We start from the raw sequence: 49,353 nt of genomic DNA, 5'->3' as shown, positions 1-49,353 counted from the left end.
GCGGTCAGAAAAGCGAACAATTCGTCGAAGCGCGGGCCTTGCATCGTCACTCCAGATGAGTTAACTCGACGATGCGTAAGACTTCGACAACGCGACTTGGTTCACCCAACGATCGCGAACACAGCCTAAAAAAAGGCCGGCGAGCGCCGGCCAAAGGGAAGAGACGATCGAAACCGAATCAGGCGCGCTTGCGGCGGCGGGTGACGGCCAGCAGGCCGAGGCCGAGGCCCAGCGTCGCGACGGTCGCCGGCTCCGGCACGTCGCCCGGCACGGCATCCAGACCATCGCTGGAAGCGAAGGTGGTATAGCCGCCGTCGCCGATCCTGAACTGGGCCTGCTGGAAGCCGTCGCAGCAGCCTTCCAGGCCGAAGATGGTCAGGGTGTGGTTGCCTGCGCCGAGGTTCAGCGTTGCGGCGAAGGTCTGGGTGGTGTTCGCGTAGTCGCCCGCCCACCACATATTGTTCGGATTGAAGGCGACCGCCACGCCATCCAGGAACATCGCGCCGCCGCGGTCGAAGTCGACGCCGCTGCGCAAGCTCCACGCACCAGCCTTGTCCGCCGACACGCCGAAGTCGATGGTCGACTTCCAGGCGAAATTCGCGCGCGCCCCGAATTGGTCGGCATTGGTGACCCAGCCGTAGTTGTCGATCGTCTTGCTGCCGTAGCCCGGGGTATTGGCCGTCGCCTGCAGCGCCAGCGCGGCGTCGACGACGTCGCGGTAGGCGTCGGCCGAAGCTTGCGGACCGGCGCTGCTGTAGCCGGTCTGCAGGGTGATGACGCTGGCGTCGGCGTGGATGGCGGCGCCGGCGAGCGCTAGCAGCGCGAAAGACCTGGCAAGGTTCATGATTTGCTCAATTTGAGTTTAACTGAACGTAAATATACCAGTTTCTGACGATTTATATTTCCTGGATTAAATTTGTTAATCATTTCTGTCAATTTAACGCAACAGCAACATTTCCTTACAGCTGACTAACCCCGCTTTACGGTATGGCAAAAGACAATGTCAATCTTCTTCTCTGAATCGTTGACCATGAAATTCCTGCCCTTCGCCTTCGCCGCCGCCCTGCTGTGCGCCCTCCCCGCCGCCAGGGCGATCCCGATTTCCGACTGGCGCGCGGAAGACCTCTTGATGCAGGCGCCGGAGATCCGCAAGGAACTGGCCCTGAACGAAAACCAGCGCCTGTTGTGGGAACAGAGCGAGCGCAAGACCCGCACCATCCTGCGCGCCCGCAAGGAGCGGCGCGAGGCGCTGGATGCGGCAGCGAAGGCGCTGGCGGCCGATGCGGCCGGCGACCTGCGCACCCTGAGCGCACCGCTCGACGCCGATGCGGCGGCCACCCAGTCCGAAGACCTGGCCCTGCGCGAAACCTGGCTGACGATGAACGACGCCCTCGACGACACCCAGCGCGCGAAACTGATGGCGCAGGTGCGCAGCACGCTGGAGCGCCAGCCGGGCGGGCCCGGCGGCGAGGGACGATCAGAGCGTGGCAGCCGGCCGGAAGGCGGCGGTGGACGCGGCCGCGGGCCGGGCGGTGGAGGTGGAATGCCGGGCGGTGGCGGTGCGTCGGGTGGAGGCGGAATCAGTCTCGGCGGGAGCCGCGGCGGATTCTGATCGCTACACGGGCTGACACGTCGGTACGAACTGGGGCCCCGGCCTGCGCCGGGGCGACGGTCTTCAGGCTGACAACATTGTCAGCCGGATGATCACTTCAGCCTGCAGGTCAGCGCCCAGCAGGAATCCCAGCGCCCGATCTTGATCTCGCGCACCGCAGTGCCGAGGCGCTTGCGCAGTGCGCTGTCGGTCGGATAGTTCTTCGGCAGCTCGTGGCGCTGGCCGTCGGCGTCGACGAACTGGGCCCAGGTATTGCCCTGGGCATCGGTGCGGGCGACCGTCGGACTCGCGCCCTCGACGTATTCGTCGTCGATCAGCACCAGCAGCGCATCCTTGCCGATGCGCGCGCGCAGGCCGGCCAGGAAGGCGTCCTGCTGCTCCTTCTTGAAATGCGACCACAGGAAACCGGCGAACACGGCCGTGATCTTGCCGCCCTCGGCGATGTCGAGCGGGATGTCGAGCGCGTCCACCACGCGGTAGCGCACGTTCTCCAGCTCCTCGCCATGCTCGCGCGCCACGTTCAGCATCGCTTCGCTGGCGTCGGTGGCGATCACCTGCGTGGCGGTCTCGGCGATCACGTCGGTGAAGTAGCCGGTGCCGCAGCCGAGTTCCAGCACCGTGTGGCCGCGCATCAGCTCGGAGACTTGTTCGGCGACGTCGTCGAGGTCGTCCTGGCGGTCTTCGTCGCTCTCGTCGTGGAATTGGGCGTCGTAGTGGTCCGCGATGGCGGTGTAGAAGTCGACGACAGGGTTGTTACTCATGGTCTTTCCTTGGTTCTTACAGTTCGTAGTTGTCGCCGCCGCGCATGGCCGACTCGACCATCTTGCGGTTCAGGGTCGGCGCCAGCAGTTCGATGAAGGTGTAGATATAGCTGCGCAGATAGGCGCCCTGCTTCACCGCCACCCGCGAGGTGTTCATGCCGAACAGCTGGCCCACGGGAATGGCGCGCAGGTTGCGGTCGCGTTCCGGGTCGAAGGCCATGCCGGCGATGATGCCCACCCCCATGCCCAGTTCGACATAGGTCTTGATGACGTCGGCGTCGATGGCTTCCAGCAGCACGTCCGGCTTCAGGTTGCGCAGGCCGAAGGCGTGATCGATCTTGCTGCGGCCGGCAAAGGCGGCATCATAGGTGATCACCGGGTAGGACGCGATCTCTTCCAGCGACACCGCCTTCGAGCGCGTCAGCCCATGGTCCGGCGGCACCACCAGCACGTGTTCCCACTGGTAGCACGGCAGCGTGATCAGCCCGTCCACCGACGCGATCGACTCGGTGGCGATGGCGAGATCGGCCTGGTCGTTCTTGACCATGTCGGCGATCTGCTTCGGATTGCCTTGCAGCAGGGACAGGCGCACTTTCGGGAACTTCTGCATGAAGGCCTGCACCACCTTCGGCAACATGTAGCGCGCCTGGGTGTGGGTGGTGGCGATGGTGAAGCTGCCGCTGTCGTGGGCCGCGTATTCCTTGCCGATCCGTTTCAGGCTGTCGATTTCCTGCATGATCAGCTCGACCGACTGCAGCACCAGGCGGCCCGGCTCGGTCAGCCCGCGGATGCGCTTGCCGTGGCGGGTGAAGATGTCCACGCCGAGCTCTTCCTCGAGTTCGATGATGGCTTTCGAGACCCCGGGCTGGGAAGTGAACAGCGCTTTGGCCGCGTCGGTCAGGTTGTAGTTCTGACGCACGGCTTCGCGCACGAAGCGCAGCTGGTGAAGATTCATGAAGGTTGGTCGGTTCTTGGTATGTTTTTGATAAAGGCGGCTGCAAACGACATTTTAAGATGCTTATTCGAGTTACGCATATAAGCAAATGAATTCTCCGTAGTTTGGAATATATAGCGGGACCCGTAAACTTGACCAAACATTTAACGGGTGGACAATGTTTGCCCCCATTGGACGAGACCATGTACCGCTACGACCACTACGACCATCTCATCGTGCGCGAACGCATTGCGCAGTACCGCAGCCAGGTGGAGCGCCGCCTGAACGGTGAGCTGCTGGAAGAAGAATTCCTGCCGCTGCGCCTGCAGAACGGCCTCTACATGCAGCGCCACGCCTACATGCTGCGCGTCGCCGTGCCTTATGGTTTGCTGGCGTCGAAGCAGATGCGCATGTTCGCCCATATCGCCCGTAAATATGACCGCGGCTATGGCCACTTCACCACGCGCCAGAACATCCAGTACAACTGGATCGAGCTGGAAGACACGCCGCAGATCCTGGAAGACCTGGCCTCGGTCGAGATGCACGCCATCCAAACCTCGGGCAATTGCATCCGCAACATCACCACCGACGAGTTCGCCGGCGTGGCGGCCGACGAGATCATCGATCCGCGCCCCTTCGCCGAGATCCTGCGCCAGTGGAGCACCTTCCACCCCGAATTCATCGCCCTGCCCCGTAAATTCAAGGTGGCGATCAACGGCGCCGTCGAAGACCGCGCCGCGATCGCGATCCACGACATCGGCCTGACCCTGGTCAAGAACGAAGCGGGCGAAGTCGGCTTCAAGTTCATGGCCGGCGGCGGCATGGGCCGCACCCCGATCCTCGGTTCCGTGATCCGCGACTTCCTGCCCTGGCAGCACCTGCTGACCTATACCGAAGCCGTGATGCGCGTGTACAACCAGCACGGCCGCCGCGACAACAAGTACAAGGCCCGCATCAAGATCCTGCTGAAAGCCGTCGGCGTCGAGGAATTCACGCGCCAGGTCGAAGAAGAGTGGCAAGACCTGAAGGATGGTCCGGAAACCCTGACCCAGGAAGAATTCGACCGCGTGGCCCAGTGGTTCCAGCCGCACGGCTATGCCCAGCTGGAAGATTCCGATCCGACCGCGGCGCATCCCGACAACCGCGCCTTCGCCAACTGGCTCAACCGCAACGTCAAGCCGCACAAGGTGCCGGGCTATGCGGCCGTCGTGCTGTCGCTGAAGAAAACCGGCGTGCCGCCGGGCGACGCGACCGCCGAGCAGATGGACTTCGTGGCGGACCTGGCCGACACCTACAGCTTCGGCGAACTGCGCGTGACCCACGAGCAGAACCTGGTGCTGGCCGACGTCGAGCAATCGACACTGTTCGAGCTGTGGCAGCTGGCCAAGGCCAGGGGCCTGGCGACGCCCAACATCGGCCTGCTGACCGACATCATTTCCTGCCCGGGCGGCGACTTCTGCTCGCTGGCGAATGCGAAGTCGATCCCGATCGCGGCCGCGATCGCCGAGCGCTTCGACAACCTCGACTTCCAGCACGATATCGGCGAGATCGAACTGAACATCTCGGGCTGCATCAACGCCTGCGGCCACCACCACGTGGGCGCGATCGGCATCCTCGGGGTCGACAAGGACGGCAGCGAATGGTACCAGGTGTCGATCGGCGGCTCGCAGGGCATCAATGCCGCGATCGGCAAGATCATCGGCCCGTCGTTCTCGGCGCAGCAGATGCCGGAAGTGGTCGGCCGCCTGCTCGAGGTCTATGTGCGCGAGCGCTTCGAAGGCGAGCGTTTCGTCGACACCGCGCAGCGCCTGGGCGTGGCGCCGTTCAAGGAATATGTGTATGCCACGCCGATTCCGGCGGGCGAACTGGTTGGAGAAGACCACTATGCTTAATTCGCACAAGCAGATTATCAAACACCGCGAAGTGGTCGACGATGACTGGAGCGTGCTGCGCCTCGACGAAGGCCAGACGCCGGAAGCCGTTGAAGTCCCGGAAGGCAAGATCATTGTCCCCCTGACCGTGTGGCAAGCACAGCGCGAGAACCTGTCGCGGCGCGCCGCCGTCGGCGTCTGGCTGGCGCCGGACGAGCAGGCTGCCGCCATCAAGGACGACTTGCCGCGTTTCGGCGTGGTCGCTGTCGACTTCCCGAAGTTCTCGGACGGCCGCGGCTATTCCACCGCCTTCAACCTGCGCAAGCGCCTGGCCTATACCGGCGAGCTGCGCGCCATCGGCGACGTCCTGCGCGACCAGCTGTGGCCGCTGTCGCGCGTCGGTTTCGACGCCTTCGCCACCCGCCAGGACCGCAGCATCCACGACGCCCTCAAGGGCTTGACCGTGTTCTCGGAGACCTACCAGGCGTCGGTCGACCAGCCGCTGCCGCTGTTCCGCCGCGCCCCGCGCGGCACGCCGCCGGAACTCAACGACGTCGGCGCAGGCATCTGAGGATTCACGACATGAGCGATCTGCACCACCGCGTCGAGGAGACGGGAGCCATCCTGGCGCGCATCGCCCGCGATCATTCGCCCGCCGTGTTCGCCTCCAGCCTGGCGGCCGAGGACATGGTCCTGACCGACCTGATCCTGAAAGCGCAGCTGCCGATCGGCATCTTTTCGCTGGAGACCGGCCGCCTGCACGCCGAGACCCTCGACATGCTGGACCGGGTGCGCGACACCTACGGCTACGAGATCGCCCTGTTCCGTCCGCAGCCGGAAGCGGTGGAAACCTATGTCGCGCAGAATGGACTGAACGCCTTCTACGACAGCGTCGACATGCGCAAGGAATGCTGCCGCATCCGCAAGGTCGAGCCTCTGGGCCGCGCCCTGAGCGGCAAGGCGGCCTGGATCACCGGCCAGCGCCGTTCCCAGTCGAGCACCCGCGCCGAGCTGGCCGTGCAGGAAGACGATGCGGCCCACGGCATGCAGAAGTTCAATCCCCTGGCCGACTGGTCGGAAGAGAACGTCTGGGAATACCTGCGCAGCAACAATGTGCCCTACAATGCCCTCCATGATCGCGGCTACCCCTCGATCGGCTGCGAACCCTGCACCCGCGCGGTCCAGCCGGGCGAGGACGTGCGCGCCGGACGCTGGTGGTGGGAAAATCCGGAATCGAAGGAATGCGGCCTGCACGTGGTCGATGGCAAACTTATTCGCATTAAATCCGTAGCGGCCTGAGCCGCTGCAACTGGCAAAACACTATGACGACCTACCTCGACAATCCGGCCGTGCTCACGGACGTGAATGCGCGCCACCTCGACGCCCTCGAATCCGAGGCCATCCACATCCTGCGCGAGGTGGCGGCCGAATGCAGCAACCCTGCCCTGCTGTTCTCGGGCGGCAAGGATTCGGTCGTGCTGCTGCGCCTGGCCGAGAAGGCCTTCCGTCCGGGTAAATTCCCTTTCCCCCTGGTGCACATCGACACCGGCCACAACTTCGACGAAGTGATCGCCTTCCGCGATGCGCGCGTGGCGGAGCTGGGCGAGCGCCTGATCGTCGGCTCGGTCGAGGAGTCGATCCGGCGCGGCACCGTGCGCCTGCGTCATCCGCAGACGGATTCGCGCAACGCGGCCCAGGCCGTGACCCTGCTGGAAACCATCGCCGAACACGGTTTCGACGCCTGCATCGGCGGCGCCCGCCGCGACGAGGAAAAGGCGCGCGCCAAGGAGCGCATCTTCTCCTTCCGCGACGAATTCGGCCAGTGGGACCCGAAGGCCCAGCGTCCGGAACTGTGGGACCTGTATAACACCCGCGTCCACCCGGGCGAGAACATGCGCGTGTTTCCGATCTCGAACTGGACCGAACTCGACGTCTGGCAGTACATTGCCCGCGAAAAGCTGGCCCTGCCCTCGATCTATTTTGCGCACGAGCGCGAGGTGATTCCGCGTAACGGCCTGCTGGTGCCGCTGACGCCCCTGACCCCGGCGCGCGAAGGCGAAACGGTCGAAACCCGCACCGTGCGCTTCCGTACCGTGGGCGACATCTCCTGCACCTGCCCGGTGGCCTCGACGGCCAGCACCGTGGACAACATCATCGCCGAAACCGCCGTCACCGAAGTGACCGAGCGCGGCGCGACCCGGATGGACGACCAGACCTCGGAAGCGTCGATGGAAAAACGCAAGAAGCAAGGATATTTCTGATGAACGCGATGACTGACAATCTCAATCAACGAGGCCTGCTGCGCTTCATCACCGCCGGCTCCGTCGACGACGGCAAGAGCACCCTGATCGGCCGCCTGCTGTTCGACAGCAAGGGCATCTTCGCCGACCAGCTGGCCGCCGTCTCGCGCTCCAAGCACAAGCGCACCGTGGGCGACACCATCGACCTGTCGCTGCTGACCGACGGCCTCGAAGCCGAGCGCGAACAGGGCATCACCATCGACGTCGCCTACCGCTACTTCGCCACCCCGAAGCGCAAGTTCATCATCGCCGACACCCCGGGCCACGAGCAGTACACCCGCAATATGGTGACCGGCGCCTCGACCGCCGACGCCGTGATCATCCTGGTGGATGTCTCGAAGGTGAAGCTCGGTGACGATGGGTCGGTGACCCTGCTGACCCAGACCAAGCGCCACTCGACCATCGCCAAGCTGCTGCAGATCGAGCACGTGATCGTCGCCGTCAACAAGATGGACCTGGTGAACTACGACCGCACCGTCTACGAGCGCATCGTCGGCGCTTACCAGGAGTTTGCCCAGTCGCTGGGCCTGAAGGACGTCACCGCGATCCCGCTGTCGGCACTCAGTGGCGACAACGTGGTCGAGCGCTCAGAAAAAATGGCCTGGTACGAAGGCCCGACCCTGATCGAGCTGCTGGAAGCTTTGTCCGTCTACGACGAATCGCACGCCGCGCCGTTCCGCTTCCCGGTGCAGCTGGTAGCGCGCCACAATGGCCACGAGGCGAACGACTTCCGCGGCTACATGGGCCGCATCGAATCGGGCCGTGTGGCGGTTGGCGATAAGCTCATCGTGCAGCCTTCGGGCCAGACCGCGACCGTCAAGGACATCGTGACCTTCGACGGCTCGCTGCAGTCCGCGTCCGCCGGCCAGTCGATCACGCTGCTGCTGAACGAATACCTGGACATCTCGCGCGGCGACCTGCTGGCCAGCAGCGAGCAACCGGCGACCCAGCTCAAGCAGGTCGTGGCCGACGTGTGCTGGATGTCGGACGAGCCGCTCGACGCGCGCCGCAAGTACTGGATCAAGCACGGCACCCGCCAGACCGCCGCGAAGATCAAGAGCGTCGACAGCATCCTGGACGTCAACACCCAGCAGCGTCATGCCGCCGAAGGCCTCAAGCTGAACGACATCGCGACCGTGCAGCTCACCGTGCAGCAGCCGCTGGCGGCCGACGCCTATGCCGACAACCGCGCCACCGGGGCCTTCATCCTGATCGACGAAGTCACCCACCAGACCGTCGCCGCGGGTATGATCCGCCTGGATCACTGAGCGAAGGAGTCGTATGGCGGGGCTGGGCAAAGTCTATCTGGTAGGAGCCGGGCCCGGCGCCGCCGACCTCATCACCGTGCGCGGCGCGCGCCTGTTGGCGCAGGCCGAGGTCGTGCTCTATGACGCCCTGGTCACGCCCGAAATGCTGGCGCTGTGCGGCCAGGCCGAACTGATCTCGGTCGGCAAGCGCTCCGGCCAGCGCTCGGTCGCACAAGACCTCATCAATCAACAACTGGTCGACTGCGCACACAAGTACGCGCTCGTCGTGCGCCTCAAAGGCGGCGACCCGATGCTGTTCGGCCGCGCCGACGAGGAGTTGCGCGCGCTGGAAGCGGCCGGGATCGAGGTCGAGATCGTCCCCGGCATCACCACCGCGGTCGCCGCCGCGGCCGCGACCCGGCAGCCGCTCACCAAGCGCGGCGTCGCCCGCAGCGTCTCTTTCTTCACCTCCAGCACCGCCCCCGAACACTCGATCGAGGAAGTCGCCCTGCCCCACACCGACACCCTGATCCAGTACATGGGCGGGCGCGAAGCCATCGCCACCGCCGCGCGCCTGCTTGCCCAGGGACGCCGGCGGGACATGCCGGTGGTCGTCATCGAGAACTGCAGCCGCCCGGACCAGCGCGTGCTGCGCCTCGACCTGGGCCGCCTCGCGCACGGGCTGGAAGCGGCGCACGGGCCGGTGCTGGTGATGATCGGCGAAGCGCTGCGCATGCGCGAACACCAGCCGCCCGATACCACACTGTAGGCTGGTTCCGCGGACCTCGCCGCGTCACCCTGCGGGATCAGCCATACGGCGTGAAGTCGATGCCGTGCTGGATCTGGCCGATCACCTGGGCCTGGTTTTCCGGGCTTTCGCTGAAATAGGCCAGCAGGTCGCCGCGCGAGAAGCCCTTGTCCATCGCCGTCATCCAGAAGTTGAAGCCGTCGGTCTCGGGCGCACGGTGCAGGGTGTTCTGGTACAGCAGCGTGACGAACTCCGCATTGCTGGTATGGGTGCCGTAGAGGCGCTGGAATTCGGCGTTGGTGGTGAAGCTCGGCGCGATCTGCTCCAGGCTCAGGCCGTTGTCCAGCATCTTGATCCAGAAGCCCAGGCCCTGCAGGTCCGGGGTGCGGTCGTAGGCCGCCGTGTACAGGCGATAGGCCTTGCCCGCGTTGCCGTCGATGTCGAGCGCCACGCTGACGTCGGAAAACGCCAGGCGCTCCACGTTCACCAGGCTGTCGGTGCCGCCCGCGCCGGTGCGGTCGACCACGGTGGCGGCCGCGCCGCTGCGCGTGATCGCATACATGCTCTTGCTCATGTCGTAGGACACCGTGTCGATGCCGCCCAGGCCGTCGATCTTCTGGTTGCCGGCCGCCGAGGTGAACAGGTTGACGCCATCGCTGCCGCGCAGTTCGGGCAGGTTGGACGAACCGCCGCCGCTGCTCGTGCCGGGGGTGGACGGGGTCGGCGTCGGGGTCGGCGTAGGCGTCGGGGTCGGCGTCGGTGCGGGCGTGCTCACGCTCGGCGTCTCGGCCGGCGCGGCGCTGCCGGCCAGCACGCGCGCTTCGACGTAGGCGCTGCCGTCGGCCTGGGTGTCGAGCCAGGCGCTGGCGAAGCCGCCGCCCGCCAGCGCGGTCACGGCCACGTGCGACTGGTCGCCTTGCCGGTATTCGTTGATCGCGAACTCGCGCACGTCGCGCGCGGCGCCGCCGGCGTCGAAGCGGCGGCCGAACACGCCGTTGCCGTCGAAGTCGCCGGACTGCGATTCCCAGGTGACCACGAAGCCGCCGTCGGACAGCGCGCTGACGTGGGCGTCGTAGCGGCCGCTGCCGGCGTCGACGTTGGCCTGGGTCATGGCGCCGACACGGTTGCCGGCTGCGTCGAACAACTGGAAGAAGATGTCGCTGCTGGCATAGCCCCAGGGCGAGTTGGCGTAGCTGTCCCAGGCCACCACGAAGCCGCCGCCGGCGAGCGCGGTGACGTTGGCCAGCGGGGCCGCGGTGGCCAGGGTGGCGGCCAGGCCGTCGCCGCTGACGACGATCGGCGCGCCGCCGTTCAGGGCGGCGTAGACGTTGCCGTCGCCAAGTTCCCCCCAGCTCACCACGTAGCCGCCGTTGACGGCCGCCAGGCTCGGGCTGAAGGCGCTGCCGAGGCTGCCGTAGACCTGCTCGCCGCCGACCAGGTTGCCGGCCGCGTCCGCCGTGCGCACGTGGATCTGGCCGCCGACGCGCCAGGCAAACGCGAAGCCGCCGTTCTGCAGCGCCACCACGTCCGGCATGCCGGTGTCGCCGCCGGCGCCGACCACCACTTCCGCGCCGAGGTTGCCCGACGCGTCGGTGATCCTATAACTCACACGCGGGGTGCCCCAGGCATCGCTGGCATACGCCACCACGGCGCGGCCGTTGGCGAGCGCCGCCACCGCCGGGCTGGATTCCGGCACGCCGTCGCCGGCGGCGGTGACCGGGAACACGCCGGTCGCCGCGTTGCCGTTGGCATTGCGCACCTGGGCCTGGATGGCGCCGTCGCGCGACTCCCACACGGCCAGGAACTGGCCGGTCGAGAGCGTGGCCAGTTCCGGGCTGGCGCCGCGCGCCGCCGTGCCGAGGCCGAGGTCGGCGCCGAAGCCGGCCAGGTCGCGGGTCGTGCCGGCTTCCACGTTATAGATCAGGGTGTCGGCGTAGCCGCTGCCGGCGCGCGGATTGCCGGCGGCGTCGAGCTGGTTCTTGTCGTAGTAGTGGACGGTCACCGTGGCGGCGCTGCCGACCGCGGGCAGCAGCGCCGCATTGTTCAGGATCAGGCGCGCCGATTCGTCGACGGCCGGGTTGTAGGCGATCGAGAACAGGCCGGGGACGGACTGGGCGTCGATGATCCAGCGGCCGCCGCTCAAGGGGCCGGTGTCGACGGCGGTGAGCGTGGCGGCGACGGCGCCGTTTTGCAGGGTGGTCAAGAGGGTGTCGCGGTCGTCGACGATGCCGACCGGTGCGTAGTCGAGAATGCTCATGGGGGTATCCTGGAATTGCGGGCCGCGCAGAACGCGCTAGCTGAACAATATCCATGATGCCGTACGGCAATCTGACTTTAAAGAGGGAAACTAAATTCCGTGTGGAAATATCGTGCGGATGCAACGGAAGGTTGTCGCGTTTGCCAAGGCTGTTAGCGCCTTGGCAGCGTCATTCTGGACAGCCTGACAAGGATGTGTCAGGACAGGCTGCGTACGCAGTAGTCGGCCATCGCGGCCTGCACCGCCGGGTCTTCGCCGATCGGGCCGGCGACGTGCAGCCGCACACCGGGATGCGCCGCGCGGATCTGTTCGGCGAGCAGCGGCAGGTCGCGCAGCAGGTGGCCGCCCTGCCCCAGGAATACCGGCACCACCGTGATGTCGGCGGCGCCATCCGCGACTTGCGCGGCCACTGCTTCCGGCAGGCGCGGCTCCATCAGTTCGAGGAAGGCGAGCGTGACCGGCGTGCCGGGCAATTGCGCACGCAACCCGTCGCGCAGGCGCTCGAAGGGCGCGGCCCAGCTGGCGGCGCGGGCGCCGTGGGCGAACAGGATCAGGGAACGCTTCATCAATGCCGCTCCACCCACCACAGCGCCCCCAGGGCCAGCAGCGAGAACAGCATGCTGGGCGCGGCCGCGGTGAAGAAGGCCGGCAGCGCCGTCAGCACGCCCAGGTGCGAGAACAGGGCGTTCAGCAGCAGGAAGCTGACGCCGATCATGATGCCAACAAAAATCTTCAGGCTGACGCCGCCGCTGCGGGTGTGCAGGTAGGCGAAGGGCAGCGCCAGCGCCATCAGGACCAGGATCGACAGCGGGTCGATGATCTTCTTCCAGAACGCCACCTTGAAGCGGTCGGTCTCCTGCCGGTTCTCGGCCAGGTGGCGGGTGTAGACGGCGAGTTCGTTGGCCGACATGCGCTCCGGGTCCGAGCGCGACACCGACAGGATCTTGGGCGTGATCTCGGACGCCAGTTCGAGCGAGTCGAGCTTGCGGGTGCTGACGGCGGCGGTCTCCTGGCCGAAGGCGGCTTCGATGCTCTGCCCTTGCGGACGCGGCGTGCCCGGGGCCGGCAGCGCGCGGCTGTTGCTGAACTGGGTTTCGCTGACGCCGGTCAGGCGCCAGGTGTTGTTGCCCTGGTAGCTGCCGCCGCTGGCGGTGATCAGGGCGCGCATGCGCATGTTGGCGTCGAATTCGTAGAGGCGCACGTCGACCAGCTGGCCGTCCGGGCGGATCTGGCGCACGTTGAAGAAGCGGGTGCCGATCACCGGCCCCTTGACGCCCTCGGTGTGGATGCTGTCCTTGGTCCACATTCCCGAGCGGAATTCGGCGGACAGGGTGGACCCCTTGGCGGCCAGGCGCACGCGCTCGGCCAGCGGCGCGGTGCGCGGCGTGATCAGTTCGCCGAACACGAAGGCGACCAGCACGAACAGGATGCCGACCTTGAACACCATCGATGCGGCCTGGCGCGTCGACATCGAGGACGCGCGCATGATGGTGAATTCCGAGCTCGATGCGAACTGGGCCATCGTATAGATGGTGCCGATCAGGGCCGCCACCGGCATCACCTGGTAGACATTGCCCGGCATCTGGAGCAGCACGTACATGACGGCATTCTGGAAGTCGTAGCCGCCCTTGCCCACCGAGGGCAGCTCGCCGCTCAGGTCCATGAAGGAAATCAGGCCGAGGAAGGCGACGGCGACGAAGGCCACCGACTGGATGATGTTGACCGCGAAATAGCGTTGCAGGATAGTCATTGTGCTTCCACCTTGGCCGGCGCCGCAGTTGCGTGCTGCACGATGCGCTTGCGCTTCCAGGCATTGATCAGGACCAGCGGATGCCAGCGGTGGTTGACGTTCAGGCGCCAGGCGAACAGGCCCAGCACCGCCAGCGCCGCCAGCAGGTGCAGCGGCCACCACGCCACCGCGAACTCCAGCTTGCCGCGCTGGACGCTCTTTTCCAGCAGCTTGGTCAGGTTGTTATAGGTGAAGAAGATCAGGAGCGCCAGGATCATGTTGGCCGAGCTGCCCGCGCGCGGGTTCACGAAGCCGAGCGGGATCGCCAGCAGCATCAGCACCAGGCAGACGATCGGCTGCGAGATGCGCGACAGCAGTTCGGCGCGGGTGTACTGGTTCTCGACCGCCAGCAGACTGGAGGTCGGCAGCGCGTTGATCGGGGTGTCGGCGCCCAGCACCGGTACGCGGGTAGCGACCCGCATGCTGTAGCGCTCGAATTCCATCGACTGGAAATCGGCCTGGCCCGGCGTGCCCTGGTAGCGGCGGCCGTTGGTCAGCACCAGGTACTGGCCGCCCTTGGCGTCGGTCTCGATCACGCCCTCTTTCGCGACCACGATGGAGTTGCGGTTGCCGTCGTTGGAATTGACGAACACGTTCTGCACCACGGTGGCGCCGGCGGTCGAGCGCTCGACGAAGAACACGCGGTCGGCGGACGAGGATTCTCGGAACTGGCCGGGGGCCACCCTTTTCAGGTCTTCGCGCTTCTGGAAGCGCTCGACGAATTCGGTGCGCTTCATCGCGGCCCACGGCGTCACGCCCAGTGCCAGCACGGCGACCAGCGCCATGATCGGCAGGCCGAAGGTGAGCACGGGACGGATCCAGCGCCGCAGCGACATGCCGCTGGCGAACCAGACGACCATTTCGGAATCGCGGTAGCTGCGCGTGACCACGGCCAGCACCGCGATGAAGGTGGTGAGGGTGAGGATGGTCGGCAGGTAGCTCAGGATGGCGAAGCCGATCAGGGCCAGCACGTCGCCTGAGGCGACCTTGCCGCCGGCGGCGCTGCCAAGCACGCGGATCAGGGTCCAGGTGACCAGGACGGTGAACAGCACCGTAAAGGTGGCGCCGGCCGAACTGGCCAATTCACGTTGCAGGGCGCGTCGAAATATCATTCAATAAATAGCTATAATTGCTGGTTAAGAGCACGCGCCCATAAAGCCTGCGCGCTCCAAAAATCACCGAACCGGAGAATCAAAAATGGACTTTAGCATAAAAGCATTCGACACCAAGAACACCCTCGCCGCTGCGAAAGCAGGGGTCGTGGCGGTCGCCGTGTTCGAGAACAAGAAGCTGTCGCAAGCCGCCCAGGCGCTCGACGCCGGCGGCGAGATCGCCGCGGCGGTCAAGTCCGGCGACATCAGTGGCAAGGCCGGTTCGACCCTGCTGCTGCGCGGCGTTGGCGGCGTCGCTGCGGCGCGCGTGCTGCTGGTCGGCATGGGCGCGGACACCCAGATCCTTGAAAAGAGCTTCACCACCGCGGTCGGCGCGGCGCTGAAAGTGTTCGGCACCCTGGGCAGCCAGGATGCCATTATCGCATTCCCGCTGGTGGATGTGAAAGACCGCGACGTCAACTGGGCGGTGCGCGCTCTTGTGATCGCGGCCAACGAGACCGAGCACCGTACTGATACGCAGAAGAGCAAGAAGGACCCTGCCGCCGCCGGCGTGCGCAAGATCGTGATCGCGGCGGACGCGGCGAATGCCGCTACCGCGCTCAAGGGCACGCTGGCGCAGGCCGTCGCCATCTCGAACGGCATGCAGCTGACCAAGGAACTGGGCAACCTGTCGCCGAACGTCTGCACCCCGACCTACCTGGCCAACACCGCGCGCCAGCTGGCCGACGAATTCGGCTTCGAGATCGAAGTGCTGGAGCGCAAGCAGCTCGAAGCGCTGAAGATGGGCAGCTTGCTGTCGGTCGCCAAGGGCAGCGACGAGGCGCCGAAGTTCATCGTCCTGAAGCACATGGGTGGCAGCAAGAAGGATGCGCCGACCGTCCTGGTCGGCAAGGGCATCACCTTCGACACCGGCGGCATCTCGCTCAAACCCGGTCCGGGCATGGACGAGATGAAGTACGACATGTGCGGCGCCGGCTCGGTGCTGGGCACCTTCCGCGCGCTGGGCGAACTCAAGCCGAAGATCAACGTGATCGGCATCGTGGCCGCCTGCGAGAACATGCCGTCGGGCCGCGCCTCCAAGCCGGGCGACATCGTGACCTCGATGAACGGCCTCACCATCGAGATCCTGAACACCGACGCCGAAGGCCGCCTGATCCTGTGCGACGCCCTCACCTACGCCGAGCGCTTCAAGCCGGCCGCCGTGGTCGACATCGCCACCCTGACCGGCGCCTGCATCGTGGCCCTCGGCCACCATACCAGCGGCCTGTTCGCGCGCCATGACGAAGCCTCGGACGGCCTGGTCCAGGAACTGCTGGACGCCGGCAAGCAGACCGGCGACGTCGCCTGGCGCTTCCCGCTGGGCGAGAACTACAACGAGCAGCTGAAGTCGAACTTCGCGGACCTGGCCAATATCGGCACCCCGGGCGCGGCCTCGATCACCGCGGCCTGCTTCCTGGAGAACTTCACGCGCAAGTACACCTGGGCGCACCTGGATATCGCGGGGACTGCGTGGAAATCGGGCGCTTCGAAGGGGGCGACGGGGCGCCCGGTGCCGCTGTTGACCACCTTCCTGCTGAATCGTGTGTGAAATAAAATTTCACGGATGAGCACTTGGTGAAATATTCTTTCACCAAGGAAAACAGCCCCGCTTGCGGGGCTGTTTTGTTTGTATGTGGCGGCGGAACGAACTTGGGTTCCGGCCTTCGCCGGAAGTCGTAGGCGCCAGCGGCGCGTACGACGTGCTGAAGAACATGGCCAAAGGTTGCGACCGACAATTCACATAGCTGTGAGAGCGTCGTCCCGGCGCAGGCCGGGACCCAAGTTTGCACGCTCATCAATGAACGCCTCAAAACACCGGCGCCCGCACCCTCTCTTCCAGCGCCAGCTGCTCCTTCGACTTCACCGCCTCCAGCAACACCGTATAGTTCACCGGATACCCATACCCCGCCCCCGAATGCCGATCCACCAGCTGCCCCAGCCCCGCACTGATCACGACATTGCCCATCAGGCTGGACGTATCCGCCCGCGCCCCCAGCGTCTCGCGCGCCACCGCCAGCCCGTCCTTCTTGCAGCTGACGGTGAGCGGCTCGGTGCTCCGTGTGACGGTGACGCGGTTCGGCAGGACGGTGAACCAGCGGCCCTTGTCGTTGCTGAGCACGCAGCCGACGCCGGCGACTTCCTGGTAGTCGAGCACGGCATGCAGCTCGAGCTGCTGCTGGGGAGAATCGGAGATGGTCGCGCAGCCGCCGAGGAGCAGCGGCGCGGCAAGGGACAAGGAAAGGGAAAAACGACGCAACATGGAACCCGCCAGAAAAGACATCATGCCCTATTTACGGCAGGCAAGAAGAATGCTGAAGGGTCAGGTGTCGAGAAGCGAGAAACGCGGCGTCGCGACGCCGTCCACGGTGACGGTCTCGAAAAAGGCGGCGCGGGGCCGCACCCAGACGACGCCGTCCCGGCCGCGGTAGACCATCACGGGCGTGTGGTCCGCTTCCAGCACGGCTTCGCAGACCAGCTCGTAGACGCCGCCCTTGTAGTGGCGGTAGCGCAGCGGTGCGGCCACCTCAGGCCTTGGCGTCGGCCGTTTCCTTCTGTTTCTTTTTCAGGCCCTGGATGACCTTGAGCACGCCTTCCATGCCGGCGGCTTCGTCCAGTTCGCTGAAGGCGTCCAGGACTTCGTTCAGCACGCGGTTGCGGACCGCGGCTTCGTCCTGGGTGACTGGGCCGGACGCGGCCTCGGCGTCCTTGGCGAACTTCGACGGCGCGTCGGCGGCGGTCTTGGCGCCGTGCGTCAGGGCGGCCTGCCAGATCACCCAGCGGCGCTGGGTTTCATAGACGAGGTACTCCTCCGGCTTGTCTTCGCGGCGGCGGGTGATGTGGCCTTCGCGCTGGGCCCACGCTTCGAATGCAGTGCGCATTTCAGTCCTTTGTCAATCGGCGTCCGGTTGCATGTTCTAATGAAATGACACTGCAACAATGTCTCTCAATATAACATTTCAAACTCTTCCAACCGCCCGCACGATTGCGCGAGCGTCCAGGTCGATCCGAACTAATGTTCAATCTGCAAATAGTACAACGTTAGTTGCATCAACGCAATTACTGTATTCCCATACAGAAACACTGTGAAATGCTCCGCCGCTAGTTTAATGCTTTTACGAATGCTTTTACAGCCCCATTCACATCAAACTGTCAGATTTCTTTAGTATTCTATTAAGTTATTCTACCATAGCAAATTGCTTGGTACGCAAGGTTATAGGCTTCCGAACAACAATCGCCATGCACCAGGCATCAATACAAAGGTCACATCCGGCGATTTTATTCGGCATACATATATTGCTGCTGGTTCAGGATGCCATTTCCCTGTCCGGCCCGGCGCCGGACCGGTTATGATGCCGCCTTTGCCACCTTGCATCCCCGACCATGCAGATCGCCACCTGGAACGTCAACTCGCTGAAAGTCCGTCTCCCCCACCTGCTGACCTGGTTGGAAGCCAACCCGGTGGACGTGCTCTGCATCCAGGAAACCAAGCTCACCGACGACAAGTTCCCGGTGGCGGAACTCGCAGCGGCGGGATACCAGGTGGCCTTTACCGGCCAGAAGACGTACAACGGCGTCGCCATCCTGTCGAAACACCCGATCGAGGACGTCCAGAAAGGCAATCCGCACTTCGCCGACGAGCAGCAGCGCCTGATCGCGGCCACCATTCAAGGCATGCGCATCATCTGCGCCTATATCGTGAACGGCCAGGAAATCGGCAGCGACAAGTTCGCCTACAAGATGGCCTGGCTCGACGGCCTGCGCACCTGGCTGATCGAGGAAATGCGGGTTCACCCGCGCCTGGCCCTGCTGGGCGACTACAACATCGCGCCGGAAGCGCGCGACGTGCACGATCCGGCTGAATGGGAACACCACATCCACTTCACGCCGCCGGAGCGCGAGGCGATGCAGGGGCTGATGGACCTGGGGCTGCAAGATGCATTCCGCCTGTTCGAACAGCCGGAGAAGCAGTACAGCTGGTGGGACTACCGCCAGATGGCCTTCCGCCGCAACCGCGGCCTGCGCATCGACCACATCCTGCTCACCAGGGAGCTGGCGCAGAAGTGCACCGCCTGCCACATCGACCGCGAGACCCGCAAGTGGGAACAGCCGTCGGACCACGCGCCGGTGGTCGCGACGCTGGGCGACTGAGTCAGGGACGCAGGCGCGCGAGCAGCGCGTCGATGGCCTGGCGGCGGTCGAGCGGGCTGTCCGGCAGCACGATGTCCGGATGCACCAGCGCCGGCTCGCGGCTGCCCGAGGGACGGTCGAGCACGAAGCGCGGGATCGTGATTTCCAGTCCCGTATTCGGCAGCTTGACGTTCACCACGCCGCCGGTCTGGCGCGTGCGCGCATAGCCGCCGGCGCCCACCAGTTTGGCGAAGCCGAAGTCCTGCATCACATTGCTGAACAGGACCGCCGAGGAATAGGTCAGGCGCCCGACCAGCACATAAGTCTTGCCGGTGAACCGCAGCGGATTCTCAAGCTGCGGCGCGACCCAGGCGTCGCCGAAGCCGTGCACCACGTCGCCCACCTGTTCCGTTCCGCTGGCCCGTCCCGCGATCACCTTCTTGATGTAGCTGGAGCCGTTGCGGGCCGGCTTGTCGGCCACGTAGGGCAGGATGCCGAACTTCCATGGATCGTCGTCACCGCCGGTGTTCTCCCGGTTATCGATGATCAGGGTCGTGACACCAGCGTCGCGGATCTTCGTGAACGCGTCTTTCGTGAAGTCGTAGAAGGCCTGGCGGTCAGGCCACAGGAAGGTGTTGACGGTGAGGAGCGCCGCCTTGCCCGGCAGGAGTTCGAAGCCGAAGGCCCGCGCAAAGCCCGGCTCGTTGTCCGCCACCGACGCCGGCAGCCTGGCGCTGCCCGCCACCCGCAGCGTCCTGCCGTTGGCGAGCGTGAATGCGTACTGCGCCGGCGCCCCATGCGTCTTCCAGTAATACAGCCACATACGGCGCGACAGCAGATTCGCCCGCAGGGCCGGCGTATCGCCCGCCATCAAGCCGAGCAGCTCGTGCGCCACCTGCGCGGTGGGCACGCCATCGATGCGTGCGATGCGCATGCCGGCCAGCTTGCTGGCGCCGCCGCCCAGTTCAGCGCGGATGATCATGTCGCCGTTCGCGCCGACCTGCACCTCGAAGGGAAACAGGACGCCTCCGCCAGCCACGTGCGCGCGGGCGGCGGCCTTCCAGTCGGGCTGGGTGACGAACATGTGGGCGTCGGCGAACAGCGGATTCAAGGTGGCGAGCGTGCGCCAGGCCGCGTCGCGCTCCATTGGCTGGCGGAACCGTTCTTCGATCCGCTCGTAGGCCAGGCGCAGGGTCTCGCGGCTGACGAACAGGCCGGGCTCGGGGTGGATGCGCTCGATCTCGGCGCGCATGAAGCGCAGGTCGGCCTGCAGCGCTTCGGGAGCGATCGGCGCGTCCGCCGCGGTAGCGGGAGGGATGAGCAGGCAGGCGGCAAGGACAAAGGTGTTCAGGATGGAACGCACCATGCGCTTCCTGGAACTGCTCAAGGAGTCGCTGGAAGCGCGTCCCTGGCGCGGTCCTGCTTGAGAAGCAGGCGCGCCGCCTCGCCGGCCGGCAGGGGGCGCGCGAACAGGTAGCCCTGGGCGTACTGGCAGCCGTAACCCTGCAGCAGCGCGGCCTGGCCCTCGGTCTCGACGCCCTCGGCCACCACCGACAGTCCCAGGCTGTTGGCAAGGGCCATCACGGCCGCGACGATGGCGCGGTCTTCGGCGCTGGCCTCGAGTTCACGCACGAAGGCGCGGTCGATCTTGATCTTCCGGACCGGGAAGCGCTTCAGGTAGGCCAGGCTCGAATAGCCGGTGCCGAAATCGTCGATCGACAGGCGCATGCCCATGCCGTTCATCTGGCGCAGGATCTCGAGCGTCTGGCCGCCGTGCTGCATCAGAGCGGTCTCGGTGATCTCGAATTCGACCAGCGCCGGGTCGATGCCGGTCTCGCCGACGATGCGCCGGATCGAGTCGACCAGGCCGTCGTGCATGAACTGGCGCGCCGACAGGTTGATCGCCAGCGGCACGGCGGGCAAGCCCTGGGCCTGCCAGGCCATGCTCTGCTCGCAGGCGCGCTTGATCACCCATTCGCCGACCGCCACGATGGTGCCGTTCTCTTCGAGGATCGGGATGAATTCGTCCGGGCCCACCAGGGCCTGGCCATCGCGGCGCCAGCGCAGCAGCACCTCCAATGCGTGCAGGCGGTGGGTGGCGGCGTCGACGATCGGCTGGAAGTGCAGCTCGAATTCGTCGCGCAGCAAGGCGCCGCGCAGGCTCGATTCGAGTTCGAAGCGGCGCGCCGCCGCCTGGTTCATGCGCTGGTCGAAGAACTGGTAGTTGTTGCGGCCCGCCGCCTTGGCGCGGTACATGGCGGCGTCGGCGTGGCGCATCAGGGTGTCGACGTCGGCGCCGTGGTCCGGGCACAGGCAGATGCCGATCGAGGGCGAGATGTGCAGGCTGTGGCCTTCGAAAGGAATCGCCGCGGCCAGCGCCGCGATGATCCGGTCACCGATCGCGGCGCACTCGGCTGCGCCCTCCACATCCGGCAGCAGGACCACGAATTCGTCGCCGCCCAGGCGCGCCACCGTATCGCAATGGCGCACCGCGGTGCACAGGCGCTTGGCGACCTCGCACAGCAGATGGTCGCCGGTGGCATGGCCGAGCGTGTCGTTGATGTTCTTGAAGCGGTCCAGGTCGATGAACATCACCGCCAGCGTGCGGTCGTTGCGCCGGCTCGACTTCAGCGCGCACTCGAGCCGCTCCGACAGCAGCGCGCGGTTGGCCAGCCGGGTCAGGCTGTCGTAATAGGCCATGTGGTGCGCGCGCGCCTCGGCCAGGCGCCGCTCCGCGATCTCTTCTCGCAGCAGCTTGTTGGCGCCGGCCAGCTCGGCGGTGCGCTCGGCGACCCGCACTTCGAGCTCGTCGCGGGCGCGCCGGATGCTTTCGGCCGCTTCGCGCCGCGCGGTGATGTCGTCCAGCAGCCAGACGCTGCGCCCGGCCTTTTCCCGCAGGTCGAACAGGCGGCCCGACAGGCGCGCCCAGAAGCGGCTGCCGTCGCGCCGCATCATCTCGACCTCCGCCATGTGCACCTGGCCCGCATGGAAGCTGCGCCCGGCGTCGCGGTAGGCCGCGGCATAGCCCGCGTCATCCGGATACAGCGCGCGCACCGGAGTGCCGTCCATGCCGCCCGGCCCGCTGCCGAACAGCTCTTCCATCTTGCGGTTGCAATGCAGGGTCTGGCCATGCTCGACCACCGCGATGCCGAGCACCGCGTTGTCGAGGATGGCGCGGTTTTCCAGCAGCGCGTTGCGCAGCTGGATCTCGTCCTCGCGCTCGCGGGTGCGGTCCTCGAACATCCAGATCGCGCCCATCGCCGGGTCGTCCGGGTTGAACAGGTAGCCGTTCAGCTGGCCCCAGATGCGGGTGCCGTCCTTGCGCACGAATTGCGTTTCGGCGCGGTAGGACTGCCCGCCCGCCAGCTGCGGATAGGCGCTGGCGCCGAAGGCGTGGTAGGCCTCGTCGTCCGGATAGACGATGCGGGTCGAGCGGCCCAGCGCCTCGCCGTCGCGGTAGCCGAACATGGTGGCGAAGGCCGGGTTGTAGCGCTGGATGATGCGGTTGCGGGTGTACATGATGCCGAGGGTGGCGTTGGTCATGATCGCCTGCACCTCGAACAGGGTCTGGCGCACGTCGGTCACGTCCTCGACGATCCAGATGGTGCCGGCTTCGCGCGCGTTCGGGTCCACGGCGCGCGCGCGCAAACGGGCCCAGATCACGCTGCCGTCGCGGCGGCGGAACGGGTACTCGCCCTTCTCGAACAGGCTGCCGGTGGCCAGCACCGGATAGGCTTCCGCGGTCAGGGCCTGGTAGGCCTCGATCGAGCCGAAGATGTCGGCCGGATGCAGGCGGCTGATCTCGGCGTAGCTGTAGTCGAGCATCTCGCAGATGCGCGGATTGCAGGACTTGAACTGGCCCGGCAGGGTGAACACGATGCCGACCGGCGCGTTTTCCAGGATGGCGCGCTGCTCGCGCAGGGCGATGCGCAGCATGTCGTGCTCACGGTCGCGGGCCGGCTTGGCGGGGGATGCGTCGCTCGACGCTGCGTTCGCGGCCGCGAGGCCCAGCGCGATGGAGGGTCGGTCCATGTTTCCTGATTGTTTCCTGGGCAACTTGCCATTTAGCAATCATAAACCACAAACCGACTTTGTTCCAAAACTGACAAGCACTTTTGACAGACCTGTTGTTGCGGGCCATCACAGTGTGTTTTCTTGCAAACTTGGCTTAAAAACAATCGCCGGGGACGCGCACCCAGCCTTCCATCAGCACGCGCGCGCTGCGGCTCATGATGGCTTTCGCCACGCTCCACTCGCCGCCGGCCTGCACCGCCTCGGCGCCCACGCGCAGGGTGCCGGACGGATGGCCGAAGCGCACCGCGCTGCGCTCGCCGCCGCCGCCGGCCGCCAGGTTGACCAGGGTGCCGGGGATCGCCGCCGCGGTGCCGATCGCCACCGCCGCCGTGCCCATCATCGCGTGGTGCAGCTTACCCATCGATAACGCGCGCACCAGGAGGTCGACGTCGCCGGCATTGACCTGCTTGCCGCTGGAGGCGACGTAGTTGGCCGGCCTGGCCACGAACGCCACCTTCGGCGTGTGCTGGCGCTTGGCCGCTTCCTCGATCCCCTTGATCAGGCCCATGCGCACGGCGCCGTGGGCGCGGATGGTCTCGAACATGGCCAATGCGCGCGGGTCGCCGTTGATGGCGTCCTGCAGCTCGGTCCCGGTATAGCCGACCGCTTCGGCGTTGATGAAGATGGTCGGGATGCCGGCGTTGATCATGGTCGCCTGCAGGGTGCCGACGCCGGGCACCTCGAGTTCGTCGACCAGGTTCCCGGTAGGGAACATCGATCCGCTCGCGCCCTCTTCTTCCGCCGCCGGGTCGAGGAACTCGAGCTGCACCTCGGCCGCCGGGAAAGTCACGCCATCGAGTTCGAAGTCGCCGGTTTCCTGCACCTCGCCGTTCATGATCGGGACGTGGGCGATGATGGTCTTGCCGATGTTGGCTTGCCAGATGCGCACCGTGCACATGCCGTTATCGGGCACCCGCTCCGGGTCGACCAGGCCGCTGGCGATGGCGAAGGAACCGACCGCCGAGGACAGGTTGCCGCAGTTGCCGCTCCAGTCCACGAAGGGCTTGTCGATCGAGACCTGGCCGAACAGGTAATCGACGTCGTGGTCTGCACGCTCGCTTTTCGCGACGATGACGGTCTTGCTGGTGCTGGAGGTGGCGCCGCCCATGCCGTCGATCTGCTTGGCGTAGGGGTCGGGGGAGCCGATCACGCGTTGCAAGAGGGCGTCACGCGCCGCGCCGGGTACGCGCGCGGCTTCGGGGAGGTCTTGCAGGCGGAAGAACACGCCTTTGCTGGTGCCGCCACGCATGTAGGTGGCGGGGATTTTGATTTGGGGAGTGTTTGCCATGTGACGTCGTTATTCCATTGTTAGCCGAAAAACCGTCATTCCCGCGCAGGCGGGAATCCAAGTTTGCAAGCGCACCGATAACGCACGCAAAATTGGGGTAAATGATGCCAGTGGCATCATTTACCCTTCGCGGGAACGACGGGCAGAGGATGGCGTCCGCAATGATTACGCGGCTGCTTTGGGGGCCGACGATTCCAGGAAATCCTGCGCGAAGCGTTGCAGCACACCGCCCGCCTCGTAAATCGCCACTTCCTCGGCCGTATCGAGCCGGCACGTCACCGCCACTTCAACACGTTCGCCACTGCGACGATGAATCACCAAGGTCAAATCGGTCCGCGGCGTCCGCTCCCCAATCACATCGAAGGTCTCGGTCCCATCGATCCCCAGGGTCAGACGATTCACCCCCGCCTTGAACTCCAGCGGCAGCACCCCCATCCCCACCAGGTTGGTCCGGTGGATCCGCTCGAAGCCCTCGGCCACGATCGCTTCCACGCCCGCCAGGCGCACGCCCTTGGCCGCCCAGTCGCGCGAGGAGCCCTGGCCGTAGTCGGCGCCGGCGATCACGATCAGCGGCTGCTTGCGTTCCATATAGGTCTCGATCGCTTCCCACATGCGGGTGACCTGGCCCTCGGGCTCGATGCGCGCCAGCGAACCGGCCTTCACGTTCCCCATCGCGTCGAGCACCATCTCGTTCTTCAGCGTCGGGTTCGCAAACGTCGCGCGCTGCGCCGTCAGGTGGTCGCCCCGGTGTGTCGCGTACGAGTTGAAGTCCTCTTCCGGCAAGCCCATCTTCGCCAGGTACTCGCCGGCGGCCGAATCGAGCAGGATCGCGTTCGACGGCGACAGGTGGTCGGTGGTGATGTTGTCGCCCAGGACCGCCAGCGGCCGCATGCCGGCCAAGGTGCGTTCGCCCGCCAGCGCGCCTTCCCAGTACGGCGGACGGCGGATGTAGGTGCTCATCGGCCGCCAGTCGTACAGCGGATCGACCTTGACGCCGTCGTCCACCACGCGCGCGAACATCGGCGTGTAGACCTTGCGGAACTGCTCGGGCTTGACGCTGCTGGCGACCACGGCGTCGATCTCCTCGTCGCTCGGCCACAGGTCGGCCAGGCGGATCTCGCGGCCGGCGGCGTCGACGCCCAGCACATCCTTCTCGATATCGAAGCGGATGGTGCCGGCGATCGCGTACGCCACCACCAGCGCCGGCGACGCCAGGAAAGCTTGCTTGGCGTACGGGTGGATGCGGCCGTCGAAGTTGCGGTTGCCCGACAGGACGGCGGTCGCGTACAGGTCGCGCTCGATGATCTCCTGCTGGATTGCCGGGTCCAGCGCGCCGCTCATGCCGTTGCAGGTGGTGCAGGCGAAAGCGACCACGCCGAAGCCCAGCTTGTCGAGTTCCGGCGTGAGGCCGGCTTCGTCCAGGTACAGGGCCACCGCCTTGGAACCCGGCGCGAGCGAGCTCTTGACCCAGGGCTTGCGCGTGAGGCCGGCGCGGTTGGCGTTGCGCGCGATCAGGCCGGCCGCGATCATGTTGCGCGGGTTGTTGGTGTTGGTGCAGCTGGTGATGGCCGCGATGATGACGGCGCCGTCGGGCATCAGGCCCGGTTCGTTCTGCACCACGCCGGCGATGCCGCGCGCAGCCAGTTCCGAGGTCGGCACGCGCTTGTGCGGGTTCGACGGGCCGGCGATGTTGCGCACCACGGTCGACAGGTCGAACGACAGCGTGCGCTCGTACCAGGCGTTCGCCAGGCTGTCGGCCCACAGGCCGGCTTCCTTCGCATAGGCTTCGACCAGCTGCACGGTCTCTTCCTCACGGCCGGTCAGGCGCAGGTACTTGATGGTCTGCTCGTCGATGTAGAACATCGCCGCGGTGGCGCCGAATTCGGGGGCCATGTTGGAGATCGTCGCGCGGTCGCCCAGGGTCAGGCTGGAGGCGCCTGCGCCGTAGAACTCGAGGTAGGCGGAGACCACCTTCGACTTGCGCAGGAACTCGGTCAGCGCCAGCACGATGTCGGTGGCGGTGATGCCCGGCTGTGCCTTGCCGGTCAGCTCGACGCCGACGATGTCCGGCAGGCGCATGTACGAGGCGCGGCCCAGCATCACGCTTTCCGCTTCCAGCCCGCCCACGCCGATCGCGATCACGCCGAGCGCATCGACCATCGGGGTGTGCGAGTCGGTGCCGACCAGGGTGTCCGGGTAGGCCACGCCCTGTTCGCTCTGGATCACCGGCGACATCCGCTCCAGGTTGATCTGGTGCAGGATGCCGTTCCCCGGCGGGATCACGTCGACGTTCTGGAAGGCCTTCTTGGTCCAGTCGATGAAGTGGAAGCGGTCTTCGTTGCGGCGGTCCTCGATGGCGCGGTTCTTGGTGAACGCATCCGGATCGAAGCCGCCACACTCGACGGCCAGCGAGTGGTCGACCACCAGCTGGGTCGGGACCACCGGGTTGACCATGGCGGGGTCGCCGCCTTGTTCCGCGATGGCGTCGCGCAGGCCGGCCAGGTCCACCAGCGCGGTCTGGCCCAGGATGTCGTGGCAGACCACGCGCGCCGGGAACCAGGGGAAGTCGAGGTCGCGCTTGCGTTCGATGATCTGCTTGAGCGAGTCGGTCATGCTGGCCGGGTCGCAGCGGCGGACCAGGTTCTCGGCCAGCACGCGCGAGGTATAGGGCAGCGTGTCGTAGGCGCCGGGCTGGATGGCGTCGACCGCGGCGCGCGTGTCGAAGTAGTCCAGCGAGGTGCCTGGGAGGGGTTTGCGGTGGTTGGTGTTCATGATGGTGCTCGATTGATTAGCTACCCTTGAGACGCGAAGGCCGCGGGTACTGTCTTATTTCCGATCCGCGATCGGCACGAACTGCAGATCCTCCGGACCCACATAATTCGCGCTCGGACGGATGATCTTGTTGTCGATACGCTGCTCGATGATGTGCGCCGACCAGCCCGACGTGCGCGAGATCACGAACAGCGGCGTGAACATCGCGGTCGGCACGCCCATCATGTGGTACGACACGGCCGAGAACCAGTCCAGGTTCGGGAACATCTTCTTGACTTCCCACATCACCGATTCCAGGCGCTCGGCGATGTCGAACATCTTCATCGAGCCCGCTTCGGCGGACAGCGAACGCGCCACTTCCTTGATCACCACATTGCGCGGATCGCTGATGGTGTAGACCGGGTGGCCGAAGCCGATCACGACTTCCTTGTTCGCGACGCGGTTGCGGATGTCGGCTTCGGCTTCGTCGGCGTTCTCGTAGCGTTTCTGGATGTCGAGCGCGACTTCGTTGGCGCCGCCGTGCTTCGGACCGCGCAGCGCGCCGATCGCGCCGGTGACGGCCGAGTGGATGTCGGAGCCGGTGCCGGCGATCACGCGCGAAGTGAAGGTCGAGGCGTTGAACTCGTGTTCCGCGTACAGGATCAGCGAGGTATGCATCGCGCGCACCCACGAGTCGCGCGGCTTTTCGCCGTGCAGCAGGTGCAGGAAGTGGCCGCCGATCGAATCGTCGTCGGTCTCGACGTCGATGCGCTTGCCATTGTGGCTGAAGTGGTACCAGTACAGCAGCATCGAACCGAACGAGGCCATCAGGCGGTCGGCGATGTCGCGCGCGCCGGCGAGATTGTGGTCGTCCTTCTCCGGCAGCACGCAGCCCAGCACCGAGACGCCGGTGCGCATCACGTCCATCGGGTGGGCGCCGGCCGGCAGCGCTTCGAGCGCGCTCTTCACGGCTTGCGGCAGGCCGCGCAGCGACTTCAGTTTCGCCTTGTAGCCCTTCAGTTCGGCGCTAGTGGGCAGCTTGCCGTGCACCAGCAGGTAGGCGATCTCTTCGAATTCGCAGGTGGTGGCGACGTCCAGGATGTCGTAGCCGCGGTAGTGCAGATCGTTGCCCGATTTGCCGACCGAGCACAGGGCGGTATTGCCGGCGGCGACGCCGGACAGGGCCACCGATTTCTTCGGCTTGAAGGTTGGGGTCTCGATGTTCTGGGTAGTCATGTGTGGCTCCTTATTTGCTTTTCTTCTGGGCGAACAGCGCGTCGAGCTTCTGTTCGTAGCTGTGATAGTCGATGCGGTCGTACAGTTCGGCGCGGGTCTGCATGGTGTCGAGGACGTTCTGCTGGGTGCCGTCGCGGCGGATCGCGCCATACACGTTCTCGGCCGCCTTGTTCATCGCGCGGAAGGCCGACAGCGGGTACAGCACCAGGCCGACGTTCGCGCTCTTCAGCTCCTCGACCGTGAACAGCGGGGTCGAGCCGAATTCCGTGATGTTGGCCAGCACCGGCACCTCGACCGCGTCGGCGAACCGTTTATACATCTCCAGGCTCGTCATCGCTTCGGGGAAGATCATGTCGGCCCCGGCTTCCACGCAGGCCACGGCGCGCTCGATGGCGGCGTCCAGGCCTTCCACGGCCAGCGCATCGGTGCGCGCCATGATCACGAAGTTGTCGTCGGTGCGGGCGTCGGCCGCGGCTTTCACGCGGTCGACCATCTCGTCGCGGCTGACGATTTCCTTGCCCGGGCGGTGGCCGCAGCGCTTGGCGCCGACCTGGTCTTCGATGTGGCAGGCGGCGGCGCCGGCCTTGATGAGCGAACGCACGGTGCGCGCCACGTTGAAGGCCGAGGCGCCGAAGCCGGTGTCGATGTCGACCAGCAGCGGCAGGTCGCACACGTCGGTGATGCGGCGCACGTCGATCAGGACGTCTTCCAGGCCGGAGATGCCGAGGTCGGGCAAGCCCAGGGAACCGGCGGCCACGCCGCCGCCCGAGAGGTAGATCGCCCGGAAACCGGCGCGCTTGGCCAGCAGTGCGTGGTTGGCGTTGATCGCGCCCACGACCTGCAGAGGGGATTCGTCCTGGACGGCCTGGCGGAAGGCGGCGCCGGCGGAGGTTTGGCTCATGCTTGTCCTTTCATTGGTGCGGTGATGGTGTCGCACCCTGATATGCAAACGGCGTGCCATCCTTACAGAGGATGAGCACGCCCTTTGTTTTCAATGACTTGCAGGAGTATAGCGCGCCGTCGCCGGCGCCGCTGTTTCAACGGCGTTTCATATTGAAACAGCGGATTGCATTCTGAAACGTTGCAAAACTCAGGCCAGCCATAGGTCGTTTGCCGCTCGAGTTGAGTCAGATGAATGATCTATGCAGAAATTTTGCGACAGTCCTGTGCGAGATGGGTCGAATCGCACGGCCATGCTGGGGGCATGCGCAAGAAAAAACCGGAAGCGGCCCTTGCGGGCCTGCTTCCGGTGTGGACTGGGGCGCTGCGCTCAGTGCGCGCTGGCCGCCGCGGCGCCGATGCCGGTCTCCGAACGCACTTCCTGCGCTTCGAAACCAGCCTTGTCGATCGCCGCACGCGGGGTCTTGTCGGTAATCGAGAAGAACCAGATGCCAAAGAAGCCCACCGCCATCGAGAAGATCGCCGGCGAGGTGTAGGGAAAGATCGGCGCGGCGTTGCCGAGCACGTCGACCCATACCGACTTCGACACCAGGGTCAGTATCACCGCGGTGGCCAGGCCCAGGAAGCCGCCGACCGTGGCGCCGCGGGTGGTGCACTTGCTCCACAGGACGGACATGAACAGCACCGGGAAGTTGGCCGAGGCGGCGATCGCGAAGGCCAGCGAGACCATGAAGGCGACGTTCTGCTTCTCGAATGCGATCCCGAGCAGCACGGCGATGACGCCGAGCGCGATGGTGGTGATCTTCGAGACCTTCAGCTCGTCGACGCTGCTCGCCTTGCCCTTCTTGAACACGGTGGCGTACAGGTCGTGCGACACCGCCGAGGCGCCCGACAGGGTCAGGCCGGCCACCACCGCCAGGATGGTCGCGAAGGCCACCGCCGAGATGAAGCCGAGGAAGATGTCGCCGCCCACGGCCTTGGCCAGGTGCACCGCCGCCATGTTGTTGCCGCCCAGCAGCTTGCCGGCCGCGTCCTTGAAGTCCGGATTGGTCCCGACCAGCACGATCGCGCCGAAGCCGATGATGAAGATCAGCAGGTAGAAGTAGCCGATCCAGGTGGTCGCCCACAGCACCGACTTGCGCGCTTCCTTCGCGCTCGGGACGGTGAAGAAGCGCATCAGGATGTGCGGCAGGCCGGCGGTGCCGAACATCAGCGCCATGCCGAAGGAGATCGCCGAGATCGGGTCTTTCAGGAAGGTGCCCGGGCCCATGATCGAATTGCCCTTGGCGTGCACTTCGGTCGCGGTGGCGAACAGCTGTTCCGGGCTGAAATTGTATTGCGCCAGCACCGAGAAGGCCATGAAGGAAGCGCCCGCGAGCAGCATGACGGCCTTGATGATCTGCACCCAGGTGGTGGCGGTCATGCCGCCGAACAGCACGTAGACCATCATCAGGATGCCGACGATGACGACCGCGATCCAGTATTCGAGGCCGAACAGCAGCTTGATCAGCTGGCCGGCGCCGACCATCTGCGCGATCAGGTAGAAAGCGACCACCACCAGGGTGCCGGAGGCCGCGAACACGCGGATCGGCTTCTGGTGGAAGCGATAGGCGGCAACGTCGGCGAAGGTGTAGCGGCCCAGGTTGCGCAGGCGCTCGGCCATCAGGAAGGTGATGACGGGCCAGCCGACCAGGAAGCCGATCGCGTAGATCAGGCCATCGAAGCCGTCCAGGAACACGGCGGCCGAGATGCCCAGGAAGGACGCCGCCGACATGAAGTCGCCGGCGATCGCCAGGCCGTTCTGGAAGCCGGAAATGCCGCCGCCGGCGGTATAGAAGTCCGAGGCCGAGCGGGTCTTGGCCGCGGCCCACTTGGTGATGAACAGGGTCAGTACGACGAAGATCGCGAACATGCTGATCGCGGTCCAGTTGGTGGCCTGCTTGGTGGCCTGGCCGAGGTCGGGCGCGGCGGTGGCGATGCCGCTGGCGGCCAGCAGGGAGGCGGCGAGGAAGCGGCGGGTCGTCATGCGGCCACCTTCTTGCTGTCCAGTGCGCGCGCCTTGATGGCCTCGGTCAGCTCATCGTATTCGCTGTTGGCGCGGCGCACGTAGATGGCGGTGACGACGACCGTGAACAGGATCACGAAGATCCCTGCGGGGATGGCCCAGGTCATGACGCCCGTGCCGATGCGCGCGCCCATCAGTTCCTTGTCGAAGGCGCAGAGGAGCGTGAAGCCGTAATACACGACCATCATGCTCCAGGTGAGAATCCAGCCGAAGCGCGAACGCTTAACGACCAGCTTGCGGTAATTCGGGTCGGACTTGACCCGTTGAACGACGTCTTGATCCAATTGTGTCTCCTGTATTTATGGTGCCTTGTGCTGCAGGCTGAAGTCCATGCTACGGGCATGCCCTTACCTCAGTCTTACGGCCTTCTTACGCGAAACTGACAGGTCGGCGTTTCAAATTGGAAGGGGATCAACGGGATCGGCTACACTTGCCGCCATGCCCTACTCTCCCAGCAGCCAACACGACGGCGGCGACAAGCCGGTGATCTGGACCGTGTCGGTCTCGCGCCTGTCCGACCTGTTCCGCGACATCACCCTCGAGTACGACCACCTGGCGGCGATCGAACCGCTGCACCTCGGCTTCGAGGAAGCCGCGCGCACCCTGCGCGAACGCCTGGCCACCGAGCGCTGCGACGTGGTGATCGCGGCCGGCTCGAATGCGGCCTACCTGAAGGGCCGGATCTCGGTGCCGGTGGTGGTGGCCAAGGCCAGCGGCTTCGACGTGATGCAGGCGCTGGCGCGCGCGCGCCGGGTGTCGCCGCGCATCGGCGTGATCACCTACCAGGAACCCTTGCGCGAACTGGGCGGCTTCGCCGCGATCTTCGGCCTCGAGATCGCCCAGCGCACCTATGCGACCAAGGAGGATGCGCGCGCAGCCATCAAAGAGTTGCAGACGGCCGGCATCGAGGTCATCGTCGGCGCCGGCCTGATCGCCGACCTGGCCGAGGAAGCGGGCCTGAGCAGCGTGTTCCTGTATTCGGCGGCCTCGATCCGCCAGGCCTTCGACGATGCATTGGAGATGGCGCGCCTGACGCGGCTGGAAGCGAACCGCGGGCGCCAGGTTCGTGGCGACGACAGCCGCCGCGCACGGCGCGGCCTGCACGACCTGCGCGGCGACTCGCAAGCGATGGAGCGCCTGCGCCAGACCGTGGTGCTGTATGCGCGCTCGCCGGCGACGGTCCTGATCCAGGGCGAGACCGGCAGCGGCAAGGAACTGGTGGCCCAGGCCATCCACCGCGAAGGGGTGCGGCGCGCCGCCAACCGGCCCTTCGTGGCGGTGAACTGCGGCGCGATCGCCGAGTCGCTGCTGGAATCGGAACTGTTCGGCCACGAGGAAGGCGCCTTTACCGGCGCGCGCCGCGGCGGCCACGCCGGCCTGTTCGAAGCGGCCAACGGCGGCACCCTGTTCCTCGACGAGATCGGCGAGATGCCGCTCGGCCTGCAGACGCGCCTGTTGCGCGTGCTGGAGGAACGCGAGGTGATGCGGGTCGGCGGCACGCGCCCGGTGCCGATTGAGGTGAGGGTGATCAGCGCCACCCACTGCGACCTGGAAGCGCGGGTACGCGAGGGGCGCTTCCGCGCCGACCTGTTCTACCGCCTGGCGGTGCTGCGCCTGGCGCTGCCGCCGCTGCGCGCGCGCCGCGACGATATCGCGCCGCTGGCCGAATGGTCGCTCAAGCATGCGCTGGCGGCGGTGGATGCGAAGCCGCACCCGAACCTGCATGCCGAGCTGCAGGCTTGCGCGCCGCTATTGGAGAGCTACGACTGGCCGGGCAATGTGCGCGAGCTGCGCAACCTGATGGAGCGGCTCGCGCTATTCATGGCGGGCGAGCCGCTGCAGGCCCTGGGCCCGGCCTTCCTGCTGTCGATCGCCCCGGAGCTGGGCCGCAACGCGCAGGCGCCCGCGATCGCCCTGCCCGCCGTCGGCGCGCCGCAGGAAAAAGTGGCCGAGGTGCTGGCGCGCTTCGGCGGCCAGCGCGACGCGGCCGCGCGCTTTCTCGGCATCAGCCGCACCACTTTGTGGCGCCGGCTCAAGGCCGGAGAATAGCCTAGCTGCCGCAGCCCGCGAGGAACTGGTCGCCGACCAGCAGGAAGGCGCCCTTGGTGACGAAGGCGTGGCCGGTGCTTTCCAGCGCGGCCGGGCGGGCCTGGTCGTTCACGTTGCGGATGCCGTAGCACTGCTCCAGCCGCCTGGCCGAGGGCCACCACAGAAAGGTCGCCTTCTGCGCAGCGTATTGCTTGTCGAGGGCGTCGCCCTTTTCCGCCACCGTCTTGAAGTCGCGGTAGAACTGCGGGTTGAGGCCGATGTAGCGCGTGAATTCCTGTTCCATCCGTGCGATGCGGACCACGTAGTCGTGCAGACCGGGCAGCTGCTTCTTCACCTCGTCCGGCGCCATGCCGCCGGCAAGCAGGTCCTCGCGCAGGCTGTCGACGCCGGCCAGCTCGGTAAGGTAGCCGGTGCCATGGTAGCCCAGGATCGCACCGGGGGTGATGGTCTTGTGGCGGGCGGCCGGGAACATGTAGTTCGCGCAGCTCGAGGCGCAGCCGCGCACGATCTCGATGTCCAGGCCCTTGTCGTGGATGAAGCGGCCCATGATCATCGCCTCCTCGCTGCTGCCGCCCACGCTCGTCACGCGCAGCAGCGTGGTGCCGGGCGCCCAGGCCTGCGCCAGTTTCGCGGCATCGCCGGCGGTGATGGATCCGTCGAAGGCGATGGTGCGCGCGTCGACGCGCTTGACCTCGGCGGCGTGGGCGCCGGCCAGCAGCAGGCAGGATGAGAGGAACAGGGTGATGCGCATGAATGACTCCGTCTTGACGTGCGTGTTGCAGGAAAGCCCATCATGCCGCAGTTTTGGCAGCCTGGATACTGTCAGGTTTGACAGATTTACGCTGCTCCGCACTACAATGCAGGATGCATTCGTGAGACGGTATCGATGGACACTTGGCAGGAAGACCAGCTCCAGGCGCTGCTCGGGGCGCGTCGCGACGAAGAGGTATTGACGCACCTGGCGGCGGCCGGCCGCGCGCTCGGATTCGACTTCTGCGCCTACGGCCTGCGCATTCCGCAACCCCTCGCGGCGCCAGAGCTCATCATGCTGAACAACTATTCGGCCAGCTGGCAGGCCAGGTACGCCGAACAGGGCTATCTCGCGGTCGACCCCACCATCGCGTATGCGAGCCGTTCGGTGCTGCCGCTGCTCTGGTCCGAAGAAGTCTTCGCGCAGGCGCGCCCGTTCTGGGAAGACGCGCGCGCCCACGGGCTGCGCCACGGCTGGTCGCAGTCCTGCCACGATGGCCGCGGCAACGCCGGCCTGCTCACCCTGGCGCGCTCGCATGATCCCTTGTCCGGGCAGGAGGTGCGGCAGCAGGGCCAGCGCGTGGCCTGGCTGGGGCAGGCGGTGCACGAGACCCTGTCCGGACACCATGCACGGCGCGTGGCGCCGGATGCGATCCTGCTGACCAGGCGCGAAGCCGAGGTGCTGCGCTGGACCGCCGACGGCGCCACCTCGGCCCAGGTCAGCGACCGGCTGCACATCAGCGAGCGCACCGTCAACTTCCACATCAATAACATGCTGCTCAAGCTGGAAGCGCCGAACAAGACGGCGCTGGCGGTCAAGGCGCTGCGGCTCGGACTCATCTAGCACGCGCATTGTCCCGCACCTTTAATTCCGCCCAACACCCACGCGGGCGAAAGCCGTATTATTATCTTTTTTATACGGCCTGACGCCGACCCGGCGCCAGTGACCACGGAGCGGCGCCATGCACGCCGCGCACGAAACGGGCATCCGCATCCGGAATGCCCGTCAAACGGAGGCACTATGCAACATGCGTCGCAAGCTGCACTGTTTTCCCTGATCGGCGACACCCCGCTGATCGAAGTCACCCGCATCGATACCGGCCCCTGCCAGCTGTTCCTGAAGCTCGAATCGCAGAACCCCGGCGGCTCGATCAAGGACCGCATCGGCCGCGCCATGATCGAGCAGGCCGAGCACGACGGCCACCTGGCGCCAGGCGGCACCGTGGTCGAGGCCACCGCCGGCAATACCGGCCTGGGCCTGGCCCTGGTGGCGCGCATCAAGGGCTACCGCGTGGTGCTGGTGGTGCCGGATAAAATGGCGGCCGAAAAGATCCTGCACCTCAAGGCGCTCGGCGCCGAGATCCACCTGACCCGCTCCGACGTCGGCAAGGGCCACCCCGAGTACTACCAGGACTACGCGGCGCGCCTGGCGAAGGAAATCCCCGGCGCCTGGTTCGCCGACCAGTTCAACAACCCGGCCAACCCGCGCGCCCACGAAACCACCACCGGCCCCGAGATCTGGGACCAGTGCAACCACAAGGTCGATGCCATCGTGGTCGGCGTCGGCTCGTCCGGCACCCTCACCGGCCTGTCGCGCTATTTTAGAAAAGTGCAGCCGAACCTGGAATTCGTGCTGGCCGACCCGCAGGGCTCGATCCTGGCCGACTACGTGAATACCGGCGTGCTGCGCAAGGATGCCGGCTCGTGGGCGGTCGAGGGCATCGGCGAAGACTTCATTCCCGGCATCGCCGACCTGTCGCGCGTGAAAAAGGCCTACACGATTCCCGACGAGGAAAGCTTCGGCACCGCGCGCCTGCTGCTGCAGCAGGAAGGCGTCCTGGGCGGCTCCTCGACCGGCACCCTGCTGGCGGCCGCACTGCGCTACTGCCGCGAACAGACCCGCCCCAAGCGCGTCGTCACCTTCGTCTGCGACACCGGCACCCGCTATCTCACCAAGGTGTACAGCGACGGCTGGATGGTCGACCAGGGCCTGATCTCGCGACCGAAGACGGGCGACCTGCGCGACCTGATCGGGCGCCGCCACGACGCCGGCGAAGTGGTCACCCTGTCACCAATCGACACCCTGCTCACCGCCTTCAACCGCATGCGCAACAGCGACCTGCAGCAGCTGCCGGTGGTCGACGACGGCGGCCGCCTGGTCGGCCTGATCGACGAATCCGACATCCTGCTGCACGTGACAACCGAACCGGAGAAGTTCAGCGCCCCGGTCTCCAGCACCATGACCTCCTCGCTGCAGACCCTGCTGCCAAGCGCCAGCATGGGCCACCTGCGCGAAATCCTCGACCGCGGCCTGACCGCCGTGATCCACGACGGCGAGCGCTTCTACGGCCTGATCACGCGCTATGATCTGCTGAACCACCTGCGAAGGACGCTTTCATGACCGAACAGAAAAAACATCTCGCCACCCGCGTGATCCACGGCGGCCAGGCGCCGGAACCGGCCACCGGCGCCGTGATGCCGCCGATCTTCGCGACCTCGACCTTCCGCCAGGAGAGCCCGGGCGTGCACAAGGGCCTGGACTACGGCCGCTCGCACAACCCGACGCGCTGGGCGCTGGAGCGCTGCGTGGCCGACATCGAAAGCGGCGGCGCCGCCTTCGCCTTCGCCTCGGGCCTGGCGGCCATTGCCGCGGTGCTGGAACTGCTGCCGGCCGGCTCGCACATCGTGGCCGGCGACGACATGTACGGCGGCACCTTCCGCCTGTTCGAGCGCGTGCGCAAGCTGAGCGCCGGCCATACCTTCAGCTACGTCGACCTGACCGACGCGGACGCGCTGGGAGCGGCCCTGCGGCCGGAGACCAGGCTGGTGTGGGTCGAGACCCCGACCAACCCCATGTTGAAACTGGCCGACCTCGCGGCGATCGCGGCCCAGTGCCGCGCGCGCGGCGTCATCACGGTCTGCGACAACACCTTCGCCAGCCCCATCGTGCAGCGTCCTTTGGCACTCGGCTTCGACATCGTGGTGCACTCGACCACCAAGTATCTGAACGGGCACTCGGACGTGATCGGCGGCGTGGCCGTGGTCGGCCAGGAAGACCGCCACCAGGAATTGGGCGAGCGCCTCGGCTTCATCCAGAACGCCGTCGGCGCCATCCAGGGGCCCTTCGACAGCTTCCTGGTGCTGCGCGGCATAAAAACCCTGGCCCTGCGCGTGGAGCGCAGCAGCGCCAACGCGCTGGCATTGGCCCAGTGGCTGGAACGTGAGCCCAAGGTGCGCAAGGTGTTCTATCCGGGCCTGGAATCGCACCCGCAGCACGCGCTGGCGCGGCGCCAGATGAACGGCTTCGGCGGCATCGTCTCGATCGACCTGGCCACCGACCTGGCCGGCAGCCGCCGCTTCCTGGAAGCCTGCGAGGTGTTCACGCTGGCCGAGAGCCTGGGCGGGGTCGAGAGCCTGATCGAGCATCCGGCGCTGATGACCCATGCGAGCATCCCGGCCGAGCAGCGCGCGCAACTGGGCATCGGTGACGGCCTGATCCGCCTGTCGGTCGGCATCGAGCACCTGGACGACCAGCGCGAAGATTTGCGCCGGGCGCTGGCGGCGGTGTGATGGAGCGGCTGGCATCCTGCAGCTGCGGCCAGCTCACGGCCACCGTGAACGCCGATCCGGTGCGCGTCTCGATCTGCCACTGCCTGGCCTGCCAGCGGCGCAGCGGCAGCGTGTTCGCGGCGCAGGCGCGTTTTCCAGAGGAGTCCGTCGTCATCGAAGGCCAGTCCACCAGCTTTGTACGGGTGGGCGGCTCGGGCGCGCGCGCCACCTTCCACTTCTGCGCGACCTGCGGCACCACGGTCTGGTACAAGGCCGAGGGACTGGAAGGCTTCATCACGATTCCGGTCGGGACCTTCGCCGACCCGGCATTTCCGGCGCCGAACGTGTCGGTGTACGAGGAGCGCATGCACGCATGGGTCGTACCGCCACCGGACGCCGAACACTACTTCTGATCCCTGTAGGGTGGGCCTGGGCGGCCCCGCGGTCCTCCGCCCACGCGTTCAACTCCCGGGCGCACCGAGGCGACGCTATCGTTAGTTGAACGCGTGGGCAAAAGATTGCCCACCCTACGGAACTGCGTGCTGCGGGTGGCGTCATTACGGTATGCTGCACCTTCCAGCAAACGCAAGGGAGACACCATGTCCGAACAAAACAAGGCCGTCCTCGAGCAGGCCAACGCGGCGGTGCGCGCCGGCGACAACGAAGGCTTCCTGTCCCACTGCACCGAAGACGTCATCTGGTCCACGGTGGGCGGCGAAACCCTGTACGGCAAGGAAGCGGTGCGGCGCTGGATGGCCGAGGAATACGTCGAGCCGCCCGACTTCACGGTGCGCAGCATGATCGCGGAGGGCGACCAGGTCGCCGCGATCGGCGAGATCACCAGCTACGACGACGGCGGCCGTCCGGTGCCGAATTCGTATTGCGACGTCTGGCGCCTGCGCGAGGGCAAGCTGGCCGAGCTGAACGCCTACGTGGTCCCGCTGATCAAGTAAGCGCCAGCGGGGCTCTGGCCACTGCGGCCGCTTCTGCCGCTTTTGCCACCTCGCGCAGTTTGAACGTCGCCACCAGCGCCGACAGCTCGGCCGCCTGGCGCCGCATCGATTCCGCCGCGGCCGCGGCTTCCTCGACCATCGCCGCATTCTGCTGGGTCGACTCGTCCATCTCGGCGATCGCCCGGCTGACCTGCTCCACCCCGCCGGCCTGCTCGCCGCTGGCGGCATGGATGGTCTCCAGCAGGCCCGCTACCTCGTGCACGTGCTGCAGCACCGCGCGCATGGTCTCGCCCGCGGTGCCGGCGATGCCGGTGCCGGCGGCGATCTGCTCGCTCGATTCGTGGATCAGGCGCTTGATTTCCTTGGCCGCGGTGGCCGAGTGCTGGGCCAGGTTGCGCACCTCAGCCGCCACCACCGCGAAGCCGCGTCCTTCGCTGCCGGCGCGCGCCGCCTCCACCGCCGCGTTCAGCGCCAGGATATTGGTCTGGAAGGCGATGCTGTCGATCATGCCGGTGATGTCGGTGATCTTGTCGGCCGAGGCCTTGATGGCGCCCATGCGCGCGACCATCTGCTCGACCGCCCCGGCGCTGCGGCTGGCGACGCTGGAGGCGGCCTGGATCAGGGCGTTGGCCGAGCGCGCGCTGTTGTTGTTGCGGGCGATCGCCGCGAGCAGCGCGTCCATCGCGCCGACGGTCTGGCTCAGGGCCGCGGCCTGGCGCTCGGTGCGGCGCGACAGGTCGCCGTTGCCGTCGGCAATCTCGCTCGACGCCGAGTCGATCGCCTGCGCGCCCTGCAACACCTGGGACACGGTGGCCGCCACGCCGCCGGTCATGCCATTCAGGGCGTCGAACAGGCGGCCGATCTCATCGCGCCGCCGGTGGCGGATGAGCGGACGCAGGTCGCCGTGCGCTACTTGCTCGGCCAGCTGCGCCGCCTCCCTGAGCGGGCCGACGATGCTGCGGGTCAGGACCCAGGCGAGCAGCGCGCCGACGCCGAGCGCCGCCAGGCCGAGAATGAGAACCAGCGACTTGCCGAAGGCCGATGCCGCGCCAGACTCCTCGGCCAGGCGGTGCGCCGCCTCGCCCTCGTGGGCCAGCAGCGCCGCCAGCGCGCCGGTATAGGCCTGGTAGTGCCGTTCCCAGTCGCCGCCGACCAGTCCCTCGACGACCCCGGTCTGGCCGAATTCCTTGGCCTGGAACAGCGCCGCCTGCACCTTGTCCAGCGCCGCCTTGTGCTTGCCCGCCTCGGCCATCAGGGCGGCTTCGCGCGCCGAACGCGGCAGCCTGGTGAGTTTGGCTTCGATCGCGGCCACGTTCTTCTTGCCGGCGGCCAGCTGAGCGTTGAAGTAATCGGCCAGCTCCAGGCTGTCGCTGCGCGCGATGGCGACGGTGCGCGAGCCGTTCAGGCGCTCGGCGCCGAGCAGGTCGGAGGTCAGCTGCTGCTTGGCCAGCTTGTCGTAGACCAGGTCGCTGGTGAGCGCGTCGGTGGCCTGCATGCGCCACAGCGCGACGCCGGCCAGCATGATGAGGAGCAGGGAAACGAGAGCGAAGGCGCCGAGGATCCTGGTGCCGGTCTGGAGCGAATCGAGTCGCATTGCAAGTACCTCGAAAGGAAGATGCTTGCATCATAGAAACAAATTGTGACGGCGTGATGAACGGCAGATACCGTTTCACCACGCCGCCACAATGTCGCCTGTCAGCGCTGGGTCGCGCCGCCCGCCGCGCCTTCGCGCGGGATGCCTTCGCGCGGGCCGCCGTCGCGGCGCAACGCGGGAATCGCCGCCGGTTTCCACGGCTTGACCGGCTGCTCCGCCATCTTCTTCTCGAGCAGCTCGATCGCCACTTCCAGCTGGCGGTCGCGGCCGGCGAAGGTCTCGTGCGGCAGGTTCTCGACCTCCACGTCCGGGGTCACGCCCACGCCTTCGATCAGCCACTCGCCGTCGGTCGCGAACTGGCCGAATTCGGCCACGCGCGCGCGGCCGTTGTCCGCCAGGGTGTTGCCGTCGCTGAGCCAGACGCCGGCGCCGGCGCTGCGCTTGCCGACCAGCGGGCCCAGTTTCAGGGCCTTGATGCCGGCCGCGAAGGTCTCGCCGTCCGAGTAGGTCAGCTCGTCCATCAGCACCACCAGGTGGCCGCGGAAGGTGTTCTGCATGTTCGACTGGGGCTGGTTGCCGTTCGCGCTCCAGAACGCCCACGAGCGGCGCAGCAGCTTCTCGATGATCCAGCTGTCGATGTTGCCGCCGTTATTGCGGCGCACGTCGATGATCAGGCCTTCCTTGTTGATGTTGGCGTAGAAGTCGCGCGCGAAGGCGTTGATGTCGGCTGTGCTCATGGCGCGCAGGTGCAGGTAGCCGATCCGGCCTTTCGAGGCCGCGTCGGCCTGCTGCGCCCTGCCCTGCTCCCAGTCGGCATAGCGCAGGCTGGCGTGGCGCACCATCGACACCGGCGTGACGATCACGGCGCGCGGCTTGGCGTTCTTGTCGCCGCCGCTCTTCACGTGCAGCAGCACCTGCTTGTCGGCCTGGTCGAGCAGCAGGTCGGCGATGTCGCGCGATTCGCTGAGCTGCTTGCCGTTGACGGCGGTGATGATGTCGCCCTCCTTGACACCGACGTCGGGTTGCGCCAGCGGGCCGCGTTCGAGCGGCAGCTCCGGCTCGCTGCGGTAGATGCGGTCGACCCGGAAGCCGTCGCCGACGCGCGAGAGCACCGCGCCCAGGCTCGACGGCACGCCCTCGCCGGTGGCGCGGCGGATGTCGCCCGGGACGATCTGCGAGTGCAGCGCGCCCAATTCACCCACCATCATGCCCAGCACGTCGTTCAGTTCCGCGCGGTCGGTCACGCGCTCTACCAGCGGCGCGTACTTGCCGCGCACGGCGGCCCAGTCGACGCCGCGCATATTGGCGTCGTACAGGAAGTCGCGGTGCATGCGCCAGGCGTCGTTGAACATCTGCGTCCATTCCAGGCGCGGATTGGTGCTGATCGCCCAGTCGTCGACCTTCACGCGCGCCTTGCTGACGTCGGCCGGTGCCTTGGCGCCGGCCGGAACGATCAGCATCTCGCCCGGACCGGTGGCGGCAGCGGTGCGGTAGAACACGTGCTTGCGGTCGCTGCTCAGGCCCCAGCTGCGCACGTTGGCGGCGAAGGTTTCCGGTTGCGGCGAGCTGCGCGAGATCTCCAGGGTTTTCAGCACGCCGCGTCCGTTGTCGCCGGTGTCGAGCAGGTAGAGGCGCTTGTCGTCGATGTCGAGGCCGCGGTAGTTGCCCGGTGCGATCGGCACCACGTACAGGCGCTCGCGCAGGCCGGCGTAGTCGACCGCCGGCACCGGCGCCGCCGGTTTGGCCTTGTCGGCATTGGCCGCGTTGACGGCATTCGCAGCGGCCGTGGCCGCGGCGATCGCGACGGCGTCTTCCTTGCCCGGCGTGGTCACCGCCAGGCGCGCGGCGGCTTCCGGCGACTTCTCTTCCGGCTTGGTCAGCTCGTCCTCGGCCTTGAACGGGAAGCGCACGCCGGGCTGCAGCGCCAGCGCATACACGCCGACACGGCGGTCGAACACCGGCCCCATGTTACGGTCGCCCCATGGGCCGCCATTGCTGACGTTGAAGTTGCGCGCCGAGAGGAAGTACAGCCATTTACCGTCCGGCGAGAACACCGGCGAATCGGCGGTGTAGCGGTCGGTGGTGACGAAGGCCTTGGACTTCGACGGCAGGTTGTACATGCCGATCTGGTTGCGCTGCTCGCTGCTGCCGACGCGCACGAAGGCCAGGTTGCGGCTGTCGGGCGACCACACCACCTGGTCCGGACGGTCGGCGCCGACCTGGCGCGCGTCGTCGATGATCACATTGGTCTTCGCGTTCAGGTCGAGCAGCCAGGTGCGGCCCTTCTTGTCGGTGTGGGCCAGCCACTTGCCGTCCGGCGAAGGATAGATGCCGGAACGGTGGCTGGCGCCATCCGTCGTCAGGCGCTCGCCCTTGCCGGAACCGTCGGCGGCGTAGCGCCAGATCTCGTTCTCGCCGGTGGTGTCCACAAACGCGTAGACCCATTTGTCGTCGTGGCTGAACACCGCGCTGCGGGCGCGCGCCCCTTCAGGCACCGCGATCTCGACCCGGCGGTGGCTGCCGGTGCCGGCGACGGTGACGCGGCCGCGCGCGGTCAGCACGATGCGCTCGGCCTTGTTGGCCACCTCGATATCGGTCAGCGCATCGAGCGGCGAGCGCACGCGGCGGGTGCGCTGCTGGTCGAAGTCCGACACCAGGCTGGCCTTCACGACGGTGTCGGCGCCGCTGGCGATGTCGAACACGTGCAGGTCGGCGCCCAGCTGGTAGGCGATGCGGCCGTCGCCCAGCGAGGCGGTGCGCACGTCCCAGTCGCTGTGCTTGGTGTGGACCTTGCGGTCGCTCCCGTCGGGCAGCGCCGACCAGATATTGTCCGAGCCGCCGGCATCGCTGATGAAGTAGACCCGGCCCTGCCACCACATGGCGCGCCGGTTGTTGGCGTCGTCGCCCTTGAACATCGGCGTCGCCTCGCCCGGCTGGCCCAGCTCGTAGCGCCACAACTGCGCGTGCGCCCCGCCGCGGTAGGCCTTGACGTTATCGTTGGTCATCGACAGGCCCATGCGCGTGAAGAACACGGTGCGGCCGTCGTCGCTCAGGGTGGCGTCGTTGGCGTCGGCCAGCGGCAGCACGCGGCGCGTCAGCCTGGCCGGGTCCAGCGCCGCGACCACGCGGTGCTTCGATGGGCCGGTCGAATTCTCGGTGCTCACCAGGACCTCGCCCTGCGCGGTCCAGCCCAGCACCGTCACACCGCCGTTTTCGAAGGTGACGCGCTTGGGCAGGCCGCCCTCGATCGGCATCACATAGGCTTCCTGCGCGCCTTCGTAGGAGGCGGCGAAGGCGATCGATTTGCCGTCCGGGGAAATCGCGGCCTGGGTTTCGCTCGACGGGTGGGTGGTCAGGCGCGTGGCCTTGCCGCCGGCCAGCGTGGTGCGCCACAGGTCGCCCTCGGCGGTGAAGACGACGGTGTCGCCGCGCACGGCGGGGAAACGGAAGTAGGGGTCGGCGGCGGCGGCCTGGCTGCCGATGAGCGCCAGGGACAGCGCGAGGATGGTGCGGGGGACGGTCATGTTCTGTGTGGCAAGTTTGGGAAAGAGGATGAGTTTGCCACACGCGCATGTGGATTCGGCGTGCATACGTGCAAAAAAAGTGGGTCGCGGGTGTGCTGGCAAACTTGGAGGGAATAGTGCCAGTGGCAGTATTCCCGCCTGCGCGGGAATGACGGTTTCAAGGCCAACTAATATCGCAGCGCCGATTAAGGGAGCTAGCTTAAAGACCGTCGTTCCCGCGAAGGCGGGAACCCAATTTTGTTCGCAAAGCGTTAGCGCAAAAAAAAACCGCGCCAAAGCGCGGTTTTCATCGCAAGACCAAACCTTATTCGATCTCGACCGTCTCCGCCGGAGCCGGCGGCGGCGCCGCATCCCCTTCCGGGAACTCGAGCACGACATCGTCCTTCTCGTTGATGTCGACCGTGATGCGGCCACCGTTGACCAGGCGGCCGAACAGCAGTTCGTCGGCCAGCGCCTTGCGGATCATGTCCTGGATCAGGCGCGACATCGGACGCGCGCCCATCAGCGGGTCGAAGCCTTTCTTGCCGAGGAACTTGCGCAGCTTCTCGGTGAAGACCGCTTCCACCTTCTTCTCGTGCAGCTGCTCTTCCAGCTGCATCAGGAACTTGTCCACGACGCGCAGGATGATGTCCTCGTCCAGCGCGCGGAAGCTGATGATGGCGTCCAGGCGGTTGCGGAACTCCGGCGTGAACATGCGCTTGATGTCGGCCATCTCGTCGCCTGCCGCCTTCGAATCCACGAAGCCCACCGAGCGCTTCGTCAGGCTTTCGGCGCCCGCATTGGTGGTCATGATGATGATCACGTTGCGGAAGTCCGCCTTGCGGCCGTTGTTGTCGGTCAGCGTGCCGTGGTCCATCACCTGCAGCAGGATGTTGAAGATGTCCGGATGCGCCTTCTCGATCTCGTCCAGCAGCAGCACGGTGTGCGGCTTCTTGGTGATCGCCTCGGTCAGCAGGCCGCCCTGGTCGAAGCCGACGTATCCCGGCGGCGCACCGATCAGGCGCGACACCGCGTGACGCTCCATGTACTCGGACATGTCGAAGCGCACCAGGTCGATGCCCAGGATGAAAGCGAGCTGCTTGGCGACTTCGGTCTTGCCGACGCCGGTCGGACCCGAGAACAGGAAGGAGCCGATCGGCTTGTCGGTCTTGCCCAGGCCCGCGCGCGCCATCTTGATCGCGGCCGACAGCGCCTCGATCGCGGGATCCTGGCCGAACACCACGTTGCGCAGGTCGCGGTCGATGGTCTGCAGCTTGCTGCGGTCGTCCTGGTTGACGGTTTGCGGGGGAATCCGCGCGATCTTCGCGATGATGTCCTCGATCTCGGTCTTGCCGATGGTCTTCTTCTGCTTCGACTTCGGCAGGATGCGCTGGGCGGCGCCGGCTTCGTCGATCACGTCGATGGCCTTGTCCGGCAGGTGGCGGTCGTTGATGAAGCGCGCCGCCAGCTCGGCCGCGGTCGACAGCGCCGACGCCGAATACTTGACGCCATGGTGCTCTTCGAAGCGCGACTTCAGGCCGCGCAGGATCGCCACGGTCTGCTCGACCGACGGTTCGTTCACGTCCACCTTCTGGAAGCGGCGGCTCAGGGCATGGTCCTTCTCGAACACGCCGCGGAATTCCGTGAACGTGGTCGCGCCGATGCATTTGAGCTGGCCGTTCGCCAGGGCCGGTTTCAGCAGGTTCGATGCGTCGAGCGTGCCGCCCGATGCGGAACCCGCGCCGATGATGGTGTGGATCTCGTCGATGAACAGGATGCCGTTCGGGGTGTCCTTCAATTGCTTGAGGACGGCCTTCAGGCGCTGCTCGAAGTCGCCGCGGTACTTGGTGCCGGCCAGCAGCGCGCCCATGTCGAGCGAGTACACGACGGCGTTCTGCAGGATCTCGGGCACGTCTTCCTGGACGATGCGCCATGCCAGGCCTTCCGCGATGGCGGTCTTGCCGACACCGGCCTCGCCCACCAGCAGCGGATTGTTCTTGCGGCGGCGGCACAGGATCTGGATCACGCGGTCGACTTCTTCCTCGCGGCCGATCAGCGGATCGATCTTGCCGTCGGCGGCCGACTTGTTCAGGTTCTGAGTGAACTGGTCGAGCGGCGATTCCTTGGCCTGGCCTTCGACCTGCGCTTCTTCCACGCCTTCGGACGCCTTGGTGGTGTCCATCTGCTGGTCCTTGCGCACGCCGTGCGAGATGAAATTGACCACGTCGAGGCGGGTCACGCCCTGCTGGTGCAGGTAGTAGACGGCGTGCGAATCCTTCTCGCCGAAGATCGCGACCAGCACGTTGGCGCCGGTGACTTCCTTCTTGCCGTTCGAAGCCGACTGCACGTGCATGATCGCGCGCTGGATCACGCGCTGGAATCCGAGCGTCGGCTGGGTGTCCACCTCGCCCGTGCCGGGCACGGTCGGGGTGTTATCACCGATAAAATTAGTCAAGGTCTTGCGCAGGTCTTCGATATTGACCGCGCACGCACGCAGGACTTCGGCGGCCGATGGATTGTCGAGGAGGGCCAGCAGCAGGTGTTCCACGGTGATGAACTCGTGGCGCGCCTGCCGGGCTTCGACAAAGGCCATGTGTAGGGATACTTCAAGTTCCTGCGCAATCATACTTCCTCCATCACGCATTGCAGGGGATGCCCTGCCTTACGCGCATGCGTTAAGACAAACTCCACTTTGGTACACGCTATATCTTTGGAAAACACCCCGCACACGCCCTTGCCGTGCTGGTGCACGGAAAGCATGATCTGGGTCGCCGTTTCGCGATCCTTGTTGAAGTACTCCTGGATGATCGCGACCACGAATTCCATTGGCGTGTAGTCGTCGTTCAGCAACGCCACCTGGTAAAGCGGTGGCGGTTTTACTGTCTGCCGTTCCAGCAGCTGTTCGGTGTCATGCTTGGTAGCCATGGGACGTATTCTAATGCTTTCAAAATCAGTGCCAAGCGTAAACATCAGCTCGTTTTCATGTGCTTTCCATCTTACGCGTTTTCCGTTGAATGCGCAGATGGCGATCCAATTGACGAAATCAAGAGCTGGGTTACCTCTGCCGTGAAAAATTTGGCAACAAGCGCGCAAAAGCTCTTGACTTGCGTGGTTATTCAACCAACAATGCAGTTATCGACTGTGTACTTATGTACTTGTTGATAAGAAGTGAGCAGGCTGAGGAGGGGGCAAGAAGCTTCTTGCTTTTATGGCTCGTGTGATTAGTTAAAATTTGAAAGTTCTTTTATGGCAACTGGTACTGTTAAGTGGTTCAATGATTCCAAAGGCTTTGGCTTCATCACTCCTGATGACGGCGGCGAGGATCTGTTTGCACACTTCTCCGCGATCAATATGAACGGTTTTAAGACCCTCAAAGAAGGTCAAAAAGTCCAATTCGAAGTCACGCAAGGCCCGAAAGGCAAGCAAGCTTCCAACATCCAGGGCATGTAATCTTTCCCCTCCCGGAAGCAAGAAACCCCGCCCTGGCGGGGTTTTTTTTCGCCCCGCGTTCCATTATTCGTCCCGATCGGAATGGATACTACTCCGCTCCCGCCGCCTGCATCGCGCGGATGAACGCTTCGGCGTCCGCCAATAGTGCGGCGATATCCGCGCTGCTCGCAGCGCCCTCCCCTGTCTGGAAACTCGCCAGCGCCGTATCGTAGCGCTCCGCCAGCGCGGCGCCGCGTTCGGCGAAGGCCGGCGGCAGCGCCTGCGGGTCGCGCAGGCGTTCGGGTTTCACCCAGCGGTGGAAACCGTAGACCAGGCGGCCGATCCGCTCGTAGAGGGTGTGAAAAAACGGCTATGGCAAGGCGCCGAGTCGAAGACAGTACACTCGTACGGCGAGACGAGGCAACGCAGCCATGGACGAATTTTTCACACGCTCGTAGTGCGCCGCCGGGTCCATCACATCTGCTCGATCATCACTTCGCCGAAGCCCGAGCACGAGACCTGGGTCGCGCCTTCCATCAAACGGGCGAAGTCGTAGGTGACCTTTTTCGAGGTGATCGCCTTTTCCATCGCGCTGATGATCAGGTTCGCCGCCTCGATCCACCCCATATGGCGGAGCATCATCTCTGCCGAAAGGATCAGCGAACCCGGGTTCACGTAATCCTTGCCCGCGTATTTGGGCGCGGTGCCGTGGGTCGCTTCGAACATCGCCACCGAATCCGACATATTCGCACCCGGCGCGATGCCGATGCCGCCGACCTGCGCGGCCAGTGCATCCGAAATATAGTCGCCGTTCAGGTTCAGGGTGGCGATCACGCTGTATTCGGCGGGGCGCAGCAGGATCTGCTGCAGGAAGGCGTCCGCGATCGAATCCTTGATCGTGATCTCGCGGCCGGTCTTCGGATTCTTGAACTTGCACCATGGGCCGCCGTCGATCAGCTCGGCGCCGAATTCCTTTTGCGCCAGGGCGTAGCCCCAGTCGCGGAAACCGCCCTCGGTGTACTTCATGATATTGCCCTTGTGGACCAGGGTCACCGAGGGCTTGTCGTTGTCGATCGCATACCCGATCGCCTTGCGTACCAGGCGCTCGGTGCCTTCGCGCGAGACCGGCTTGATGCCGAGGCCCGAGGTTTCCGGGAAGCGGATCTTCTTGACGCCCATTTCCTCGGTCAGGAACTTGATCATCTTTTTCACGCCGTCCGACCCTTCGGCCCATTCGATGCCGGCATAGATGTCTTCCGAGTTCTCGCGGAAGATCACCATATCGGTCTTTTCCGGCTGCTTCAGCGGCGACGGCACGCCGGCAAAATAGCGCACCGGGCGCAGACAGACGTACAGGTCGAGTTCCTGGCGCAGCGCCACGTTCAGCGAGCGGATGCCGCCGCCGACCGGAGTGGTGAGCGGGCCCTTGATCGAGACCACGTAATCCTTGACCGCTTCCAGGGTCTCGCCCGGCAGCCACACATCGGGGCCATACACATTGGTCGACTTCTCGCCCGCATAGATTTCCATCCAGCTGATCTTGCGCGCGCCGCCATAAGCCTTGGCCACCGCCGCATCGACCACCTTCAGCATCACCGGGGTGATGTCGATGCCGGTGCCGTCGCCGACGATATAGGGGATGATCGGATGATCGGGCACGCTCAGCGAGGCGTCGGCGTTGACGGTGATTTTCTGGCCGTCGGCCGGGACCTTGATGTGTTGGTACATGTGTTCTCCCAGGTGGTCGCATTCGCAGACGCCGTTCGCATCGGGGCATCTGAATTACAATGTGGAATACGGCTGCAGGTCTTGTATAAGACTACGGTGTGGTGTCTTGCATTATGCACCAGTATTTCTCACGGCGCCATTGAACACCTTGTCGGCCGCCCTGCGCTCCCACTACTTAACCAGTTCCACGTTTCATGCCCCTGATTCTGTTCAATAAACCCTTCCAGGTCCTGTGCCAGTTCTCCCCGCAGGAGGGCCGCGAATCGCTCGCGGATTACCTCGATATTCCCGGCATCTATCCGGCCGGGCGCCTGGATGCGGACAGCGAAGGGCTGATGCTCCTGACCGACGACGGCAAGCTGCAGCACAAGATCGCGCATCCGGATCACAAGGAAGCCAAGACCTATCTGGTGCAGGTCGATGGCGTGGTGGACGCGGCGGCGCTGGCGCGCCTGCAGGCGCCGCTCGACCTGGGGGACTTCGTCACCAAGCCGTGCAAGGCGGTGCGCATCGCGGAGCCGGAGTGGCTGTGGCCGCGCAATCCGCCGATCCGGTCGCGCCAGGACAAGCCGACCAGCTGGATCGCGATCACGCTCGAGGAGGGCAAGAACCGGCAGGTGCGGCGCATGACGGCGGCGGTGGGCTTGCCGACCTTGCGGCTGGTGCGCGGCAGTATCGGGCCCTTC

Annotated in this window: 42 protein-coding genes (1 of these 42 running past the window's edge); 17 read left to right on the top strand and 25 right to left on the bottom strand. The window is 65.9% G+C overall.

Features of this window, described 5'->3' with window-relative positions:
- Positions 1-178: 178 nt before the first annotated feature.
- Positions 179-844, bottom strand: a complete 666-nt coding sequence (locus tag LQ564_RS21950) for a CCXG family PEP-CTERM protein (RefSeq protein ID WP_231060235.1) — start codon at positions 842-844, stop codon at positions 179-181.
- 186 nt (positions 845-1,030) lie between these two features.
- On the opposite strand from LQ564_RS21950, the gene LQ564_RS21945 reads away from it, so the two are divergent.
- A complete protein-coding gene (locus tag LQ564_RS21945) occupies positions 1,031-1,612 on the top strand; it encodes a hypothetical protein (protein ID WP_231060234.1) in 582 nt (193 codons plus the stop codon).
- A gap of 92 nt (positions 1,613-1,704) precedes the next feature.
- Here LQ564_RS21945 and LQ564_RS21940 read toward each other — a convergent pair whose 3' ends face one another.
- Together LQ564_RS21940 and LQ564_RS21935 are read right to left on the bottom strand one after the other, a co-directional pair.
- Complete coding sequence (locus LQ564_RS21940; RefSeq protein ID WP_231060233.1) at positions 1,705-2,373, bottom strand: class I SAM-dependent methyltransferase; 669 nt, start codon at positions 2,371-2,373, stop codon at positions 1,705-1,707.
- Positions 2,374-2,389: 16 nt separating this feature from the next.
- Positions 2,390-3,328, bottom strand: coding sequence for a CysB family HTH-type transcriptional regulator (locus tag LQ564_RS21935; protein ID WP_231060232.1), 939 nt, complete (start codon positions 3,326-3,328; stop codon positions 2,390-2,392).
- Between the two features lie 182 nt (positions 3,329-3,510).
- On the opposite strand from LQ564_RS21935, the gene LQ564_RS21930 reads away from it, so the two are divergent.
- From LQ564_RS21930 to cobA, 6 genes are read left to right on the top strand one after another with little or no spacing between them, the layout of a single operon-like run.
- Positions 3,511-5,199 carry a nitrite/sulfite reductase gene (locus LQ564_RS21930; protein WP_231060244.1) on the top strand — a complete coding sequence of 563 codons (1,689 nt, stop codon included), beginning with the start codon at positions 3,511-3,513 and terminating at the stop codon, positions 5,197-5,199.
- Complete coding sequence (locus LQ564_RS21925; RefSeq protein ID WP_231060231.1) at positions 5,192-5,749, top strand: DUF934 domain-containing protein; 558 nt, start codon at positions 5,192-5,194, stop codon at positions 5,747-5,749. The genes LQ564_RS21930 and LQ564_RS21925 overlap by 8 nt, the downstream gene beginning before the upstream one ends.
- Before the next feature lie 11 nt (positions 5,750-5,760).
- Entirely contained in the window at positions 5,761-6,477 is a 717-nt protein-coding gene (locus tag LQ564_RS21920; protein ID WP_231060230.1) for a phosphoadenylyl-sulfate reductase, read from the top strand.
- A gap of 23 nt (positions 6,478-6,500) precedes the next feature.
- A complete protein-coding gene (cysD, locus tag LQ564_RS21915) occupies positions 6,501-7,439 on the top strand; it encodes a sulfate adenylyltransferase subunit CysD (RefSeq protein WP_231060229.1) in 939 nt (312 codons plus the stop codon).
- Entirely contained in the window at positions 7,439-8,746 is a 1,308-nt protein-coding gene (locus LQ564_RS21910; RefSeq protein ID WP_231060228.1) for a sulfate adenylyltransferase subunit 1, read from the top strand. The genes cysD and LQ564_RS21910 overlap by 1 nt, the downstream gene beginning before the upstream one ends.
- A 13-nt stretch (positions 8,747-8,759) precedes the next feature.
- On the top strand, positions 8,760-9,494 hold the full coding sequence (cobA, locus tag LQ564_RS21905) for a uroporphyrinogen-III C-methyltransferase (protein WP_231060227.1): 735 nt from the start codon (positions 8,760-8,762) through the stop codon (positions 9,492-9,494).
- Between the two features lie 37 nt (positions 9,495-9,531).
- Here cobA and LQ564_RS21900 read toward each other — a convergent pair whose 3' ends face one another.
- From LQ564_RS21900 to lptF, 4 genes are all read right to left on the bottom strand, one after another.
- Positions 9,532-11,730, bottom strand: coding sequence for a DUF4214 domain-containing protein (locus LQ564_RS21900; RefSeq protein ID WP_231060226.1), 2,199 nt, complete (start codon positions 11,728-11,730; stop codon positions 9,532-9,534).
- A 197-nt stretch (positions 11,731-11,927) separates the two neighbouring features.
- On the bottom strand, positions 11,928-12,296 hold the full coding sequence (locus tag LQ564_RS21895) for a sirohydrochlorin chelatase (protein WP_231060225.1): 369 nt from the start codon (positions 12,294-12,296) through the stop codon (positions 11,928-11,930).
- Positions 12,296-13,480 carry an LPS export ABC transporter permease LptG gene (lptG, locus tag LQ564_RS21890; RefSeq protein ID WP_231060224.1) on the bottom strand — a complete coding sequence of 395 codons (1,185 nt, stop codon included), beginning with the start codon at positions 13,478-13,480 and terminating at the stop codon, positions 12,296-12,298. The genes LQ564_RS21895 and lptG overlap by 1 nt, the downstream gene beginning before the upstream one ends.
- On the bottom strand, positions 13,477-14,631 hold the full coding sequence (lptF, locus tag LQ564_RS21885; RefSeq protein WP_231060223.1) for an LPS export ABC transporter permease LptF: 1,155 nt from the start codon (positions 14,629-14,631) through the stop codon (positions 13,477-13,479). Before lptF ends, lptG begins: the two co-directional genes overlap by 4 nt.
- A gap of 85 nt (positions 14,632-14,716) precedes the next feature.
- Here lptF and LQ564_RS21880 point away from each other — a divergent pair, with 85 nt between their 5' ends.
- Positions 14,717-16,219 carry a leucyl aminopeptidase gene (locus LQ564_RS21880; protein ID WP_231060222.1) on the top strand — a complete coding sequence of 501 codons (1,503 nt, stop codon included), beginning with the start codon at positions 14,717-14,719 and terminating at the stop codon, positions 16,217-16,219.
- 258 nt (positions 16,220-16,477) lie between these two features.
- On the opposite strand, the gene LQ564_RS21875 is transcribed toward LQ564_RS21880, so the two are convergent.
- The 3 genes from LQ564_RS21875 to LQ564_RS21865 are packed head-to-tail and all read right to left on the bottom strand — an operon-like array spanning position 16,478 to position 17,549.
- Positions 16,478-16,930 (bottom strand): hypothetical protein, encoded by a 453-nt coding sequence (locus LQ564_RS21875; protein ID WP_231060221.1) that lies wholly within the window; start codon positions 16,928-16,930, stop codon positions 16,478-16,480.
- A 60-nt stretch (positions 16,931-16,990) separates the two neighbouring features.
- A complete protein-coding gene (locus LQ564_RS21870) occupies positions 16,991-17,194 on the bottom strand; it encodes a DUF1653 domain-containing protein (protein WP_231060220.1) in 204 nt (67 codons plus the stop codon).
- A 1-nt stretch (position 17,195) separates the two neighbouring features.
- Positions 17,196-17,549 carry a phiTE_015 family protein gene (locus LQ564_RS21865; protein ID WP_231060219.1) on the bottom strand — a complete coding sequence of 118 codons (354 nt, stop codon included), beginning with the start codon at positions 17,547-17,549 and terminating at the stop codon, positions 17,196-17,198.
- Between the two features lie 502 nt (positions 17,550-18,051).
- On the opposite strand from LQ564_RS21865, the gene xth reads away from it, so the two are divergent.
- Positions 18,052-18,819, top strand: a complete 768-nt coding sequence (xth, locus tag LQ564_RS21860) for an exodeoxyribonuclease III (RefSeq protein ID WP_231060218.1) — start codon at positions 18,052-18,054, stop codon at positions 18,817-18,819.
- 1 nt (position 18,820) lies between these two features.
- On the opposite strand, the gene LQ564_RS21855 is transcribed toward xth, so the two are convergent.
- The 8 genes from LQ564_RS21855 to LQ564_RS21820 form a co-directional block, all read right to left on the bottom strand.
- Positions 18,821-20,164: a S41 family peptidase gene (locus LQ564_RS21855; RefSeq protein WP_231060217.1), complete on the bottom strand. Its 1,344-nt coding sequence runs from the start codon at positions 20,162-20,164 to the stop codon at positions 18,821-18,823.
- Positions 20,165-20,181: 17 nt separating this feature from the next.
- Positions 20,182-22,830, bottom strand: coding sequence for a sensor domain-containing protein (locus LQ564_RS21850; protein ID WP_231060216.1), 2,649 nt, complete (start codon positions 22,828-22,830; stop codon positions 20,182-20,184).
- A gap of 136 nt (positions 22,831-22,966) precedes the next feature.
- Entirely contained in the window at positions 22,967-24,160 is a 1,194-nt protein-coding gene (gene prpF, locus LQ564_RS21845) for a 2-methylaconitate cis-trans isomerase PrpF (RefSeq protein WP_231060215.1), read from the bottom strand.
- Positions 24,161-24,325: 165 nt separating this feature from the next.
- Positions 24,326-26,932: a Fe/S-dependent 2-methylisocitrate dehydratase AcnD gene (gene acnD, locus LQ564_RS21840; RefSeq protein WP_231060214.1), complete on the bottom strand. Its 2,607-nt coding sequence runs from the start codon at positions 26,930-26,932 to the stop codon at positions 24,326-24,328.
- Positions 26,933-26,986: 54 nt separating this feature from the next.
- Complete coding sequence (gene prpC / locus LQ564_RS21835; protein WP_231060213.1) at positions 26,987-28,147, bottom strand: bifunctional 2-methylcitrate synthase/citrate synthase; 1,161 nt, start codon at positions 28,145-28,147, stop codon at positions 26,987-26,989.
- Between the two features lie 10 nt (positions 28,148-28,157).
- Positions 28,158-29,048 carry a methylisocitrate lyase gene (gene prpB, locus LQ564_RS21830; protein ID WP_231060212.1) on the bottom strand — a complete coding sequence of 297 codons (891 nt, stop codon included), beginning with the start codon at positions 29,046-29,048 and terminating at the stop codon, positions 28,158-28,160.
- Positions 29,049-29,417: 369 nt separating this feature from the next.
- A complete protein-coding gene (locus tag LQ564_RS21825; RefSeq protein WP_231060211.1) occupies positions 29,418-31,073 on the bottom strand; it encodes a cation acetate symporter in 1,656 nt (551 codons plus the stop codon).
- Positions 31,070-31,396, bottom strand: a complete 327-nt coding sequence (locus tag LQ564_RS21820; protein WP_231060210.1) for a DUF485 domain-containing protein — start codon at positions 31,394-31,396, stop codon at positions 31,070-31,072. The genes LQ564_RS21825 and LQ564_RS21820 overlap by 4 nt, the downstream gene beginning before the upstream one ends.
- 154 nt (positions 31,397-31,550) lie before the next feature.
- Between LQ564_RS21820 and prpR the strand changes: the two genes are divergently transcribed.
- Positions 31,551-33,161, top strand: a complete 1,611-nt coding sequence (gene prpR / locus LQ564_RS21815) for a propionate catabolism operon regulatory protein PrpR (protein ID WP_231060209.1) — start codon at positions 31,551-31,553, stop codon at positions 33,159-33,161.
- A 1-nt stretch (position 33,162) separates the two neighbouring features.
- Here prpR and LQ564_RS21810 read toward each other — a convergent pair whose 3' ends face one another.
- Entirely contained in the window at positions 33,163-33,912 is a 750-nt protein-coding gene (locus LQ564_RS21810; protein WP_231060208.1) for a hypothetical protein, read from the bottom strand.
- A 135-nt stretch (positions 33,913-34,047) separates the two neighbouring features.
- On the opposite strand from LQ564_RS21810, the gene LQ564_RS21805 reads away from it, so the two are divergent.
- From LQ564_RS21805 to LQ564_RS21785, 5 genes are all read left to right on the top strand, one after another.
- On the top strand, positions 34,048-34,755 hold the full coding sequence (locus tag LQ564_RS21805; RefSeq protein WP_231060207.1) for an autoinducer binding domain-containing protein: 708 nt from the start codon (positions 34,048-34,050) through the stop codon (positions 34,753-34,755).
- Positions 34,756-34,932: 177 nt separating this feature from the next.
- Positions 34,933-36,312, top strand: coding sequence for a pyridoxal-phosphate dependent enzyme (locus LQ564_RS21800; RefSeq protein WP_231060206.1), 1,380 nt, complete (start codon positions 34,933-34,935; stop codon positions 36,310-36,312).
- Positions 36,309-37,481: a trans-sulfuration enzyme family protein gene (locus LQ564_RS21795; protein WP_231060205.1), complete on the top strand. Its 1,173-nt coding sequence runs from the start codon at positions 36,309-36,311 to the stop codon at positions 37,479-37,481. The genes LQ564_RS21800 and LQ564_RS21795 overlap by 4 nt, the downstream gene beginning before the upstream one ends.
- Entirely contained in the window at positions 37,481-37,873 is a 393-nt protein-coding gene (locus LQ564_RS21790) for a GFA family protein (RefSeq protein ID WP_231060204.1), read from the top strand. The genes LQ564_RS21795 and LQ564_RS21790 overlap by 1 nt, the downstream gene beginning before the upstream one ends.
- A gap of 186 nt (positions 37,874-38,059) precedes the next feature.
- The gene (locus LQ564_RS21785; protein WP_231060203.1) at positions 38,060-38,413 is read left to right on the top strand and encodes a nuclear transport factor 2 family protein; all 354 of its coding nucleotides are present in this window, start codon (positions 38,060-38,062) and stop codon (positions 38,411-38,413) included.
- On the opposite strand, the gene LQ564_RS21780 is transcribed toward LQ564_RS21785, so the two are convergent.
- From LQ564_RS21780 to clpS, 4 genes are all read right to left on the bottom strand, one after another.
- Positions 38,406-40,007: a methyl-accepting chemotaxis protein gene (locus tag LQ564_RS21780; RefSeq protein ID WP_231060202.1), complete on the bottom strand. Its 1,602-nt coding sequence runs from the start codon at positions 40,005-40,007 to the stop codon at positions 38,406-38,408. The two genes, LQ564_RS21785 and LQ564_RS21780, sit on opposite strands and share 8 nt — an antisense overlap.
- 101 nt (positions 40,008-40,108) lie before the next feature.
- Positions 40,109-43,531, bottom strand: a complete 3,423-nt coding sequence (locus LQ564_RS21775) for a S41 family peptidase (RefSeq protein WP_231060201.1) — start codon at positions 43,529-43,531, stop codon at positions 40,109-40,111.
- A gap of 304 nt (positions 43,532-43,835) precedes the next feature.
- Positions 43,836-46,136 carry an ATP-dependent Clp protease ATP-binding subunit ClpA gene (gene clpA / locus LQ564_RS21770; RefSeq protein ID WP_231060200.1) on the bottom strand — a complete coding sequence of 767 codons (2,301 nt, stop codon included), beginning with the start codon at positions 46,134-46,136 and terminating at the stop codon, positions 43,836-43,838.
- The gene (clpS, locus tag LQ564_RS21765) at positions 46,133-46,435 is read right to left on the bottom strand and encodes an ATP-dependent Clp protease adapter ClpS (protein ID WP_231060199.1); all 303 of its coding nucleotides are present in this window, start codon (positions 46,433-46,435) and stop codon (positions 46,133-46,135) included. Before clpS ends, clpA begins: the two co-directional genes overlap by 4 nt.
- Before the next feature lie 321 nt (positions 46,436-46,756).
- Between clpS and cspE the strand changes: the two genes are divergently transcribed.
- Positions 46,757-46,960, top strand: coding sequence for a transcription antiterminator/RNA stability regulator CspE (cspE, locus tag LQ564_RS21760; RefSeq protein ID WP_020653506.1), 204 nt, complete (start codon positions 46,757-46,759; stop codon positions 46,958-46,960).
- An 88-nt stretch (positions 46,961-47,048) separates the two neighbouring features.
- Here the strand turns inward: cspE and LQ564_RS21755 are convergent, their stop codons facing one another.
- Both LQ564_RS21755 and icd read right to left on the bottom strand, forming a co-directional pair.
- Positions 47,049-47,249: a hypothetical protein gene (locus LQ564_RS21755; RefSeq protein ID WP_231060198.1), complete on the bottom strand. Its 201-nt coding sequence runs from the start codon at positions 47,247-47,249 to the stop codon at positions 47,049-47,051.
- Between the two features lie 164 nt (positions 47,250-47,413).
- Positions 47,414-48,667 (bottom strand): NADP-dependent isocitrate dehydrogenase, encoded by a 1,254-nt coding sequence (gene icd / locus LQ564_RS21750; RefSeq protein WP_231060197.1) that lies wholly within the window; start codon positions 48,665-48,667, stop codon positions 47,414-47,416.
- A 194-nt stretch (positions 48,668-48,861) separates the two neighbouring features.
- On the opposite strand from icd, the gene LQ564_RS21745 reads away from it, so the two are divergent.
- Positions 48,862-49,353 carry the 5' portion of a pseudouridine synthase gene (locus LQ564_RS21745; RefSeq protein WP_231060196.1) on the top strand. 54 nt of this gene lie beyond the right edge of the window, so only the first 492 of its 546 coding nucleotides appear in the window; it begins with the start codon at positions 48,862-48,864; the stop codon falls past the right edge of the window.

It is taken from the genome of Massilia phyllostachyos, assembly GCF_021044825.1.
GTDB lineage: Bacteria > Pseudomonadota > Gammaproteobacteria > Burkholderiales > Burkholderiaceae_D > Telluria > Telluria phyllostachyos.
Note: the sequence above shows the minus strand (reverse complement) of the source record. Positions and strands in the feature narration are given on the sequence as shown.

Coding starts and splice junctions, on each gene's coding strand:
- LQ564_RS21780 (WP_231060202.1), bottom strand. CDS start 40,007: ATGCGACTCGATTCGCTCCAGACCGGCACCAGGATCCTCGGCGCCTTC.
- LQ564_RS21880 (WP_231060222.1), top strand. CDS start 14,717: ATGGACTTTAGCATAAAAGCATTCGACACCAAGAACACCCTCGCCGCT.
- LQ564_RS21930 (WP_231060244.1), top strand. CDS start 3,511: ATGTACCGCTACGACCACTACGACCATCTCATCGTGCGCGAACGCATT.
- lptF (WP_231060223.1), bottom strand. CDS start 14,631: ATGATATTTCGACGCGCCCTGCAACGTGAATTGGCCAGTTCGGCCGGC.
- acnD (WP_231060214.1), bottom strand. CDS start 26,932: ATGAACACCAACCACCGCAAACCCCTCCCAGGCACCTCGCTGGACTAC.
- LQ564_RS21790 (WP_231060204.1), top strand. CDS start 37,481: ATGGAGCGGCTGGCATCCTGCAGCTGCGGCCAGCTCACGGCCACCGTG.
- LQ564_RS21800 (WP_231060206.1), top strand. CDS start 34,933: ATGCAACATGCGTCGCAAGCTGCACTGTTTTCCCTGATCGGCGACACC.
- prpC (WP_231060213.1), bottom strand. CDS start 28,147: ATGACTACCCAGAACATCGAGACCCCAACCTTCAAGCCGAAGAAATCG.
- icd (WP_231060197.1), bottom strand. CDS start 48,667: ATGTACCAACACATCAAGGTCCCGGCCGACGGCCAGAAAATCACCGTC.
- LQ564_RS21875 (WP_231060221.1), bottom strand. CDS start 16,930: ATGTTGCGTCGTTTTTCCCTTTCCTTGTCCCTTGCCGCGCCGCTGCTC.
- LQ564_RS21865 (WP_231060219.1), bottom strand. CDS start 17,549: ATGCGCACTGCATTCGAAGCGTGGGCCCAGCGCGAAGGCCACATCACC.
- xth (WP_231060218.1), top strand. CDS start 18,052: ATGCAGATCGCCACCTGGAACGTCAACTCGCTGAAAGTCCGTCTCCCC.
- LQ564_RS21945 (WP_231060234.1), top strand. CDS start 1,031: ATGAAATTCCTGCCCTTCGCCTTCGCCGCCGCCCTGCTGTGCGCCCTC.
- cspE (WP_020653506.1), top strand. CDS start 46,757: ATGGCAACTGGTACTGTTAAGTGGTTCAATGATTCCAAAGGCTTTGGC.
- clpS (WP_231060199.1), bottom strand. CDS start 46,435: ATGGCTACCAAGCATGACACCGAACAGCTGCTGGAACGGCAGACAGTA.
- clpA (WP_231060200.1), bottom strand. CDS start 46,136: ATGATTGCGCAGGAACTTGAAGTATCCCTACACATGGCCTTTGTCGAA.
- LQ564_RS21950 (WP_231060235.1), bottom strand. CDS start 844: ATGAACCTTGCCAGGTCTTTCGCGCTGCTAGCGCTCGCCGGCGCCGCC.
- LQ564_RS21900 (WP_231060226.1), bottom strand. CDS start 11,730: ATGAGCATTCTCGACTACGCACCGGTCGGCATCGTCGACGACCGCGAC.
- LQ564_RS21920 (WP_231060230.1), top strand. CDS start 5,761: ATGAGCGATCTGCACCACCGCGTCGAGGAGACGGGAGCCATCCTGGCG.
- LQ564_RS21810 (WP_231060208.1), bottom strand. CDS start 33,912: ATGCGCATCACCCTGTTCCTCTCATCCTGCCTGCTGCTGGCCGGCGCC.
- LQ564_RS21940 (WP_231060233.1), bottom strand. CDS start 2,373: ATGAGTAACAACCCTGTCGTCGACTTCTACACCGCCATCGCGGACCAC.
- cysD (WP_231060229.1), top strand. CDS start 6,501: ATGACGACCTACCTCGACAATCCGGCCGTGCTCACGGACGTGAATGCG.
- LQ564_RS21785 (WP_231060203.1), top strand. CDS start 38,060: ATGTCCGAACAAAACAAGGCCGTCCTCGAGCAGGCCAACGCGGCGGTG.
- LQ564_RS21935 (WP_231060232.1), bottom strand. CDS start 3,328: ATGAATCTTCACCAGCTGCGCTTCGTGCGCGAAGCCGTGCGTCAGAAC.
- LQ564_RS21925 (WP_231060231.1), top strand. CDS start 5,192: ATGCTTAATTCGCACAAGCAGATTATCAAACACCGCGAAGTGGTCGAC.
- cobA (WP_231060227.1), top strand. CDS start 8,760: ATGGCGGGGCTGGGCAAAGTCTATCTGGTAGGAGCCGGGCCCGGCGCC.
- prpR (WP_231060209.1), top strand. CDS start 31,551: ATGCCCTACTCTCCCAGCAGCCAACACGACGGCGGCGACAAGCCGGTG.
- LQ564_RS21825 (WP_231060211.1), bottom strand. CDS start 31,073: ATGACGACCCGCCGCTTCCTCGCCGCCTCCCTGCTGGCCGCCAGCGGC.
- prpB (WP_231060212.1), bottom strand. CDS start 29,048: ATGAGCCAAACCTCCGCCGGCGCCGCCTTCCGCCAGGCCGTCCAGGAC.
- LQ564_RS21775 (WP_231060201.1), bottom strand. CDS start 43,531: ATGACCGTCCCCCGCACCATCCTCGCGCTGTCCCTGGCGCTCATCGGC.
- LQ564_RS21795 (WP_231060205.1), top strand. CDS start 36,309: ATGACCGAACAGAAAAAACATCTCGCCACCCGCGTGATCCACGGCGGC.
- LQ564_RS21910 (WP_231060228.1), top strand. CDS start 7,439: ATGAACGCGATGACTGACAATCTCAATCAACGAGGCCTGCTGCGCTTC.
- LQ564_RS21855 (WP_231060217.1), bottom strand. CDS start 20,164: ATGGTGCGTTCCATCCTGAACACCTTTGTCCTTGCCGCCTGCCTGCTC.
- LQ564_RS21895 (WP_231060225.1), bottom strand. CDS start 12,296: ATGAAGCGTTCCCTGATCCTGTTCGCCCACGGCGCCCGCGCCGCCAGC.
- LQ564_RS21805 (WP_231060207.1), top strand. CDS start 34,048: ATGGACACTTGGCAGGAAGACCAGCTCCAGGCGCTGCTCGGGGCGCGT.
- prpF (WP_231060215.1), bottom strand. CDS start 24,160: ATGGCAAACACTCCCCAAATCAAAATCCCCGCCACCTACATGCGTGGC.
- LQ564_RS21850 (WP_231060216.1), bottom strand. CDS start 22,830: ATGGACCGACCCTCCATCGCGCTGGGCCTCGCGGCCGCGAACGCAGCG.
- lptG (WP_231060224.1), bottom strand. CDS start 13,480: ATGACTATCCTGCAACGCTATTTCGCGGTCAACATCATCCAGTCGGTG.